Annotated in this window: 51 protein-coding genes, 1 pseudogene and 1 other annotated feature; of the genes and pseudogenes, 20 read left to right on the top strand and 32 right to left on the bottom strand. The window is 44.6% G+C overall.

Translation table 11 applies throughout. The features are described 5' to 3' along the window. Positions 1-101: 101 nt before the first annotated feature. The 5 genes from ACPW7N_RS22150 to ACPW7N_RS22130 form a co-directional block, all read right to left on the bottom strand. Complete coding sequence (locus ACPW7N_RS22150) at positions 102-1,604, bottom strand: methyl-accepting chemotaxis protein (RefSeq protein ID WP_425653526.1); 1,503 nt, start codon at positions 1,602-1,604, stop codon at positions 102-104. A 196-nt stretch (positions 1,605-1,800) separates the two neighbouring features. After that, entirely contained in the window at positions 1,801-3,579 is a 1,779-nt protein-coding gene (locus tag ACPW7N_RS22145) for an acyl-CoA dehydrogenase family protein (RefSeq protein ID WP_425653523.1), read from the bottom strand. Positions 3,580-3,636: 57 nt separating this feature from the next. Continuing rightward, complete coding sequence (locus ACPW7N_RS22140; RefSeq protein WP_425653521.1) at positions 3,637-4,815, bottom strand: acetyl-CoA C-acetyltransferase; 1,179 nt, start codon at positions 4,813-4,815, stop codon at positions 3,637-3,639. A gap of 118 nt (positions 4,816-4,933) precedes the next feature. After that, positions 4,934-7,342, bottom strand: a complete 2,409-nt coding sequence (locus tag ACPW7N_RS22135; RefSeq protein ID WP_425653518.1) for a 3-hydroxyacyl-CoA dehydrogenase/enoyl-CoA hydratase family protein — start codon at positions 7,340-7,342, stop codon at positions 4,934-4,936. A gap of 336 nt (positions 7,343-7,678) precedes the next feature. Next, on the bottom strand, positions 7,679-8,095 hold the full coding sequence (locus tag ACPW7N_RS22130; protein ID WP_425653515.1) for a hypothetical protein: 417 nt from the start codon (positions 8,093-8,095) through the stop codon (positions 7,679-7,681). Positions 8,096-8,313: 218 nt separating this feature from the next. Here ACPW7N_RS22130 and ACPW7N_RS22125 point away from each other — a divergent pair, with 218 nt between their 5' ends. The 7 genes from ACPW7N_RS22125 (at position 8,314) to ACPW7N_RS22095 (ending at position 14,251) form a co-directional block, all read left to right on the top strand. Further along, complete coding sequence (locus tag ACPW7N_RS22125; RefSeq protein WP_425653512.1) at positions 8,314-8,961, top strand: DL-endopeptidase inhibitor IseA family protein; 648 nt, start codon at positions 8,314-8,316, stop codon at positions 8,959-8,961. Between the two features lie 61 nt (positions 8,962-9,022). Then, positions 9,023-9,282: a binding site (T-box leader), on the top strand. A 45-nt stretch (positions 9,283-9,327) separates the two neighbouring features. Beyond that, positions 9,328-10,479 (top strand): glutamate 5-kinase, encoded by a 1,152-nt coding sequence (gene proB / locus ACPW7N_RS22120; protein WP_425653510.1) that lies wholly within the window; start codon positions 9,328-9,330, stop codon positions 10,477-10,479. A 19-nt stretch (positions 10,480-10,498) separates the two neighbouring features. Then, entirely contained in the window at positions 10,499-11,764 is a 1,266-nt protein-coding gene (locus tag ACPW7N_RS22115; RefSeq protein WP_425653507.1) for a glutamate-5-semialdehyde dehydrogenase, read from the top strand. 47 nt (positions 11,765-11,811) lie between these two features. Next, positions 11,812-12,660 (top strand): pyrroline-5-carboxylate reductase, encoded by an 849-nt coding sequence (proC, locus tag ACPW7N_RS22110; protein WP_425653505.1) that lies wholly within the window; start codon positions 11,812-11,814, stop codon positions 12,658-12,660. Between the two features lie 57 nt (positions 12,661-12,717). Continuing rightward, a complete protein-coding gene (locus tag ACPW7N_RS22105) occupies positions 12,718-13,539 on the top strand; it encodes a nucleoside/nucleotide kinase family protein (RefSeq protein WP_425653503.1) in 822 nt (273 codons plus the stop codon). 59 nt (positions 13,540-13,598) lie between these two features. Continuing rightward, positions 13,599-13,901, top strand: coding sequence for a ferritin-like domain-containing protein (locus ACPW7N_RS22100; protein ID WP_425653501.1), 303 nt, complete (start codon positions 13,599-13,601; stop codon positions 13,899-13,901). 14 nt (positions 13,902-13,915) lie between these two features. Then, positions 13,916-14,251 (top strand): spore coat protein, encoded by a 336-nt coding sequence (locus ACPW7N_RS22095; RefSeq protein ID WP_425653499.1) that lies wholly within the window; start codon positions 13,916-13,918, stop codon positions 14,249-14,251. A gap of 45 nt (positions 14,252-14,296) precedes the next feature. Here ACPW7N_RS22095 and ACPW7N_RS22090 read toward each other — a convergent pair whose 3' ends face one another. From ACPW7N_RS22090 to ACPW7N_RS22055, 8 genes are all read right to left on the bottom strand, one after another. Further along, positions 14,297-14,506, bottom strand: a complete 210-nt coding sequence (locus tag ACPW7N_RS22090; protein WP_425653497.1) for a hypothetical protein — start codon at positions 14,504-14,506, stop codon at positions 14,297-14,299. Positions 14,507-14,516: 10 nt separating this feature from the next. Continuing rightward, a complete protein-coding gene (locus tag ACPW7N_RS22085; protein WP_425653496.1) occupies positions 14,517-15,707 on the bottom strand; it encodes an MFS transporter in 1,191 nt (396 codons plus the stop codon). A 105-nt stretch (positions 15,708-15,812) separates the two neighbouring features. Continuing rightward, on the bottom strand, positions 15,813-16,751 hold the full coding sequence (locus ACPW7N_RS22080; RefSeq protein WP_425653494.1) for a 4-hydroxy-3-methylbut-2-enyl diphosphate reductase: 939 nt from the start codon (positions 16,749-16,751) through the stop codon (positions 15,813-15,815). 38 nt (positions 16,752-16,789) lie between these two features. After that, a complete protein-coding gene (gene panE, locus ACPW7N_RS22075; protein ID WP_425653493.1) occupies positions 16,790-17,716 on the bottom strand; it encodes a 2-dehydropantoate 2-reductase in 927 nt (308 codons plus the stop codon). 43 nt (positions 17,717-17,759) lie between these two features. After that, positions 17,760-18,851: a quinone-dependent dihydroorotate dehydrogenase gene (locus ACPW7N_RS22070; RefSeq protein WP_425653491.1), complete on the bottom strand. Its 1,092-nt coding sequence runs from the start codon at positions 18,849-18,851 to the stop codon at positions 17,760-17,762. A gap of 130 nt (positions 18,852-18,981) precedes the next feature. Further along, complete coding sequence (gene ald, locus ACPW7N_RS22065) at positions 18,982-20,103, bottom strand: alanine dehydrogenase (protein WP_425653489.1); 1,122 nt, start codon at positions 20,101-20,103, stop codon at positions 18,982-18,984. A 131-nt stretch (positions 20,104-20,234) separates the two neighbouring features. Next, positions 20,235-21,464: a PucR family transcriptional regulator gene (locus tag ACPW7N_RS22060; RefSeq protein ID WP_425653486.1), complete on the bottom strand. Its 1,230-nt coding sequence runs from the start codon at positions 21,462-21,464 to the stop codon at positions 20,235-20,237. Positions 21,465-21,570: 106 nt separating this feature from the next. Beyond that, positions 21,571-21,924 carry a response regulator gene (locus tag ACPW7N_RS22055; RefSeq protein ID WP_425653484.1) on the bottom strand — a complete coding sequence of 118 codons (354 nt, stop codon included), beginning with the start codon at positions 21,922-21,924 and terminating at the stop codon, positions 21,571-21,573. A 360-nt stretch (positions 21,925-22,284) separates the two neighbouring features. Here ACPW7N_RS22055 and ACPW7N_RS22050 point away from each other — a divergent pair, with 360 nt between their 5' ends. Continuing rightward, positions 22,285-22,425: a hypothetical protein gene (locus ACPW7N_RS22050; protein WP_425653482.1), complete on the top strand. Its 141-nt coding sequence runs from the start codon at positions 22,285-22,287 to the stop codon at positions 22,423-22,425. Between the two features lie 87 nt (positions 22,426-22,512). Here ACPW7N_RS22050 and ACPW7N_RS22045 read toward each other — a convergent pair whose 3' ends face one another. From ACPW7N_RS22045 to ACPW7N_RS22020, 6 genes are all read right to left on the bottom strand, one after another. Further along, complete coding sequence (locus ACPW7N_RS22045; RefSeq protein ID WP_425653480.1) at positions 22,513-23,571, bottom strand: HD-GYP domain-containing protein; 1,059 nt, start codon at positions 23,569-23,571, stop codon at positions 22,513-22,515. Positions 23,572-23,658: 87 nt separating this feature from the next. Continuing rightward, positions 23,659-23,916 (bottom strand): DUF2573 family protein, encoded by a 258-nt coding sequence (locus tag ACPW7N_RS22040; RefSeq protein ID WP_425653479.1) that lies wholly within the window; start codon positions 23,914-23,916, stop codon positions 23,659-23,661. 134 nt (positions 23,917-24,050) lie between these two features. After that, positions 24,051-25,055, bottom strand: coding sequence for a C40 family peptidase (locus ACPW7N_RS22035; RefSeq protein ID WP_425653477.1), 1,005 nt, complete (start codon positions 25,053-25,055; stop codon positions 24,051-24,053). A gap of 198 nt (positions 25,056-25,253) precedes the next feature. Further along, positions 25,254-26,333: a YheC/YheD family endospore coat-associated protein gene (locus ACPW7N_RS22030; RefSeq protein WP_425653475.1), complete on the bottom strand. Its 1,080-nt coding sequence runs from the start codon at positions 26,331-26,333 to the stop codon at positions 25,254-25,256. A 154-nt stretch (positions 26,334-26,487) separates the two neighbouring features. Continuing rightward, positions 26,488-27,567 (bottom strand): ribosome small subunit-dependent GTPase A, encoded by a 1,080-nt coding sequence (gene rsgA, locus ACPW7N_RS22025; RefSeq protein WP_425653532.1) that lies wholly within the window; start codon positions 27,565-27,567, stop codon positions 26,488-26,490. A 696-nt stretch (positions 27,568-28,263) separates the two neighbouring features. Next, complete coding sequence (locus tag ACPW7N_RS22020) at positions 28,264-29,508, bottom strand: MFS transporter (RefSeq protein WP_425653474.1); 1,245 nt, start codon at positions 29,506-29,508, stop codon at positions 28,264-28,266. Positions 29,509-29,623: 115 nt separating this feature from the next. Here ACPW7N_RS22020 and ACPW7N_RS22015 point away from each other — a divergent pair, with 115 nt between their 5' ends. From ACPW7N_RS22015 to ACPW7N_RS21980, 8 genes are all read left to right on the top strand, one after another. Further along, positions 29,624-30,517 carry a LysR family transcriptional regulator gene (locus ACPW7N_RS22015; RefSeq protein WP_425653473.1) on the top strand — a complete coding sequence of 298 codons (894 nt, stop codon included), beginning with the start codon at positions 29,624-29,626 and terminating at the stop codon, positions 30,515-30,517. A 107-nt stretch (positions 30,518-30,624) separates the two neighbouring features. After that, positions 30,625-32,064 carry a PAS domain-containing sensor histidine kinase gene (locus ACPW7N_RS22010; RefSeq protein WP_425653472.1) on the top strand — a complete coding sequence of 480 codons (1,440 nt, stop codon included), beginning with the start codon at positions 30,625-30,627 and terminating at the stop codon, positions 32,062-32,064. A 208-nt stretch (positions 32,065-32,272) separates the two neighbouring features. Next, positions 32,273-33,685, top strand: coding sequence for a SpoIIE family protein phosphatase (locus tag ACPW7N_RS22005; protein ID WP_425653470.1), 1,413 nt, complete (start codon positions 32,273-32,275; stop codon positions 33,683-33,685). A gap of 28 nt (positions 33,686-33,713) precedes the next feature. Next, positions 33,714-34,151 (top strand): ATP-binding protein, encoded by a 438-nt coding sequence (locus ACPW7N_RS22000; RefSeq protein ID WP_425653469.1) that lies wholly within the window; start codon positions 33,714-33,716, stop codon positions 34,149-34,151. A gap of 46 nt (positions 34,152-34,197) precedes the next feature. Then, the gene (locus ACPW7N_RS21995; protein ID WP_425653468.1) at positions 34,198-35,880 is read left to right on the top strand and encodes a methyl-accepting chemotaxis protein; all 1,683 of its coding nucleotides are present in this window, start codon (positions 34,198-34,200) and stop codon (positions 35,878-35,880) included. A 25-nt stretch (positions 35,881-35,905) separates the two neighbouring features. Further along, the gene (locus ACPW7N_RS21990; RefSeq protein WP_425653467.1) at positions 35,906-36,211 is read left to right on the top strand and encodes an STAS domain-containing protein; all 306 of its coding nucleotides are present in this window, start codon (positions 35,906-35,908) and stop codon (positions 36,209-36,211) included. Positions 36,212-36,523: 312 nt separating this feature from the next. Then, the gene (locus ACPW7N_RS21985; RefSeq protein ID WP_425653466.1) at positions 36,524-37,519 is read left to right on the top strand and encodes a BMP family ABC transporter substrate-binding protein; all 996 of its coding nucleotides are present in this window, start codon (positions 36,524-36,526) and stop codon (positions 37,517-37,519) included. Positions 37,520-37,543: 24 nt separating this feature from the next. Then, complete coding sequence (locus tag ACPW7N_RS21980; protein WP_425653530.1) at positions 37,544-39,364, top strand: ATP-binding protein; 1,821 nt, start codon at positions 37,544-37,546, stop codon at positions 39,362-39,364. Here the strand turns inward: ACPW7N_RS21980 and ACPW7N_RS21975 are convergent. Continuing rightward, positions 39,332-40,144 (bottom strand): alpha/beta hydrolase family protein, encoded by an 813-nt coding sequence (locus ACPW7N_RS21975; RefSeq protein ID WP_425653465.1) that lies wholly within the window; start codon positions 40,142-40,144, stop codon positions 39,332-39,334. The two genes, ACPW7N_RS21980 and ACPW7N_RS21975, sit on opposite strands and share 33 nt — an antisense overlap. 189 nt (positions 40,145-40,333) lie before the next feature. Here ACPW7N_RS21975 and ACPW7N_RS21970 point away from each other — a divergent pair, with 189 nt between their 5' ends. Continuing rightward, complete coding sequence (locus ACPW7N_RS21970) at positions 40,334-40,624, top strand: DUF3817 domain-containing protein (protein WP_425653464.1); 291 nt, start codon at positions 40,334-40,336, stop codon at positions 40,622-40,624. Positions 40,625-40,795: 171 nt separating this feature from the next. Here the strand turns inward: ACPW7N_RS21970 and ACPW7N_RS21965 are convergent, their stop codons facing one another. From ACPW7N_RS21965 to ACPW7N_RS21915, 11 genes and pseudogenes are all read right to left on the bottom strand, one after another. Further along, positions 40,796-41,209, bottom strand: coding sequence for a S1 RNA-binding domain-containing protein (locus ACPW7N_RS21965; RefSeq protein ID WP_425653463.1), 414 nt, complete (start codon positions 41,207-41,209; stop codon positions 40,796-40,798). A gap of 113 nt (positions 41,210-41,322) precedes the next feature. Next, on the bottom strand, positions 41,323-42,393 hold the full coding sequence (locus tag ACPW7N_RS21960; RefSeq protein ID WP_425653528.1) for an acetate/propionate family kinase: 1,071 nt from the start codon (positions 42,391-42,393) through the stop codon (positions 41,323-41,325). Between the two features lie 168 nt (positions 42,394-42,561). After that, positions 42,562-43,062, bottom strand: a pseudogene (locus ACPW7N_RS21955) (phosphate propanoyltransferase); the annotation flags it as partial. Positions 43,063-43,205: 143 nt separating this feature from the next. Then, positions 43,206-43,691, bottom strand: coding sequence for a VanZ family protein (locus ACPW7N_RS21950; protein WP_425653462.1), 486 nt, complete (start codon positions 43,689-43,691; stop codon positions 43,206-43,208). Positions 43,692-43,706: 15 nt separating this feature from the next. Then, positions 43,707-44,534, bottom strand: coding sequence for a VanW family protein (locus ACPW7N_RS21945; RefSeq protein WP_425653461.1), 828 nt, complete (start codon positions 44,532-44,534; stop codon positions 43,707-43,709). Between the two features lie 56 nt (positions 44,535-44,590). After that, positions 44,591-47,809, bottom strand: a complete 3,219-nt coding sequence (locus ACPW7N_RS21940) for an efflux RND transporter permease subunit (RefSeq protein WP_425653460.1) — start codon at positions 47,807-47,809, stop codon at positions 44,591-44,593. Continuing rightward, on the bottom strand, positions 47,806-49,047 hold the full coding sequence (locus ACPW7N_RS21935) for an efflux RND transporter periplasmic adaptor subunit (protein ID WP_425653459.1): 1,242 nt from the start codon (positions 49,045-49,047) through the stop codon (positions 47,806-47,808). The genes ACPW7N_RS21940 and ACPW7N_RS21935 overlap by 4 nt, the downstream gene beginning before the upstream one ends. A 161-nt stretch (positions 49,048-49,208) precedes the next feature. Then, positions 49,209-50,336, bottom strand: a complete 1,128-nt coding sequence (locus ACPW7N_RS21930; protein ID WP_425653458.1) for a Ger(x)C family spore germination protein — start codon at positions 50,334-50,336, stop codon at positions 49,209-49,211. Next, complete coding sequence (locus ACPW7N_RS21925) at positions 50,326-51,438, bottom strand: GerAB/ArcD/ProY family transporter (protein ID WP_425653457.1); 1,113 nt, start codon at positions 51,436-51,438, stop codon at positions 50,326-50,328. The genes ACPW7N_RS21930 and ACPW7N_RS21925 overlap by 11 nt, the downstream gene beginning before the upstream one ends. Beyond that, the gene (locus ACPW7N_RS21920; RefSeq protein WP_425653455.1) at positions 51,435-52,916 is read right to left on the bottom strand and encodes a spore germination protein; all 1,482 of its coding nucleotides are present in this window, start codon (positions 52,914-52,916) and stop codon (positions 51,435-51,437) included. The genes ACPW7N_RS21925 and ACPW7N_RS21920 overlap by 4 nt, the downstream gene beginning before the upstream one ends. Before the next feature lie 147 nt (positions 52,917-53,063). Continuing rightward, on the bottom strand, positions 53,064-53,843 hold the full coding sequence (locus ACPW7N_RS21915; RefSeq protein ID WP_425653454.1) for an HAD family hydrolase: 780 nt from the start codon (positions 53,841-53,843) through the stop codon (positions 53,064-53,066). 235 nt (positions 53,844-54,078) lie between these two features. Here ACPW7N_RS21915 and ACPW7N_RS21910 point away from each other — a divergent pair, with 235 nt between their 5' ends. Genes ACPW7N_RS21910 through ACPW7N_RS21900 form a run of 3 tightly spaced genes read left to right on the top strand, consistent with a single transcriptional unit; the run spans position 54,079 to position 56,242 of the window. Continuing rightward, on the top strand, positions 54,079-54,771 hold the full coding sequence (locus tag ACPW7N_RS21910; protein ID WP_425653453.1) for a CoA transferase subunit A: 693 nt from the start codon (positions 54,079-54,081) through the stop codon (positions 54,769-54,771). A 31-nt stretch (positions 54,772-54,802) separates the two neighbouring features. Beyond that, a complete protein-coding gene (locus ACPW7N_RS21905) occupies positions 54,803-55,459 on the top strand; it encodes a CoA transferase subunit B (RefSeq protein WP_425653452.1) in 657 nt (218 codons plus the stop codon). A gap of 15 nt (positions 55,460-55,474) precedes the next feature. Then, positions 55,475-56,242 (top strand): alpha/beta hydrolase, encoded by a 768-nt coding sequence (locus ACPW7N_RS21900; protein WP_425653451.1) that lies wholly within the window; start codon positions 55,475-55,477, stop codon positions 56,240-56,242. 285 nt (positions 56,243-56,527) lie between these two features. Here the strand turns inward: ACPW7N_RS21900 and purU are convergent, their stop codons facing one another. Then, positions 56,528-57,427, bottom strand: a complete 900-nt coding sequence (gene purU / locus ACPW7N_RS21895; RefSeq protein WP_425653450.1) for a formyltetrahydrofolate deformylase — start codon at positions 57,425-57,427, stop codon at positions 56,528-56,530. Positions 57,428-57,671: the final 244 nt, after the last annotated feature.

Below are 57,671 nucleotides of genomic sequence, written 5' to 3'. Positions count from 1 at the left end.
ACGCCGATTGAGTACCGACGCCAGCTTGCGGTTTAGGAGCTTTTTTCAATGTCCACTAAATGGGGTCTTGACCACCCCGATGGCATCCTTTTTTCGTCTAATTAATATTCCATATCCTTCAACATCCGCTGCAATTTCTCCGAGCGATCTTGTAGACGCTGGACAATCATCATGAACTCATCCATAATGGCCGCTGTTTCCTGTGTTGATGCTGCTGCGGTCTCAATATGTACCAGATTCTCTTCTGTCCGCTTCCGCAAGTCATTCATACCAGACTCGATTTTCAACGCACCCTGTTGCTGTGTCTGCGAATCTTGAGCGATATCCTTCAGAAAATGGTAAATCTCTTCTACTGATTTTTCGATATGCACCAGCTTGGTCTTGGCTTCTTGAGAAATATTGACACCCACCTGGACGATATCACGGTTTTCGACCATGCTGTTTTTGATCTCCGTCAGATCCTCCTGTACATGCTCGGACAGCTGCCCAATCGCTTTTGCCGCTTCAGATGCTTCGATTGCCAGCTTTTGAACCTGCTCAGCTACCACCTGGAACGTACGACCCGCAGCTCCTGCACGTGCTGCTTCGATTGATGCATTGATGGCGACTACCGTAACATTCTTGGCAATATTCGTAATGGATTCGCTGATGGAAAAGATCTCCTGTGTACGATCTGCCAATAGCATTGCTTTATCCGTTGCCTTATGCGACTGCTGATCAATAGTTTCGATAATCGCAGCGATCCTCGACACAACCTCTTCCCCTGCGGATGCTTCCGCTTCTACCTCTTTGGCATGATTCACAGCCTGTTTGGTAGATTCGTCAATTTGAGCGGACTTCTCCACCTGCTTGCCGATGAAATCCTGCGTTTGCACCAGTATTTGCTTGGATGCCTGACTGCTGACAATAATATGCTCTCCCCCCTGGGCAATCTGAACCATTGCTTCCCGGGTACCTCTTGTCATCTGATTTAACTGTTCAATGACTCGTCCGATCTCTTCTGTTGTAGCAGCAACCTCGATCAGCATTTGCTGATTTTCTCGTTGCAGTTGTGTGCTTCGTTCTACTTCCAATTCTGTATTGAAGATGAGCACACGGGAACGATTCACCATCGAGATCAACCGTAAAATGACAATCAAAAGAATAACACTGGCGACGGCAATTTCGCTCAATGGTGCTTGTCCGACCAAATAGGTTTCTAGCGGAGCCGTAACCATAACCAATCCGCCAATGAGCAGCATCGCACCTTTATGAGCGTACAAACCTGAATAGATAATCGGAATCAGCCAAATAAAAAAGGCTGGCATGATGGCATTAAAAAGATAGTAACCGACGCCAATTGTACAGAACATTTGCAACGGGAAAATATAATGAAAATATTTATGTAGTCTTTCTATCCGATACAAAAACAAAGTTATAAAATAAAAAGCAAATGAACTGACAGAGCTTACCGTTAATTCGGTATACGACATAATATCTAACAGCCCGAAGAACTTGAGGATGAAACATAATGAAAATAATAAGAAAATGCCAATTCCACTAACCTTTTTCAATAGCTCGTTAACTTCTCTCATATTCTGAGAAAGAACTTTTGAATCTTCCATCTTATCCCCCCCTCTATTTTTATATCACATACTGATTACAGTTAAACTTACTTTTTTAAAACAGCAGAATATACTGGTGATTTTGTTAATTTTTCTCAGAGGACATTCTAAAAAGAAGCTGGGGAATTGCTGCCCCAGCTCCTTTTCACTTACTATCCTTGTTTCTAGCTTTTATTAAACGAAACGGTTTTAGTTCTTACAATACATACCCATCCGCTTCAAGTACACGGTCAGCAATTGCACGTTTGAGGTGAACTGCATTAACCGGGTTGCGACGAGTCAACTTCTTGAGGATAGTGAGACGCAGACGCAGGTCATCGCCTTCTTCCATGGTTGCAAGAGCGTCTTTTGCCCATGCATCTACTTTATCGAATGCTTCCTGAACATAAACAGTAGTCATGTTCAGTTTATGTTGCGATTTTTCTACCCCGTTTTTCGCGATTGCCTTCTCAGTACGTTTCACGACACTGTCCATAGTATACAACTCGATCAGCATGTCAGCAGCGAAAGCAAGAAGCTCTTGCTCTTTCACCAGACCCATTTGATATTTCATGATCGCAGAACCAGCAGTGAAGAGGATGATTTTGCGAGTCATTTCGATCAGGTGTTTCTCAAGAGCCAACGGCGCATCCTCGATCTCTTCCGGATAGTAGCTCATCAATTCCTCTTGCAAGCCTGCTGCTTTTTGCATGAGAGGCAATTCGCCTTTCATCGCTTTCTTGATCAATGTGTCAGGGATGAGCAAGCGGTTGATTTCGTTGGTACCTTCAAAAATACGGTTGATACGGGAATCACGGTACATATTCTCGATTTCATATTCTTGGATAAATCCGTAACCACCATGAATTTGAACGCCTTCATCTACTACGTAGTCTAATACTTCAGTAGCGTGAACTTTGTTGATCGAGCACTCAATTGCGTATTCAGCAATTGCTTTCGCTACTTCACGACCGTCTTCTGCTTTTTCACCAAGTGCAGAAAGTGCTACGTCAAACATACCTACTGTGCGGTATACGGAGCTTTCAGCCGCATAGATTTTTGTTGCCATGCTGCCTAATTTGTTTTTAATCAGATTGAAGTTCGCAAGTGGTGTTTTGAATTGTTTGCGCTCTTTTGCGTACGTAGCTGCCAAGTGCAGGGCATGACGGGAAGAACCAACCGCACCTACTGCCAATTTGTAACGGCCTACGTTCAAGATGTTGAAAGCGATGTGGTGACCCTTGCCCACTTCACCAAGCAAGTTTTCCACTGGAACTTGAGCATCTTCTAAGTTCACTGTACGAGTAGAAGAGCATTTGATACCCATTTTCTTCTCTTCAGCACCTGTAGATACACCAGGGAATTCACGCTCTACGATGAATGCAGAGAAGTGCTCGCCGTCTACTTTTGCATATACGATGAATACGTCAGCAAACGCAGCATTTGTGATGAATTGTTTTTGACCGTTCAAGATATAATATTTGCCATCTTCAGAAAGCTTTGCAGTTGTTTTTGCACCCAAAGCGTCAGAGCCGGAGCTTGGCTCAGTCAAGCAGTATGCTGCCAGTTTTTTACCAGAAGCAAGGTCTGGGAGGTAACGGCGTTTTTGCTCATCATTGCCAAAGTAAACGATTGGCAAGGAACCAATCCCTACGTGTGCACCGTGAGTAATTGCAAAACCACGAGCCAAAGCAAATTTCTCAGAGATCAAGGCAGAGCTGATTTTATCGAGACCAAGACCTTCGTACTGCTCTGGTACGTCAGCAGCAAGTAATCCGAGGTCAGCAGATTCTTTCAACAAACGAACAGAGATATCGAAGTTTTGTTTTTCCAATTCTTCGAGGTGTGGACGAACTTCGTTACGAACAAAGTCCTCGGTTGTTTGAGCAATCATCTTTTGCTCATCAGAAATTTCCTCAAGCGTGAAAACATCTTCGAAAGAACCAGTATCAAGCAAGAAACTACCGCCACGGATCAAATCTTTTGTTTCAGACATGCTAATCGCTCCTTTTCAATAAGTGAAATTATCGTTTGAATTAGTAATCCAGAAACGTTACACCATTTCAAAAACGCCCGCAGCACCCATTCCGCCACCGATACACATAGTAACGACACCGTATTTTCCGCCACGACGTTTCAACTCATTCAGAAGAGATACAGTCAGCTTCGCACCTGTGCAACCAAGTGGGTGACCAAGGGCTACTGCACCACCGTTTACATTGACCTTCTCAGGGTTGAGGCCCAGCTCACGGATGACAGCAACGGACTGAGAGCCGAACGCTTCGTTCAACTCAAACAAATCAACATCATCAACAGTCAAGCCAGCTACTTTCAATGCTTTCGGGATGGCTACAACCGGACCGATACCCATCACATCCGGGTCTACCCCGCCAACAATGAAGGAACGAAATTTGGCAATTGGCTCGATGCCAAGCTCAGCTGCTTTTTCAGCCGACATCACGATGACTGCTGCTGCACCATCACTTGTTTGGGAAGAGTTACCCGCAGTAACCGATCCTTTTGGATGGAAAGCTGGACGAAGTTTCGCCAACGTTTCCAGTGTCGTGTCAGGACGCACACCTTCATCTGTGTCAAAGGTGAATTCTTTGGTGTGCACTTTTCCGTTATCATCCACAAAGGTTTGTTTTACCGGAATCGGCACGATCTCATCCTTGAACTTGCCTTCTGCGATCGCAGCAGCCGCACGACGGTGGCTCTCCACTGCAAAAGCATCCTGCTCTTCACGAGAAACATTGTAGCGTTGTGCTACTTGCTCAGCGGTATGTCCCATGCTCATGTAAGCTTCTGGCATGGTATCTACCAGTGTCGGATTTAGTGCTACTTTGTGACCGGTCATCGGGAGCAAGCTCATGCTCTCTACTCCACCTGCGATCACTACATCCGCCATTCCCGTCATAATTTGCTGTGCTGCATAGGCAATCGTTTGCAATCCAGAGGAACAAAAGCGGTTTACTGTAATACCTGATACATTGGTTGGCAATCCTGCACGAAGTCCAATGAGACGGGCCATATTCATTCCCTGCTCTGCTTCTGGAGTAGCGCAACCGATAATAACATCATCAATCAGTGATTTATCAAGAGCAGGAACACGGCGCAACAAATCGTCAATTACAGCAGCGCCCATATCAACTGGATGAACATCTTTCAGGCTGCCTTTTTTCGATTTGCCGACTGCCGTACGAGCACCTGCGACAATGACTGCTTCTCTCATTATTTACCCTCCCAACTTCTGCCCACCCTTTCAGTAGCTCTCGCTGTGACGGGCGGGGCTCCAAGCTATGAATAGAATCTTGCTTCTATTTTGGTTATTACAACGAGTCGTATCGTAATTAGTTGCGTAGCGGCTTGCCTTTTTGCAGCATATGAGCCATGCGAGCTTGTGTCTTCTGTGTCTTGATCAGGTCAAGGAAAGCTTTGCGCTCCAGGTCAAGAATGTATTGCTCATTCACTTCTGTTCCCGCTGGCACATTACCACCTGACATGACGTAAGCAATTTTGCTAGCGATAAGTGCATCGTGCTCACTGATCAGACCGCCGATTTTCATAGCGTAAATATTTTGCTTCAGGTTGGCATAGCCCGTCTCACCGATTACGCGGATTTTGCGGGATTTGCGTGGTGTGAAGCCTTCTTTATCCATGGTGAGAACGAGTTGTTTCGCATCGTGTAACAGGTGATCCTGATTTACGCTGATACGGTCTGTCGGACGGAGGTAGCCAAGCTTGATTGCTTCTTTACCGCTTGTGGAAACTTTTGCCATTGCAATGGTTTCAAACGCTTTTGCCACGTAAGCAAATGGATCAACAGGCACGGACCCGCCTTCAGGTACATTTTCCATGGCACGGAACAGCATTTCTTTCGTACCGCCACCACCTGGGAGCAAGCCTACACCTACTTCAACCAGTCCAAGATAGGTCTCCGCAGAAAGCTGAACCCGGTCTGCAAGGTAGCAAACCTCTACGCCTCCACCCAAAGTCATGCCGAATGGAGCAGCAACTACCGGACGACCCATTGCCTTGAGGGCTTCGCCAGTTTTGTGGAAGTTTCTCACCAGCATATCAAGCTCGAGGTAGTTGTCGTCCTGCGCCTCCATCAGTGCCATGGCAAGGTTCATACCTACGCAGAAATTCTTGCCCTGGTTACCGATCACAAGTCCGACAAAGTTCTTTTTCACTTCTTCTGCAGCAGCACCCGCCATTTGCAGTACATCCATGCCAAGTGCATTGTGCGGAGATGTGAACTCCAGGCAAAGAACACCATCGCCTATATCAACAAGCGAAGCACCAGCATTTTTCTTAATCAGCTTGCCTTGTTCTTTCAGGGCAGCCAGGTTAATTTTTTCTTTGTTTTCTTCGACATCTTTGAATTTTCCGCCAATTACGAATGCAGAAAGACGACCTTCATTTTTCTCGTAGAATGATTTTTTACCACTGGCAAGCAGTTCTTCCACGAGTGCAGGGATGGTTTCCCCTTCCTCACGCATGCGAGCTACGGATTTTTCTACGCCGAGCACGTCCCATGTCTCGAAAGGCCCCATTTCCCAGCCGAAGCCCCACTTCATCGCTTTGTCGATAGCCACGATGTCGTCAGCGATGGCAGGAACATTCGCTGCAGAGTAAAGCAACGTACGTTTGAAAACACTCCAGAGGAATTCGCTTGCTTTGTCTTTTCCATACACGAGAGCCTGCAGTTTTTGCGGCAACGATTTGGCCGTTTTGGCTGCTTCCAAGGAAGCGAACTTCGCTTTCGCGCGTGGCTTATATTCCAATGTGTTGTAATCAAGAGCAAAAATTTCTTTACCCGCTGCAGACTTTTCCTGTTTGAAGAAGCCTTGGCCCGTTTTTTGGCCTAACCAGCGGTTTTCCACCATTTTGTGGACGAACTCTGGCAGCTCGAACACGGATTTTTCTGCTTCGTCATTGCTTTTGTTTTTCACATTGTTTGCTACATGGACATATGTATCCAAGCCTACAACATCCAATGTGCGGAACGTAGCACTCTTCGGACGACCAATCACTGGTCCGGTAATGGCATCAACTTCATCTACACCAAGACCTAGGCGAACCATCTCTTCAATCGACACTTGCAGTCCGAACGTTCCGATGCGGTTTGCGATAAAGTTAGGTGTATCTTTGCAAAGAACGGTTCCTTTGCCTAACACGAATTCGCCGAAATTCATCATGAAATCAACGATTGCTGGATCGGTATCATTACCAGGAATGATCTCCAGAAGTTTCAGATAACGCGGCGGATTAAAGAAGTGAGTTCCCAGAAAGTGCTTGCGGAATTCTTCGGAACATCCCTCGGACATCTCGTTGATGGAAACACCTGAAGTGTTGGAAGAAACGATGGTGCCAGGTTTCCGATGAGCTTCTACCGTAGCAAACACTTTCTTCTTCACGTCAAGATTTTCTACAACGACCTCGATAATCCAGTCTACTTCACCGAGCAGTGACAAGTGATCTTCCAAATTCCCCACTTTGATTAAGTCAATATCTGCTTTGTCATAAAGCGGTGCTGGCTTTTCTTTGAGCAAACGATCCTTACCAGCTTGCGCAATGCGATTGCGAACTGCAGGATGCTCCAGTGTCAATCCTTTCTTGTTCTCTTCTTCCGTCAGCTCACGCGGCACGATGTCCAAGAGATACGTTGGAATGCCTACGTTTGCCAAGTGTGCGGCAATCCCTGCTCCCATAACACCCGAGCCGAGTACGGCCGCTTTGCGAATTTTGCGTTCCATCTTGTTACCTCCTTCATAGCTCCAACAGATTCTAAATCATCTTATGATTTTACTTGATGCTTCATGTTTCAGTTGATCTTGAATGAATGCTCATTCATTTCTTTTTTAAAAAAACATCCCACGGCTGCATTGGGACTGTGAGATGTTCGTTTGCGAAATAGAAAAATGAATCACTGTTCATTTTTATTGTAATGCAAAAGGGAAGCGGTTGCAATCCATAATTCGCATGTTTTTTTCTATCAGGATATTAAAAAATCTGTTCAAAAAGGAGGATGTTTCGATGCCCCGTTGAGAGGGCACAAACAGGACGTTTCCCGGACTTTTTGAGCTTCCTTATTACGTTTGTGGTACGAAGCTTCCGTCTCTGAGCATGGTCAATTCACCCATGATAAACGCAAGATCCTCGGAGTCTTCGAATGCTCCTGACTCATCAATTGATTCCAATCGACGCAGCAAGATGTTAGCAAAATCCTGAATTTGAACCGGTTGTGCTTCCATATCGACTTCATCCAACACTTCAACATTCGTTGCAGCTTCAATGTGTGTAATCATATGGAAACCGCCAATATCCCCCAGGTGTTCCTTTTTGTTAAACGGAGATTTTTGTAGCTTGGTCAACATACTGATAATATCGTTGGCTACCATGCTCGGGAATGCAACCTGATAAAACGTACGGTTTTTAGCCTCTTCCGTTTTAATAATTAAAATGTCGATGCCTTCCAATTTCTTCGCTTTCTTGCCAAAACCAAACATCCCATTCACCTCAATAATAGGTACTTGTTCGTATCAAAACCTGTGAACTTTCCTCATATAGTATCCCTTCCATGATAGATTGAAATCCGCGAACATACAAGTGCTGACAAAACAGGCATTTGATCAGGAAAGGAAAAAGTTAACTTGGGTATCAATCCACCCCCACTCACATCTTAAAACTAGATAAGTTTCCATGACATTCATTGAGGTGGTAATTGATGAAGAAATGGCTAATCATCCTTCTTGCTCTTTCTTTTGTATTTACGGGCTGTGACAAGAAAAACGAGGCAAAGGGTGACGAAAAAAAGAAAGCGCAAACCCAAGGGAAAGATGGCATTCGCAAGTTGAAAGGCAATGAGAAAGGAAAACCAAAAGTCGCCTCGATCCATGACATTGATAAGAACCGTTATCATCTTGCGCTGTTTCTAAATCGAGCAGAACATGTCTTTGAAGACTTGCAGTTCGCTGCGGCGAGCAACTCGAAAGCAAAAAAAGTAAAAATTGACGGGATTACCTATCGGGAATTGCCCGCACACGTGGATACAAAAGAAAAAATCATCACCTACTTCTCCCGCTTTTGGAGCCGCCCTCTTGCTGTGCGTATGTATGACAACCTCCACACAAAGGATATCAAGGGAAAGATTTATCTGGCTGAAGGTGATGGGATCTATTCCATGCTGATTTCCAATAAAAATATTAGTAGCAAAAAAGATGCTGATGGCATAACTGCTATTGTAAGAGAAGCTATCACTCCCCAAAACAGTGCTCATTACACAGTCACCTATCGCATAAGCAAGGATAAAAAAAGCGGGCTATACAAAATTCGGGAACGCACTGGAACATATGGCCAAAAAATGTTTAAGTAATCCCTTGACATTTTTATGAAGTAGTTGGCATAATTATTAAAACACAAAAACGAACTGATACATTAAAGCGTTGAAGGGAAATAGTAAAGCTTCATTTCCTGCCTAGAGAGCGAGACCCACCGGCTGAAAGGTCTTGTCTGCGAAAGAGCTTGAACCCATCCTGGAGCATCTAGGGATGACCTAGACAGGAGTCTTTCCCCTGTTACCAAGGAAAGCGTTCACCCACTTTCTTTACCTGGGGAGCGAAAAGTTGGATGATTTCTCATGTGTACGAAATCATCAAGTAAGGTGGTACCGCGAAAGTAACCTTTCGTCCTTATCCGAGGACGAAGGGTTTTTTTTATTCTTTTGAAAGGAGGACATGGGATGAAAAAACAAAACTTACGGATCGTGGTGAAAATCGGCAGCAGCTCATTAACCAATGAAACACATGGTTGTGACCCCGAAAAAATGAAAAATCTCGTAAAGGCCATCGCCCGTCTGTGCAAGGACGGTCACGAGGTATTGTTAGTCTCATCAGGCGCAGTAGCAAGTGGATATACAAGATTGGGGTATAAAAGTCGACCGAAAACGCTCATCGCCAAACAAGCAGCAGCAGCCGTCGGTCAAAGTATCCTGATGCAGCAATACACGGACATGTTTGCGGAACAAGAAATGGGAGTCGCTCAAATCCTGCTTACGAGAACTGATTTCACGAACCATGAGCGCTACAGGCACGCCTTTCAAACCATCTCTCTTCTTCTCTTTCGTGGTGTATTGCCGATTATCAATGAAAACGATACGGTTTCTGCCGCTGAATTGTCATTCGGCGATAACGATATGCTCGGAGTGCTGGTCGCTGGTTTGATCCACGCCAACCTGTACATCATGCTTACCGATACGAATGGCTTGTATGAATCAGACCCTCGCAAAGATCCAAATGCAAGACACATTCCGTTTATCCAGGAGGTCACATCTGAAACAATCGCTCTTGCTGGAAAAGCCGGATCGCTCGGCACAGGCGGCATGCGCTCCAAACTCATGGCAGCACAGACCGCAGGCAATGTCGGGATTTCAAGCTATATTGGCACGCTTACAGACGAAGATTGCCTCGTTCGCATTGTAAAAGGGCTTGGTGGTGGCACGTATATTGGAGCCCCTGCCCCGGATATACAGCCCCAGGAGAAAACCCTGCCGAATCGCAAGCAATGGATCGCTTTCCACTCCCCTGTTCGAGGCAAAATCAGTGTAGATGAGGGTGCCGCAGACGCAGTTCTTCGCCAAAAGCGCAGCCTCCTCCCCGCAGGTATACGCCAAATTGAAGGATCGTTTGAGGCGGGAGACGTTGTAGAGGTATATCAGGATCATCGGTTGATTGGACGTGGGGTCAGCCGCTTTACTTCCGAAGAACTTGCTGCTTTTTTGAATACGCACAAAAACCATGCGTTACCAGGTGAAGTGATTCATCGGGATTATTGGACAGTCATCAACCAATCTGCCTTCGATCGGGAAAAGACTCAAACCATAAAAGAGAGATAGATGTGAGGAGGAACTGGTTATGGAAGAAATCATTCAAAGCGTTACAAGGCAAGCTCAGCTTGCAAAAACAGCTTCCAGACAGTTAGCGCTGGCAAGCACCGAGTTGAAAAATCAGGCGCTGTATGAGATCGGTCGCCAACTCGAACAAGATTCAGCAGCCATTCTCGAAGCAAATGACCTTGACTATCAGGAAGCTGTCAAAAGTGGCTCTTCTCCCAGTTACTTAGATCGATTACTCTTGACGCCCTCTCGTATCAAGGCACTAATTCAAAGCCTGGTGGATCTCGCCTCACTTCCCGATCCTATTGGTGAAATTACCGCAGAATGGACCAGACCGAACGGGCTTTTGATCCGGGAAGTACGTGTCCCGCTTGGAGTAATTGGCATGGTCTACGAGGCTAGACCGAATGTGACACTGGACGCCGCCGCAATCGCAATCAAGACAGGTAATGCAATTTGCCTTCGGGGAAGCCGCTCCAGTATGAATTCAAATCAGGCGATTACGGAGAGTATTCGCAAGGGACTACAAGCGGTTGGTCTTCCACCAGGGGCTGTCCAGTATCTGACTGCATGGCAACGGGAGTCCGTCGATGTACTATGTACGCTGAATGGGTTGATCGATGTCATCATCCCTCGTGGTGGAGCTGATTTGATCAATCGGGTAGTCAAGACATCGACTGTGCCCGTACTGGAAACAGGTGTGGGAATCTGCCACATCCTGATCGATCGGTCTGCCCCCTATGAAATCGCAGAAAAAATTGTACACAACGCAAAAATCAGCCGCCCTTCCGTATGCAACGCTGTCGAAACGATTTTGATTCATCAGGATTGGGATACAAATCACACCATGCGATTGCTCACCAGCCTGCACGAAGCGAATGTGGCTCTTCGGGCTTGTGAAAGAACACGGCAAACTACCAACCATCTCCCCTTTCTTGAACCAGCTACTTCAGAAGATTGGGATACCGAATATCTGGACCTGATGTTATCTGTACGTACAGTTGCCGACATTTCTGAAGCAATCGAACACATTGCCATCCATGGAACAGGACACTCCGAATCGATACTTACACAAGATCAAGAAGCGGCTGACCGTTTTCTAAATGAAATCGATGCCGCATGCGTTTATCACAATGCCTCTACCCGTTTTACAGATGGCGGTGAATTCGGATACGGCGCTGAAATCGGCATCAGCACACAGAAAACACATGCTCGTGGTCCGATGGGGCTCCCTGCTCTCACCTCAGTGAAATATAAAGTGTACGGCCAAGGCCAAATCCGATAGGACGGGGCTCCAAACTTATAAAACTAAAAAATAAAGGAGGAAAACAGATGCGTACAAACAAAAACAACCACTCTCTTCAGGACATGCGCATTGGCTTCCTCGGTGCGGGTTCCATCGTTGAAGCTATATTGAATGGCATCATTAAAAATAACTTGCTATCTGCTGATCGGATTGTTGTAACGAATCGGAGCAACGATGATCAATTACAAAAGCTAACCAATCAATACATGATCCATGCAACACGGGATTCAGAATCGCTCGTGAAAAACTGTGATGTTTTGATTCTCGCCATGAAGCCAAAAGATGCACAGGAAGCATGCCTTAGTCTGCGAGGATTAGTAGATGAGCATCACCTTATTGTTTCTGTTATTGCCGGGATTTCCACTACCTTGATCAACGAATGGCTTGGTGTCAACTGCCCAGTTATCCGTACGATGCCAAATACTTCTTCTGCTGTAGGACTTTCAGCTACAGGGATCGCCAAAGGAAATTTCGCTTGTGCACACCATCTCACACTGGCTTCACAGCTCTTTGAGTCAATCGGTTCTGTCTATTCTGTTGTTGAGGATGAGCTTGACATCGTTACCGGACTTTCAGGCAGTGGCCCTGCTTATATTTACTATCTCGTAGAAGCGATGGAAGGAGCCGGCACGATGGCTGGCCTGACTCCGACCATGGCTCGACAGCTAACAGTACAAACATTGCTCGGTGCAGCACAAATGCTGATGCATACCAATGAGGAACCAGCCGTTCTCCGCCATAAAGTAACAAGTCCAGGTGGAACAACTCAGGCTGGTCTGGAAGTACTGGAGAATTTTGAAGTAAAACGAGCTTTTTTCTCTGCCATCTTGCGAGCAACTGAGCGTGCCAGAGAGCTAGGCGCACAATTCCGCTAACCTGACTTCAGGTGATATAATGGAAGCAATTGGGGTAATTGAGGAGGAATTGATTCCATGCAGGTTTTTGCGCTCTATGGCACAAGCGGAACAGGCAAAAGCACAACAGCACTACGTCTCGCACATCAGATGAAAATCGATGCGATTATTGATGATGGCATTCTTATTTTTGAAGGGCGCAAAGTGGCAGGAACCTCTGCAAAGTATGAGAACACCAAGATTCAGGCAGTAAAACGAGCTATTTTTCATTATCCTGAGCACTCTCATACGGTCACCGAAGCGATCAAACATCTGCCGATCCAGCGCCTGTTGATTCTGGGAACCTCCCTGCGCATGATTGAACGTATTGTTGATGCACTTAACCTTCCTCCCGTTGAAGAGTACATCCCGATTGAAGCTGTAAAGCCGTTGGAAGAAATTCAGGCCGCACAGTATGTCCGTGAAACACAAGGAAAACACGTGATTCCCATCCCTCGAGTCGAGGTTGAGAAAGATTTCCTGCATAGACTGATTTCATCTGCTCAAAAAATCCTGTCTCCCAAAAGAGAACTCATCGGCGAGACTACTGTCGTGCATCCGACCTTCTCGGGTGGTCGTATCCAAATATATGAGCAGGTACTGAAAAAAATCGTTCATTTCGCCTGCTACCGTAATCCGGAAGTTCTCCAGGTTTATAAAACGGTCTACACCTTTGAGGACCTGCCGCGTTTTACCATTTCCTTATCGTTACGGCTTCCTTTTGGCAGCCCAATTCAACCGGTCATTAGGCGATTGCAGCGGGAACTTTATGAAGAAGCAACCTACTGCCTGAACATTGCACCAGCAAGCATTGACATTCAGATCAATTCCCTTCAATTAACGAAAGGCACAATTGCATAATCAGCTTGTGTTTGCCTATTCTATTGGGTGTATGGCGATTCCTTACCTTCTGAAAGGAGATGGCACAATTGCCAGCAATTATGACACCACCGGCAGCGCAAACACAGGCTCCGATTCCAGTTCCACCACGTGTAATCACAACGAAGGACTCGATGTACTTGAAGGATTCCCTTTCGTGGGAACTGTTGGCATTCAAAAAGCTGCATGCTTTTGCCCAGCAGGTTACTGACCCCCAAATCAAGCAAGTGCTTGAGAAAACAGGACAGATGCATCAGCGGCATTACCAAAAGCTGCTCAACCATCTGAACGTGAACAACGATGCTGTCATGGCGACTCTTCCGCAGACACAGCAAAATCAGTAAGGGGGCAGAAAACGGTGAATTCCAGTCAAAACAGGCAGATTTCCAATCCGCAATCAGGCCAGTTGTCACAGATTAAAGGCCCGCAAATGAATGACAGGGACTACATTAATGATGCGTTGGCTACTTGCAAGTACCTGACTGACAGCTTTAACATTGCAGTACGGGAAGCAAGCCACGAGCAGCTTCATGCAGATATGCTGCAAATATTGATGGAAACGCATCAAAGTGCAAGAGAACTGTACAACATCATGTTCCAAAAGGGCTGGTATAAGCTGGAGGCAGAAGAACAACAAAAGCTGCAACAGGCTTCCCAGCAATTTAGCGGCTACTCCAGCCAGTTTCCTTACTAAATTTTCTTCGAAAGCTCCATTTGCATAAAAATTTTAAAGGGCTTCCTACAAAAGTGTAGGAAGCCCTTTTTTGGGTAAACTAACGATAACTGGTATCCATTTCTCTTTGAGGAGCTGATTGGTTTGAATAAAAACCATGGTTATTGGCTGCAATACCGCTATCCGCTCATTGCTCTCGTGCTTACCGTACTGCTGCTTTTTTTGCACAGCAACTTTTCCGTGAAGCCCTCTTCGGCTAACAACGCTCCCACTCAAAGAAATACCATCACAAAATCGGTTTTCGAGGTGCCTTGACGATTAAATAAACCAAGGGAACCAGCCCTACGATTGTTGCCATTCCAAAGAACGTATAAGTAGACAGTATTCCCCATTTGTCCATGATAATTCCACCTATCAGGTTGCATGCCATTGAACCTAGCCCATGCCCGGCTGAGGTAAAGATCGCTAGCGCTGTCACCTGCAATGACTCAGGCGTATTTTCTCTAACATACTGGGCAGCGGTAGCCAAATAAAAACCGACGGAAATTCCTTGTATGAAGAAAAATGCAAGGATCGTGGTGGTGCTCGGTGCTGTACCATACCACAGCCAGCGAATGGCAGAGACGGTACCGGCTAGCAGTACAGTCAACTCCAGACCCCAGCGTCGTACAAAATAGGTGGCAACCTTCATAAAAGGAGCTTCACTGCCTGCAAATAATAGGAAAGCCAGACCAATGCCCGAGACCGTCCCACCGATGTGTTGATAATACAAAGAAAACCAGATATTGTTGGCGTTTACCGCTCCGAAAATAAAAAACGAGCTGATGATAAATAAAATATAGCGAGGCAATCGAAGCAACTGACCCAACCCTTGGAACAGATTTGTACTAAATGCAGTGGAGGTATCCGGTATTTTACGCAGGAAAAACAACGAACAAATTAAAGCAATGGAAAAGAAATAAAAGATTGCATGTGGTCCCCATTTAGCAACTCCCAAACCGGTAAAAAACACTGCTACTGCAAAGCCCACAGCACCCCACAGGCGAATGTTGCCAAACTGCATTTTTTGTTGCTTGGCAAAGTTCAAGGCGAGACTATCGGAAATAGGCACCAAAGCACATTGGAATACAGAGAAAATCGCAAAGAGAAACAATGCCCAAGCATACGTCGATATTAACGTAAATATCAGCGAAATGGCCGCGGTGATCAACAGTGTAGTAATCAATACCGGCTTTCTGATCTGATACTTGTCGCAAATCATTCCCCAAAGCGGTTGACATACAATCGAAACGAGCGGAGTTATTGAACTGATTGTTCCGATTTGTGTGCCTGTAAGCTGTATCGATTTGTAATATTGGGAAATAAGCGGGTATAACGCTCCGAGGCCATAATAAATACTCATATATAATCCACTTAAGGCGAGATACGCCCGGGTTGAGGCATTATCTTTCTGAGAAGCTCCACCCACACTATCCATTTGTAACTCTCCTTCTCTCTCTTAACATCCGTACCTCTCTAACATATAAGCAAATCAAGCGGCGAGTATAGGTATGCTCGCCGCTGCCATCATTTGTGGTACTTTTTACTCTTTTACCGAGGGAAGAATTTTGTCCATATTGACGGTGCGGTTTTTCTCCCAAGTGGTTGGGTTCGTTTCGTCGTACTGTTCAAGGAATGTAATCACTTCTCTGGTGAGCGGTGTAGGTGTTGAAGCACCAGAAGTAACGGCCACCTTGGTTTTTCCCTGGAGCCAAGTGAGATCCAATTCGGACAAATCAGCAATCCGGTAAGCTGGTACCCCACCAATCTCTTCTGCTACTTGTGCCAACCGATTGGAATTATTACTTCTCGGGTCACCGACAACAATGCATAAATCGGATTGACCTGCTTGTTCGGCTACTGCTTCTTGCCGTACTTGTGTTGCGAGACAGATTTCATTATGAATCTCTACACGCGGGTAGCGCTCGATAATGGCATTCATCAAATGCTTGACGTCCCATTGACTCATGGTTGTCTGATTTGTCACAATCAGCTTCTCATCAGTGAAGGTAAGCTTTTCGACATCCTCCAGTGTTTGCACAAGGTGAACTTTATCAGGAGCGATCCCTACTGCCCCCTCCGGTTCAGGATGTGATTTCTTGCCGATGTAAATGACTTCAAATCCCTCTGCAACCTTTTCCCGAATAAGATCATGCGTCTTAGTCACATCAGGACATGTGGCATCCACTACGGTCAAGCCCTTCTCACGAGCTTTTTTGCGTACTTCTGGTGAAACTCCGTGCGCTGTGAAAATAACTGTGCCTTTGTCAATTTGATCAAGAAGGCCCAGACGGTCGTCTCCATCAAGGGTAACAATCCCTTCTTTTTTGAATGCCTCCACGACATGAGAGTTATGTACAATCATGCCCAGAATATAGATCGGTCTTGGCAAATCAAAATTCCTCGCAGTCGTCGCTGCAAGAACCATTGCATCTACAACTCCATAGCAATAGCCACGTGGTGATATTTTAATGACTTCCACCAGCTATCCCCTCCTGTTTTCGGTTTTTATAGTATGCCTCAGCTTCGGGAAGAACGCTTATTTTCGTAAACTGCAAGATTCGTATACACAATTTGCAGCAGTGGAGTTGCGATCTGGAGACGCTTTGCCGCCTGAAGCAAATATCCTTGCAAGTGATTTGCTTCAACTGGAAGTCCCTTCTCCATATCTCGCAACATCGACGCTTTCATTGTGTCCGCTTGCTTCCAGAACATCTCCATCTGTTTTGTTACAATATCCTCATCGATCGGCGCACCCAATCCCCTCATTACACTTGCTGTCTCCTCGGCAAGCTGTAGGGTCAGTTCTTTGCCAAACTGTGCCTCTCGAATTGGACCTACCGCCGCATTCATCAAAGTGGTAATTCCGGATAATGTCGTAATAAATAAATATTTATGCCACATATCTCGCACAATAGAAGTACTCAGCGTGAAGGTTGCATTTGCATTAGAGAACAGTTCAGCCAGCTCTTGGAGTCGCTCACTGTTCTCTCCTTGCCACTCACCAAACGTAAATTCATGACGCTTGCTGGTCTGGACAACCTCACCCGCTTCCGTCAGCGTGGTTTCGATAAAGCATAGTCCACCGAGGACATTATCTTTGCCAAAACGCTCTACCAGTCGGTCCATGTGAGCAACGCCGTTTAGCAGTGGAAGGATCAATGTATGCTTGCCCACATAGGGAGCGATACTGGCTATTCCTTCTTCAAAATGATAAGCCTTGGTTGTCAGGATGATCAGATCATATGGTTCAACTTGTTCTCCACTGCGGATTGCACGTACATTCAAATGGGCATCCCCATGAATACTCCGAATCATCAGCCCATGTTTTTCTAGTTGTTGCTGTCGTTTTTCTCTGACGAGGAAAGTAACATCTACACCCTTTTGTACCAGACGGCCCCCGAAATACCCTCCAACAGCACCTGCACCAAGTACTAGAATTTTCATCTTCTTCCCTCCAAAGGTTCCCCTTTTGATTCCGATAGCCTGTTTATTTGCGGCTTTCTATGCCAATTGCCTGTTCTATTGAAGTAAAACCATCTCTTTGCAGTAATTGAACCAGTCGTTTGTTAATTGATTTGGCGATGCCAGGTCCTTCATAGATCATCCCTGTATACACTTGAATCAGGCTGGCACCAGCTTTTATTTTGTCATAAGCATCATCGCCGTTGAAGATACCACCTACTCCGATGATCGGCACCTTGTCACCAACTTCTTGGTAAATCTCCTTGACCCAAGCTGTGGAGCGCTGAGTGAGTGGTCGTCCACTTAAGCCTCCAGCCTGTTCAGCGATCTTGGGATTGGTTAATCCTTCACGAGACAATGTGGTATTGGTTGCAATGATTCCCTCGATGCCTTCTGCAATCGCCGTATGAACAACATCTCTCATATGTTCATCAGACATGTCAGGTGCGACTTTGAGCAAAATCGGCTTTTTGGCTTTTCCTCGCTTCTCCAACTCCTGTGTTTTACTGCGGATCGCTCGAAGCAACATGCGCAAGCTCTCGGTTTCTTGGAGGTCACGGAGATTGGGAGTATTCGGAGAGCTGATGTTGATGACAAAGTAGTGCCCATATGGATATAGCATATCGAGACACTTTTCATAGTCACTGGCAGCCTCTTCATTCGGTGTTACCTTGTTCTTGCCTATGTTAATTCCAATCGGTACATCAGAAGCTGCGTAGTCGATTAAATTCTGGGATGCTGCATATGCACCCAAGTTATTAAATCCCATACGGTTAATGACCGCTTCATCTGCAACCGAACGAAAGAGCCGAGGTTTCTCGTTGCCCGGCTGGGAAATTGGTGTTAACGTTCCTACTTCAACAAACCCAAAACCAAGTGCGGTTAATCCGTGATAAACCTCAGCATTTTTGTCGAATCCTGCTGCAAGTCCAACCGGGTTGGGGAACGTTATCCCCCAACGATTGATCTGTAGAGATTTATGTTTATACCCATATAACAGGCGAAGGAAATCAAGTCCTCCCGAGGTGTTTTGCGCCCGATGAAGTGCTGAGATCGTACGCTCATGAGCCTCTTCTGCATCTACTTTAAATAAAAAATTTCTCACAAGGCGGTACATCCTGCCAACTCCTTACCATTCACTTTTATCTGCATACGAGCATATCACAATCCCTTGGAGAATCATAGAATTCTGCATGAAAAAGAACCGTCTCAGTTACCTGAGGCGGTTCTCGTTATTTCTCATCAATTTAGTTTGTCACGAGAAGAACATTCTCGATTGCTTCATATGGAAGGTTTGTCGCATCAGCAACTGCTTTGTATGTTACTTTACCATCGATTACGTTAACACCTTTTGCAAGTGCACGGTTGTTTCTGATGGCATCACGGTATCCATTTGCAAGCTGAACAGCATAAGGAGTTGTTACATTGGTAAGAGCCCAAGTAGATGTACGAGCAACTGCTCCTGGCATGTTGGCTACTGCATAGTGGATTACGCCGTGTTTTTCATAGGTTGGTTTGTCGTGTGTTGTGATACGGTCGATTGTCTCGATCGATCCCCCTTGGTCGATTGCTACATCTACGATTACGGAACCAGGCTGCATGGATTTTACCATCTCTTCTGTTACCAGACGAGGAGCACGAGCACCTGGGATCAAAACTGCGCCTACGAGAAGGTCAGCTTTTTTCACAGCATTGGCAATATTGAAGCTGTTAGACATCAATGTTTGTACACGACCTTGGAACAAATCGTCTAATTGACGAAGGCGATCTGCGCTTACATCAAGGATCGTTACGTTAGCGCCAAGACCAAGTGCCATTTTCGCAGCATTCGTACCAACGATACCGCCACCTACGATTACTACTTCGCCTTTCATTACGCCTGGTACGCCGCCCAAAAGGACTCCTTTACCACCGTATTGTTTTTCAAGGAATTGTGCACCGATTTGTACAGACATACGTCCAGCAACTTCACTCATCGGAGTAAGAAGTGGCAATGCACCATTGTCCAATTGAATGGTTTCGTATGCAATCGCAACTACTTTCTTTTCCATCAAAGCACGAGTCAATTCAGGCTCTGGAGCAAGGTGAAGATATGTGAAAAGCACCAAACCTTCACGGAAGAATCCGAATTCTGCTGGAAGTGGTTCTTTTACTTTCATAACCATTTCAGCAGCCCATGCATCAGCAGCAGTTGGAACGATTTTTGCTCCTACCGCAGTGTAGTCGCTGTCGATAAAACCGCTTCCAAGACCTGCGTTGGTTTCGATCAACACTTCATGTCCATTTTGAACGAGAGCTGTTACACCTGCAGGGGTAATCGCTACACGGTTCTCATTATTTTTTATCTCTTTAGGAATTCCCACGATCATGAATAATGTCCTCCTTTTATACGCAAACAACGTTGTATTACCCACATTGTACAGCGTTTTTGGCCATTACTCATTGGTGATTCCTTTGATTTATTATTCTCTCTATTTGTGATTTTTCACAAACGCATTTGTCAGTTCTGTGTCTCTTTGCTTAACTTTTCCAGCTTCAAATCAAGGTACAAGGTAGTGCGCAGATTCATATCATCCAGATCTACACCCATGATTTCTTCCATACGGCGGAGGCGATAGCTGAGTGTATTGATATGGATGTGCAGCCGTTGTGCCGTTATATTCACCTTACCGGCTGCATCCAGGTAGGTCTCCAGTGTTTCGATCAGATTGCTTTGATGCTCCTGATCATATTTGCGCAATCGGACCAGGCGTTCATTTTCATAATGCTCCGTATCTCCCCATTTTTTGAGTTGCGACAAAAAGCGATAGATTCCCAAATCATGGTAACCTTTGACCTTCTTTGTCTCTTCAGGAAATAGTCTTCTGACTTGCAGAACTTGTAGTGCCTCCTGATAGCTTCTCTTGATATCAATGGTGGATTGATACGTTCGCCCGTACACACCGCTGGTTTGTCCTTCGGTGCGCTCTCCGACTCGACCGGTTGACTCCTGGAGAAACTGATCTGCATCGTGAAAAATGGAGGCTCCTTCCCTGACTCTTGATCGCATGCCCATCAAAATAATTAACTGATGACCATCCATCACCCAGAGCAATTTGTCTCGAATCATCAAAGGATAGAGATACTGCTCCAGTTGAGGGGAACTTGCTTCTATAATACAGACGAGAAATGGCGTAGGAATACTGAGTTGCAGTGCTTCTGCCTTTCGCTTGATAACAGCTTCACTCGCATGGTTGCCAAGCAACAGTTCCCAAAAGAATTCCTTGCGTCTCTGTTCTTCTGCTTTCCTTTTTCCTTGACGATGGACAAGTCGAGAAACGGCCGCCTTGGCCGCTTCTTTCAAAATATCATCGTCTTCTGGCTGAAATGATCGATTTACTTCCTGGGCCCAAATATAACCCAATACGTCATTTCCTTTTCGAATTGCAATGGCTATACGTTTTCCCAGCCCCACTTCATCTTTTGCCGGAATATGAACAGGATCGCTCTGGGTCAACAATTGTTGAAATACTCCGTCCTTCCAGAGGCGGGTAAGCACTTTCTCAGGAACCCGACGCCCCATGATGGTTGACCAGCGGGCAGGATCCGTACTTTCACCGTGAGAACTGTAGGCAATTAATTTATGATCTGCGTCTTCGATTGTAATCGGATTCTGCAAAAGCTCACCAATCACATCGGCAATCTCATCGATATCAGCGTGCTGGAAATGATCGAAATATCCTGATTGCACAAGTTCTTCACATCCTCTTCTCGTCACAAACCGTACTGTTTCATTACTTTATTATACAAAAAAACTGCTCCAGATGAGCAGCTTGTTGTTTTATGCTTAATTTGATTTATACCCAGCGACCGATTGCATCTAAAATTCGCTCTTTCTGGAATGGCTTCACGATAAAATCTTTTGCTCCCGCTTTCATCGCTTCCAGTACCATTTGACGTTGTCCCATCGCTGAACACATCAAAATTTTTGCTTTTGGATCTATAGCCAGGATTTCCCGTACTGCATCAATACCTTGCATATCAGGCATGGTGATATCCATAGTTACGATATCAGGAAGAAGTTCTTTGTACTTCTGGATTGCTTCTAACCCATTGCTTGCTTCTCCACATACCTCATGTGTTCCTGCCAACATTTGAGCCAACATATGTCTCATGAAAGCAGCGTCATCTACGATTAGAACACGGGCCACCCGTTTTTCCCCCTTAGTACACAATAAAAGTTCACTCTATTACTTTTACAAAAATAACAAAAAAAGTCTATATCGAGATTGCAATTTGCTAATAAATAAATTTTTACTATCTATTATTATACCCTATTTTGGATAAAAAAAAAGACAACACCGGGCATCGCATCGGGTTGTCAGAAGCAATAAAATGTCACAAGCAGATTATAAACCAACTGTCATGGATTTATCTAAGGTAATTGATTGGTAATCAAGGCAAAGCAACCCATTTCAAGAAAACCCACCCGACACAAGCTATCGCTCGCGGGCGGGGACCGAAACCAAGAAAATAGTCCGACTGGTAGGATCGGACTTGGAGGAAAGATTATGAAAAGGTTGTTATTTCTATTTTCGGCAAGAATGAACCATTTGTACCTAGGAAGTTATTGGCAAAAAAAAAGAGCGCTACTTATTTCTGAGATAAGTGCGCAAATAGAGGAAAAAGAGATTGAATTACCTATATTATAACAGTAGCAACATGACGAAATTTGTAGAAATAACAGACTGATACATGAAAAAATATCGTGTTTTCTATCTTAAATTCGACAATGTCCACTACTCTAGCATTCCATTGATAAAGACAGTTGTTTCTTGTGCCAGATCAATATCCGTAAAGTCGTGCTCGTCTTCCATTCGCTGACTGCGGGAGCGTTCCTTCTTGATGACACGCACAATCGGTCTGGATGGTAGTCCACGATTTTGATCAATCACGACTCCCACTTCGCCTGTACTCAGCTTCAATGAAGACCCTGTCGGATACATGGCAATCGACCGTAGAAAACGTATGACCATGTCGTGATCGAAGCGGATGTTTGCCAATGCCATGATTTTTTCACAAGCGACATACGGATGACATGTCTCTTCCTCAGAAAAAGGAGAAATCAGGTTATCGTAGTAATTGGCAATTGCCACAATTTTAGCAAAGTCGTGTATCTCAGCACCCGAAAGCCCTCGAGGAATACCTGCCCCGTTTATCCATTCATGATGTTGAAGCGCAACATGAGCAGATACAATGCTCATTTCATGTTTTTTGCGAAGGAGATTAAATCCCAGCCAGGTGTGATGATTTTCTGAAGCTAGTCCTGATGCTGAAGAATCACCATCCTCTTTAATTGCCTTTCCCATATCATGAAGCAAGGCTCCCAATGCAAGTTCCTTTAGCTGTGCATTATTGTAGCCTAAACCGATGCCAATCGTAGTTGCCATCATGCAAACATTGAGCGAGTGAATAAACAAACTGTTATCCGAAGTTCGTATGTCATTCAGGTTCAAGAGAACTTTACGGTTACGGAGAGTCTCATCAATGATATTAGAAATCGACTTTTGAATCCCTCTCAAATCCACACCCTTACCAGATTGTACACATTGTATGGCTGAAGAGAGATTGGAGATCGCCTCCCTCTTCGTCTCGTCCGTTACTGTATCTTCAATTTCCACATCGGAAAAGTTAGAGTCAGTAATATACAACATGGTCACTCCAAAACGGCGAAGCTTATGAATCATACCGACAGTAAGCTGCACATTCGCCTGGAGTAAAGTCAAACCGTCACTACTATAAATGCTGCGACCAAGCGTATCACCTGATTCAACTTGTTCGATATTAACATAGCGCATGTTGTCACTTCCTCCATTATCTATCTCTTCCATAGTAACATAGAAAAACTTTCTAAACGAATGAAAAACTTCCTGTAAACACACGCATCACGAGCGATTATTTTTTTCCTGATTCCACTGTTTAATCTGATCAAAAATTTGTTTGATCTGAGCTTTCGCCTCCTGATGTGACGGCTCACTTCCCCAGTGCTGGATCAGTGGAGGCATCACCTTCATCATATGGCTGTATATGCACCAGGTTTTAATCATTTCTACTCGGTCTGGATTACTTTCACCGGTTAGGAGTTCAGTAAACTTGTTTATCAAATCATCTAATTCAGGTATCTGCTGCTTCTGATCACTCATAGTAAACCTCCGCAAAATTCCTATTTTCTGCTTATTCCACGACTTAGGATATTCTGTTTTTGTTACGAATAACCCTTTCTTTAAAAAGAAAACAGGAACACTTTGAAGTGCCCCTGCTTGGAAAAAGTTTAAATTTATTTGATCACTCTGGTAGCCGTAACATAGTGGTCATCCCACCAGCCTTTACTCATCGTACTGTAACGGACGCCACCTTTTCCATAGGTGTGAAGAACTCTGTTGTTCCCCGCATAAATACCTACATGCCCGATTCGTTTAATCGAATTCGCATCATACTTCATCGTTGCACCCGTGGAGAAAAATACAAGGTCGCCTACTTGCAAATCCTTGCGTGAAACTTTTATTCCATTCTGTGATTGTGCTCGTGCACCACGGCTGAGTTTGATCCCGTTCTCCGCAAATACACGTTGTGTGAAGCCAGAACAGTCAAAATACTTTCCTTGATTGTCATTCCAGTCTGCGCCGAATTTATATGGCACAGCAAGGTATTTTTCTCCTGTCACAATCAATTTCTGACCAAGTTGCGTGTTGATAGTACCAGGATTGGTAGGAGTCGGTTGAGTTGGCGTAGGAGCTGGAGTCGTAGTTGGCGGTGGTGTTACTGGCAACTCTGGTGTTTCAACCGAATGAAGACGACGTGCACCCAGGTAGCTGTTAGAGAACCAGCTCAGTTTCTTTTCAACTACTTCGTCTTGACCTTGCGCAGCATAGACGAACTTATCGTTACCGACGTAGATCCCGCAATAGGACGGGTACGTGTTTGTCCCGTTTTTGAAGAATACGATATCTCCTGGTTCGAGCGAAGATTTGGACACTTTTTCACCAGTACGGTAAATGGCTGCTACTGTATCCTCAACGTGTATGCCAGCCTTGCCATATACGTAGGCGACCAGACCTGCAGCATCAAACTGTGTTGGCCCATTTGAGTTTTTGTTATAATCCTTACCAATTTGCTCACGGACCAGTGAAATAATTTGTGCGGTATTCAGTGAATCATCTACACTTGCTACCACTTCAGTTGTATCTGCTGCAAAAGCTTGTCCACCTTCAGCGAACATCAACAGGGATGTGCTTAGCATGACGGCAATCGATGACTTTTTTAACCAATCTTGTTTCGTCATTCTCTTTCCTCCTGACTGTGATGTTTTTTTCCTCGGAACTGGTTACTCATCCATGATAATGTAGGAAATCTGCCATTGATAAGGTCGTAAAAATTCCCATTCTGTGATTTGAAGAGATAGTCCTATATGTACGGGTTCCTGCTATCGACACGCTCTCGGGTTCATTTGTGAGACTAAATAACTAAAAAAGCTTCCAAATCATGGATTGGAAGCTTTCACTAACGATAAGGCATATTGAATTGGTTTGCGGATTGCCTCTTGATAAAGATTTGGCCGCCCCATTTCTTTGAAAATCTCTCTTCCCGGCTTGGGGTTCACTTCAATAAGCCAAATATTCCCGTCCACATCAATCCCGATATCCAGGCCAAATTCCATCATTCGACCAAAATGATTTTCAATGGAATGAACCACTTGAAAGGCCAGTTCATGACATTCCTGTTGAATCTCTTTCAACCTTTCAGCACCAAATCTTTTCGTAATGAAGTCTTCAAATGATAAGGCTTTGCCCCCGCCGTGCAGATTGGAGGTTGAACTATTTGCTCCCCCGACCCGGACACCCATACCGGTTACTTCCCATACTCCCTGACTGTTTTTTTGAATAAGCAGTCGAGTGTCGACTACACGATCAGGAACCAGCTCCAAATTAACTCCTTGTTGAATCATGAAGTTTCCGTCACGGATTTGTTCCTGCCGAACCCAACGTCCGACGAAACTGCTCAGTGATTCTAATGAAGAAAAGGAACTTGATTTTTTCACCAGATTGCGATTCCGACCCAGTATGGAGTATCCTTGATAGTCTCGTGAGACTTTCAGAATACTCCTTCCGCCGGTTCCATTACCGGGCTTGATATATAGCACACGATACTTTTTCAGCATCTCCTGCAATTTCACTTTTGAATACTCACATGTCTCTGGCAGCCAGCTCTTCAACGCCTTCTCCTGAAGAAACAGCTTTGTAGCATTCCATTTGTTGGTGTAGGTGCTGTTTGCATAGACAAATAATTTTTGTTTCCGAAATGGCAAATACCCTGGCTCTCTCTTGCGACAGCGATCAATCACAACATCGGGCCACGGAAAGATGCGACTTTCCCATCCGCCACTTGGACTCGGGATAAATCCTCTAACTTGTTTCTTTTCACGGTTCGCATCCTGATGAGAAAACAAAAACACAGTTGCCCCTAATTCCTTGCCTGCCTGGATGAGTCTGCGAAAATAAACCGGCTCCTGAAATCGCTTATCCTTTCTCCACGTCAGAATCCCAATGATCGGTCTGGTCATGTTTCCAAATCCTCCCTACCTGTTCTGTAGGTAGTGTATGTCAGCTTGATAGGCAAGGGTGACTACATCGGGCGAAGCTCTCAAACCTATAAATTTCTACATACAAAAAAACAAAAGCCTCCGAGCATAAACACTCGGAGACTCTCTATGTCTTTTATGGCCTGTTCTTTTGTTTCTTTGCCGCCTGATGGATTTTCTTCCACTTTTCTTTTTCAGCCAATTGCGCTCGCTGATCATCCTTGCGGGCTAGATAAGCCAGCTCCCGCTGAAGCTTCAAGTAGCTGTCGTATCGCTTTTGATCCAGCGTTCCATCGGCAAGTGCTTGCTGGATTGCACAGTTTGGCTCCTTTTGATGGTTACAATCCGTGAAATAGCATTCAGATGCAATCGTCTCGATGTCTTCGAATGTTTCCTGCAAGCCATCACTTGCTTCCCACAATTGCAGTTCCCGCATACCAGGCGTATCAATAATCAGTCCACCATCGGGAATCAGTACAAGCTCTCGATAGGTGGTTGTATGTTTTCCACGGTCGTCCCCTTCCCGAACTTCCTGGACCTCCTGTATGGATTCTCCGTACAAGTAGTTGAGCAGTGTCGATTTCCCCACACCGGACGATCCAAGCAATGCAACAGTTCGGCCTTCTTGCAGGTAAGAACGTAGTGAGTCTAACCCAGTATCTTGAAATGTACTAATAACATGAATCGGTACACCTAGTGCAACAGCTTCGACTTCCCTCACTTTTTCATCCACATCATCACACAAATCTGCTTTACTCAGGATGATGACCGGAGTTGCTCCGCTTTCCCAAGCCATAATCAGATAGCGTTCGATTCTTCGCGGGTTGAAGTCATTGTTTAATGCATTGACGAGAAACACGGTATTCACATTGGTTGCGACAATCTGTTCTTCTGTGACACTGCCCGCTATTTTCCGTGAAAACTTGCTGAATCTCGGCAAGATGCCCTGAATCGTCGCCCGTTGCTCATCTTCACGAACAGACAGAGCAACCCAGTCACCCACGGCAGGATAATCTTCCCTGCCTTCAGCACGGAAACGCATTTTCCCTGAGATTTCCGCCAACATTTCACCGCTTTCGCAATACACCCGATACATATGCTTATGCTCCAGAGCGACTCGCCCTGCTACAAATCCTTGTTGTTGATAAGGTTTAAATTGTTCTTCTAACGCTGGTGTCCAGCCTAATTGTTCTACTATCAAGTAGGATTCCTCCATGTGATCGATTTTTCTTTGGATCACAGAAGAACCCTCACACCTATTGGATTACTTACGAGTCCCAATAAAGGAGGACATCTGTGATCCTGCTTGATGGGTATTACAGAACTTTGGGTTATGAGTAGTAAATATCATACTAACATCACTCCTTCACAAATATTGATGCCACTGCATCTTATGCAACGCACAAGGTTTATTTTACCACTAATTCTGAAATAACAATACAGCCATTCTAAAGAATATCCACCGACAATTGCCAGGTCAGGTCGGTGAAATCCTTGGTGAAAGGAGTTGGATCGTGTGAGCAAGCATAATGGCGTAAAAGGTGAACGCAGCAAAAAGGAAAACCCTTCCCAAACGCGCAATTCCAATACGGTTAGCAAAGAAGCGGAAGCTCTGGACAAGAAAGGCTTTCGCTAGTCAATAAACACAAAGGAGGCCGTCCGTCTTGCGGTCTTCTTTTTTTATACCTTATTCGCATCAGAATAGAAAAACCGCCTCCATAGGGAGACGGCCTACATCGAGCCCGAAAGTGATGGAAATTTAATTCTCTTTGGCACATCTACCTCCAATTAGAGTTAGGTACTCAAAGCTTTCATTTCCACACTACTTCGACTTTTGGTCGATTGGGTGACCCAGTTAATGATCTGCGGCTTTTCGCCTCCTTAAGAGACTTGACCCGTTCAAAACCTTTGATCACTTGGGCTCGATGATATTAGTATGGATGATTTGCTTCGGTTTATTCTTCACCTGAGAAAAAAACCACAAAGCTGATAAGCTGAATAATATCCCTGCTGAAACGGCAAATAACTGCTGTTCCGTCAAAACAAACCCTAAGAGCGGCCCAAGTGCAGCTCCAGCATCAACCGCTAAGGCAAAGCTGGAAATGAGAACGGTTTTGTTTTCGTTCGAAATGATCCCATTTAGCTGAACATCCATGGACGTGGTAAGAACTGTCGCAAAAAATTGAATCATCAATAGAAGGATAATAAATAGCAGGTGGGATGCGGTAATGGAAACCAGACAAAACAGCACAGCATTCATGAAAAAAACTGTTGTTAGAAACAGGTTGCGGTTATTGCTGCTCTGGGCATCCAGTTTCTTTCCGATAAATGGAGAAACCCACGGTTCCCACCCCCAACGCAAAGCATGCAATACGCCTGCCACGGAGGCTGCTCCCCATATGATTCCCGCCCATGAAATACTTCCTACGTAGACAGAAATTAATCGGCTGATGGAGGAAGTAACAATCCCTTGAAACAACATGGCTACAAGAAATGCAGTACCGATGACAATTGTAATTTGCCAGCTTGTAATACCATTCATACTGCCAAAAGAAACATCCTGTCTACCACTTGTGTTCGGATCAATGGCTGTTGAATGGCTCACACGCAAGTATCGCATCACAACTGGTACGAGTGGAATGGTGAGAAGACCAAACACGGTTACAATTAGTGAAAATGAAACCCATTCCGTCAAAATTCCCCCTACCAATACCCCAACAAGGCTCCCCACTCGGTACAACCCATTGTACGTTCCGATCAAATGTCCCATCTGACTGGATTGACTTGCTGAAAAAATAGCGGCATATGCTCCCTGCCGAAGCAATGTCCAAGCAACTCCCCATAATACCCGCAGAACCAGAAAGCCCGTAAATGAATGCACCGCTCCATAACCGATGGTACTGACCCCTGCTAAAACAACGGCGACGATGATTCCAGACTGAATAGAAATTCGGCTGTAAATCCAGCCTATGAATGGATGCAAAGGAAGCCGAATGAGACGATTGATGGAAAGCAGCACTCCTACTTCCCATATATTAAGCAGCCCCAAATCCCTCCAGAAAACAGGTAAAGCCACATAAAGAAACGAATCTCCAAGCAAGCATACGGCCGTAATCAATGCCAAACCACTAATCTGCCTCACAGTTTCTGTCCCCATCTTTTCACAACCTTTATAAGATGGTTTCAGCATAAGGGATAACAAACAAACTAACTAATTGTTATTTTTAACCGATATATAAATAGAATTGATCATTTCCAATCGGGAGGATTTAATGAACCTTCATGCCTTGCGTGTTTTTACGGAAGTCGCGAATCATTTGAGTGTTACCCGCGCAGCAGAATCTCTTCATCTTAGTCAGCCTGCCGTGACTGCACAGGTTCGCAAGCTTGAAGAAGAAACCCAACTCCGACTGATTCAGTCTGAAGGCAGAGGAATTCGCCTGACAGAAGCAGGTATTACCCTCCACCACTATGCCAAACGCCTCTTTTCCTGGGAGCAAGAAGTGGAACGACAATTACAGGGATTGCGGGAAGGAACCGTCGGAAAATTGAGAGTTGCTGCTACACATATGCCTGCACACTTCCTGCTTCCCCAATGGTTGGCTGCCTTCAAGCGAACATTTCCAGACGTAGAAGTAACCGTTTTGACCGGGAATTCCCGCTTCGTTTATGATCAACTACTGAATTATCAGGTTGATATGTCCATAGTCGCAGGTGGTTGGGATGAACCCGAAATTGCTTGTGAGGTTCTAGGCGAAGATGAACTTTGGTTTATTGTCCCGTCCGATCACCCATTTGCGGGACAGCACGTCACTCTCAAACAGATGACTAGCATTCCATTTCTGTTTCGTGAGGAAGGCAGCTCTACAAGGCGCTATCTGGAGGCACTTTGTATCGCCCAAAATTGCAATCCCCCTATCATCGGTCTTCAGCTACAAGGGATGAATCAAGCAATACAAGCTGTACTCGCAGGATATGGTGCCATGCTTGTCCCCAAGCTGGCGGTAATCGATCATGTAACAAACCAGCGTCTCTCTCGGGTTTTTGTTAATGATGTCTGCATAAAACGCCACATCTCCCTCTGTATACGTAAAGAGGAACAGGTTACAGCCGTCGTCAATAATTTTTGTCAGATGATCCGAACATCTGGATTTTGTAACAAATAGAATTATTCTAAAGAAATTATAAATTTTTCGAATTTTGATAGGATTCTCCTTTTCAATAGGGAATTTGGTTAGGATAGAAAAAAAAACACCCATTGGAAGGTATTAATATGGAAAAAACCAGCATGGAAAGTGAATTTAACAATGTAATAACCAGTGCTTTGATCGATCATTCCAACACGTTATTTTGTTTATTGCAAAGTAACGGGATCATCGATTTCATGTCACAATCTGTTGCTCTTCATCTTGGTTTCTCCGCTCAAGAAGTCATCAATCATTCTTTGTATGAATTTATACATAAAGAAGAAACTGTCTCGCTTCAACTGATTCTGGAAGAGACTGTCCGGACGAAGCGATCCACGCAGTATGAATGCAAGTGGGTTCACTTCGATCAAACACCTGTTTTTTTTGATATGCAGTTCATTCCATTGCTGAATGATCAGCTAAAAACAGGGCAAATTCTTTGTATTGCTCATAACGTCACATCCCGCATTCAACGCATGGAGACAGCACTCGACAAGATAGATCAATATAAGTTGGTTACAGAACATATCACTGATTTAATTCAATTGGTTGATACAGAACTCAACATTTTGTATGCGTCTCCATCCTATCAATCCGTGCTTGAATTTGACCCAACCAAGCTTGCCGGGAGTTCCTTGTTTCAACTGATTCATCCCGATGATAAAGAAAACTTGTCCCGAAAGGTCAAGCTCCTGCGAACATCGAATAGACCAGTTTTCACAGAGGTTCGCTATCAACATAGCAATGGTGATTGGTCTTTGATGGAGGCAAATCTGACCCCGCTTTTCGACTCAGAAAAAAACATCAAGGGGATTATCATCAACTCCCGTGATATTACTGTTCGCAAACAAAACGAAGAAGCGATTGCCCAAGCAGAAAAGCTCTCGGTTATCGGGCAAATGGCTGCAGGAATAGCACATGAAATTCGCAACCCTTTGACTTCCCTTAAAGGCTTTGTTCAGTTGTTAAAACGTGAATCCAACAGCAATCAGCACTATTTTGAAGTTATGTTAACCGAGCTGGATCGCATTAATTTTATAGTCAGCGAATTGTTGGTACTTGCCAAACCGAATACGGTTGACTTCTCCCATCAAAACCTCCATGAAATTATCAACCACGTCATGATGCTTTTGGATACCCAGGCAATACTGAACAATGTTCAAATTCTGGCTGATTTCGATCCAATGATTTCAAACATTTATTGTGCTCCCAACCATCTCAAGCAGGTTTTCATGAATGTGATCAAGAACTCCATCGAAGCCATGCCCCATGGCGGCATCATTTTAATCAAAACGAAATTGCTGAACGGCAATCAAATTTGTATAAGCTTCCAGGATAATGGACGAGGCATACCAGATGAGTTGCTGGCCAAGCTGGGAGAACCCTTTTTCACGACGAAAGAAAGAGGAAGCGGTCTTGGCTTAATGGTGAGCCAAAAAATCATCAAGGATCATCGTGGAGAACTCCATTTTTCAAGTGAACTGACCAAAGGAACAAAGGTGACGATCACCTTGCCTTTTGAATAGGAAAGTTAGAGTTGATGAGACAAACGCATCAACTCTTTTTTTATGTCCGTCAAAACTTTGTAACAATCTTGTGATATTCGTCCGTTGTATGAAGTTTTTTTCATTTTTTTAGGGAAACTCCTGATTTATTCACGTGGACAAACCCTCTATAATAAGGATGAATACGCTTTCTTTTGCCGTTTGTCTCTTGTTCATAAGGAGGGACACCATGCTGACAGGCGAACAACTTCTCAAAATCTTTGAATCACTTCCTGACCTGACCATTTTTAAGGACATGCAAGGAAGATGGATGTACGCAAATCAAATTGCACTTCAAGTTCTGCAGATAAACGAGAATGATTATCAGGGTAAAACAGCTCAAGAACTGTTTCATGCCGCCCATCCCCATCACCTGGCTATGCTTGCATGTGAAAAAATGGACGAGCAAGTCTGGTTCAACAACACCCCTGTAACGATGGAAATAAAGTTAGTCCATTCAAATGGGCAGGACCGGGTGTATGAACTGATAAAAATACCTGTCTTGGCTGATGAGACAACTCATAAAGGGTTGGTGGTGATCGGAAGAGACATTACAGAAAAGCAAAATGCTGACGATAAACTTCGCTTGGCTGCTAAGGCATTTGAGAATGTTGGAGATGGCGTAGTAATAACCAATCTGGACGGAACGATCGAATTTGTAAACCCGGCTTTCACTGCTGTGACCGGTTACCGAAGTGAAGAAGTTCTGGGGAAAAATCCACGGCTGCTCAAGTCTGGACGTCACGGTCCCCTCTTTTATCAATCCATGTGGGATTCCATCATTTTGGATGGTCGTTGGCAAGGAGAGATTTGGAACCATCGGAAAGACGGACAATCCTATCTTGAATGGCTCACAATAACGGCAATCAAGAATGAACAAGGACAAACCATCCACTATTTAGCTACATTCCGCGATATTTCTGAACAGGAAAACGTGCGAAAAGAAGCGATCCTTGCCGGAAGAGTACAGCGCCAGCTTCTTCCCTCCGACTATCAAGGAAAGAAGGTATCCATACGAACTGTTTACAAGCCCTATTTATATGTGAGTGGTGACTTGTTCGACTATTTTTGGATCACCCCGGATACGCACTTGTTCGGTTACGTTATTGATGTCATGGGACATGGAATATCCACAGCACTGCAAACCTCTGTCTTGCGAGTGTTGATTCATCAAGCAGCTACGATGAATCTCCCCTTGGATGAAAAATTGAAGTGGATAAACAAAGAAACCAATCGTTTTTTTGTCGACGATACTTTTGCCGCAGTCATTTGTTTTGAGTTTGATTTTACCCGAAAAAAGCTGGTCTACTGTTCAGCAGGGATCAACTTCTTCCTTCGTGGCAAACACCATTATTCGGAAGTAATCAAATCGTTTGGTACTTATGTGGGACTCTTTGAAGACGTGGATTTTGTTCGATATGAAATTCCGTTCGAATCAGGTGATTGTTTCTGCTTCCTTACTGATGGGGTTTTCGATTTACCAACCTATGAATTGCAAGAATTCCTAACAAAAGAAATGTTTACCTTTGAGAAAATTCGGGAATACATCCTCAGTAAAAAACGACTAGATGATGCTTCTCTCATCTCCTTTCAGATTGAGTAGAAGATTTCGATAGGGTGATAACAAATTTATGGAAGAGATTACGTTGTCATTTCATGGTATGGAAGATTTGCCCCACATTCGCTGTTCTGTTTCCAAGTTTTTGCATAAAAACGTACAAACTGACTATCTTCTCATGGAGTTGGCGATTATCGAAGCTCTCAACAATGCGGTTCAGCACGGAAATAAAAACTGCTCTCACAGCTTCATGCAAATTCGAATGAGACTCTCTCGGAAGAATACGCTTTTTATTCGTATCAAAGATCATGGAGACGGCTTTCCGGGTAATTTCCTGCTTAAAAAACTGAGAGAATCTTCTATAGATCCCTACGAGGAAATATTGTTTAACGAGTCCGGCAGGGGATTATTATTAATGAATTCGGTTACCGATTGTCTTTTCTATAATCAACATGGAAATGAAGTGTTATTGATAAAACGATTTACTGCCAAGAAAAGCACCTGTCATTAATAGCTTGCATCAGTAATCGAATTTTTCTTTATTGGAGGTTCCTTCGATGAAACTTACATTAAAACTGATTATCTCTTATGTCTCGATTGTGCTTATTATTATGGGCTTAGGCTTATATGCTACGTTTGCCATTTCGAGCGTGAATGAAAATGGTGTACATATGTATGATTCACAATTGGTGCCAGTCACCCGTCTTGCAGAAATCAGTAAAATGGCTGAAAACACCCGTGTGAATATGCTCACTGCGATTTTGTTCAAGGATAAGGCAGCAGTGGACAAGGCGGAACAAAACCTGACGAGAATCGATGCTTTAAACAAAGGATACTCTTCGCTCGATATCCCACCTGCCGAAAAGGAAATCCTTGATTCCTATTTGAAAAACTGGAATGAATTCAGCGGAATCGTAACAAACAATATCAGACTGGTACGCTCCGACCAGTTCGAAGAGGCTGCCGCAGGCGTCAAGAAAGGGAAAGCACCTTTTACGCTGGCAAGTGAGGACCTGACCAAGTTGATTGCTTTAAAAACTCAAGAAGCCAAAAAAGTACTGGAAACCAATAATCAATCCTTTGACCTCACCCGGATGGTTCTGCTCTTGATAATCGGATTGTCTGGTATCGTTGCAATCACCATTGGTGTCATCGTTGGCAAAGTCATAACGACGCCGATCCGAAAAATTGCCCATCAAGCAAGTGAAATTGCATCTGGTGATTTGACTGGCTCCACAATTGATATCAAGAGTAAGGACGAATTAGGAGAATTGGCGCAATCATTCAACTCGATGGTTAGCAGCTTGAATCAGATTGTCACCAATGTAAGGAATGCGACTGATGAGTTGGCCGAAACCTCACAAGAGATGGCGGCTTCTACGCAAGAAGTAACATCCGCAGTAGAAGAAATCGCCAAGAGCACACAGCAGGTTGCAAGGGAATCGGAGAACGGCAGCCAGGCGATATTGGATGCGTCTACTGTCTTGCTGGAATTGTCCTCCCTCATCCAGATTGCCAAAGGAAAAGCGACTTCTGCAGCTTCCTCTTCCGCTCACACACTGGATACTGCATCGGAAGGAAAAGAAGTCGTTCAACATACGATCCACTTGATGGATAACATTAAAGACAAGACAAAAGAGACCGAACAATTAATGAACACCCTCCAACAATATACACAAGAAATCGGCTCCATCACCGACACGATTACGCAAATTGCCCAGCAGACGAACCTCTTGGCTTTGAATGCGGCAATTGAAGCTGCACGCGCAGGTGAAGCTGGCAAAGGTTTCGCTGTGGTTGCTGATGAAGTCAGAAAGCTTGCTGAGCAATCCAATGAAGGTGCCCATCAGGTTGCCGATATTTTGAGCAAGATTCAAAACAGCACAGCAAATGCTTCGCAAGCAACCAAAGAAACCGGTAAAGCTGTAGATGAAGGTATGGGTGTTGTAAACAAGGCTGGCGATGCGTTACAAAAAATTCTTATAGCTGTCAAAGATACCGTTACCGATGTAGAAGGAATTGTTGCTGTGACTGACGAAGAAGTGGCAAGTTCAGAAAGAATCGTTAGTCTTATTAATTCGATTGCGACCATCATCGAGAATATGGCGGCCAACGCTGAGGAAGTTTCTGCTTCTACACAACAAACTTCTGCTTCAATGGATACGATTAATACGGGTGCAGAAATTACGAATGATATGGCTCTCAATCTGAAAAACGTGGTCGAGCGCTTCAAAACGTAATATGACCGTAAAGGAGAATTAATTAATGCTTTATCAAATTAAAGCATCTCAGGATCAGGTGAATGTTGTCCTTTCCGGGAAAGTCTATGTCGAAGAGTCTACTGTGCTCCGCGAAGAACTGCTTCGCTACATTCAGGATGGCTACAAGCATTACGTCATCGATGTCCGAAACCTTGAATTTATCGACAGTTCCGGTTTAGGTGTTTTGGTAGCTGTTCAGAAGCGTGCCTTGATGAATGGCGGCGGAATTACCATTGCAGGTCTGAGTGGTAGTGTGAAGGAAATTTTTGAATTGACTCGACTAACAAGAATCTTTACGATTCAACCGTAGTGTATAGGAAACCATAATCTGTCCATACTATTATCATCGAGCTCGGTGGTAGCTTAGATCTACACGCAAGTACCTTTTAGGAGGCGATGTGTCGTGGATGATTTTAAGCATCACCCCAAGTCGAATGGTAAACCGTCTCTTTGATAGCATGATCTATCCCAGGAGGTAGATGCGCCTTCAATGTTTAACGGATTTACCCCATGACACTGAGCTCGATATGTAACCGTCTCCCCTTGGAGGCGGTTCTTTGTTTTTTCTGTTTCTCTCACCTGTCCAATTCATTATAATACGAATAGATAGGGAGGAAGCTCAATGTATTTTCGTGGTCGATCGTTGTCCATCGTAACAATTATACTGATTGGATGCATTCTCTTCGGTTTACTGACATTTCAATTAGTGATGAATCTTAATCGACTAGATCAAGAAGCAATGGCATATAAGCCTTACTTGCGTATTGCATTGCTGCTCGAAGGCCCGACGTACGATCAGGGCTGGAATAGTTCTGCTTTTAGCAGTTTACAAAATTTACAAGATAAGTATGATTTCACCTTGGAAGTTGCCGATAATTTGAAGGCTGATCAAATTCAAAGCTCTGCTACCTCTTTTGCCAGAGAAGGATTTGATTTGGTTCTTGGACATGGAATCATTTTCTCCAAACCCTTTAACCTGATGGCGCCCCACTTTCCCAATACCCGCTTTGTAACGTTGAATGGCGAAGCCGTCTCCCGGAATCAAACTGCCATTCAGTACGATATGAAGCCTGCCGGTTTTCTCACAGGAAAACTGGCTGCATTGATGAGTAAATCTCATAAAATAGGCTATATCGTCGTTGATCAACCTACCGAATTCAGACAGATTGAAGGATATAGGCAAGGGGCAAAGAAAGCATACGCTGATACAGAAATTGTGGTAAAGAAAGTTCCCGATTTCAATGACAAAGCCAATGCGATTCTTGCCGCCAAAGAGTTAATTGATGAAGGTGTGGATGTCATTTACACAACTGGAGACAGTATCAATCTGGATGTCATCATGGAAGCACAGAAGGCAAATATCTATGCAATCGGCTACATTGCAGATCAGCGATACATCGCTCCTAACCATGTGTTAGCTTGTCTGATTCAAGATGTAAGACAAGTTTATACAACCATACTCGAACAATATTTAGGAGGCAATTTACCTTCCGGGGTGGTAACATATGGCTTGCAAGAGGGAGTCAATCGATTAAGTCCTTTTGGTCCGATGGTTCCCAAAGAAGTACAAAATGATATTATGAAAGAACTGCAGCAGCTTTTACAGGAAAAGAAATAACTGCATTCTCTGGAGGCTAGTATGATGCTGCCCTTCCGTAAAATGGGCTTTCAAAAAAAGATGATTCTAAGCTATATGGTAATGACCTTATTAATTGGTTCTGTCGCTTTACTTTTTAGCTATCAAATGACGAGAGTTACCTCAGAAGAAACGCATCTGACACAATCCATTCTGCCTCAGATGAGCGCCCTTCTTGAGGTGAAAAACCAGCTTTATTCCAAAACCTATTCTTTAAAAATGTACACGCTAACCAAGAACACCTCTTACCTGGAGCAATATTCCAAACAGTTTGTATCTCGCAATCGATTCTCTGCAATTGAAAAAGATATATTTAAAGAGAAACATAAGTTAAAAGACTTGCTCTCAACCATTCAATTGATGAGCGAGCTTGATTTCATTTTTCTCAATCAAATTGACCCCTTGTTGCAGGCAAACAATCTTTCTGCGATCAATTACGTGCTGGCACATGATGTAGAACCACGTATTCAACAATTGGAAAATCAATTGACCTTGTCATTACGGCAACTTGAGAAACAGTCACATGATGAATTTATTTTAGCGACAAACAGATTGCGTGTTTCCTTGTTGATTACCTATTCCGTTTCTGTCTTGGCCATTCTCTTTGGTATCTTTTGTTCTTATTACTTCCGAAAAGAGTTACTCAGACCGATTCAGTCTCTGATTCGCCAAGTGCGTGAAGTTTCGAAAGGTACCTTCGGACAACAAATATCCTATAGCACGCAAGACGATTTCTCTGAACTCGCCAAAGAGATTAACAAAATGTCCTCCAACATTGCCGATCTGTTCGCAAGAGGTCAGGAACAAAATCGCATTCTTGAAGCAGAAAAACTCATCCGGGAGCAAATCCTCAACTCGCTTCCTGTAGGTGTCATCACCAAGCATCACCCTACCTCAGAGGTTCACATGAACCTAAAGGCAGAAGAGCTTGTGGTACTGGACGGCAATTCCTTTCCGATCTCACCAACCAGTTGGGAACTGGAAACACCTTGGTTTGAAAATCAGCAAAAGCCGCTATACAACAGAGAGGGAGACATTTTTACCGCATTGATCTCCTATGTACCGTTACTGGACCAGCATCGGGAAGAAATGGGCTGGATGGTTGTGTTGTCGGATATAACTGAACAAATTAAAGTACAGGAATATATGCATCAATCGGAAAAATTATCGCTTGTTGGCCAGTTGGCAGCAGGTGCAGCACACGAGATCCGAAATCCGCTTACAGTCATTTACGGATTCATGCAACTGCTTATGCAGGCATTTTCTCGTGAGGATCGGGACAAGTATCATTTGCCGCTCATCCTGCAAGAAATCGAGCGAGTGAACAAGATTGTTACGGAGTTGCTGCTCCTATCGAAGCCATCGAGTCCAAATTATCGAGAAGTGCTGCTGGATGATTTGTTGGCTTCTATCCTCCCTCTGATGAAGGGGGAAGCCAGCCTGCACAACATCGAAATCATCGAAGCATACGACCCAACGATTGTGTTGCACGCAGATGTTGAGCAAATGAAGCAGGTGTTGTTAAACCTCATGAAAAACAGCCTGGAAGCTATGCCACATGGAGGAATTTTGACAATACACTCTGATCAGGATGAAGAGAGGGTGTACATCTGTGTAGAAGATACTGGTGAAGGAATTCCTTGTGAGTATGTTACGAGGATTTTTGATCCCTTCTTCTCTTTGAAGGAAGAAGGGACAGGTCTTGGTCTTCCTATTTCTATGCGAATGGTCAAAAACCATGGAGGTACACTGACGATTGACAGCAAACCAGGAATCGGGACCAAAATTACGATCTCACTTCCGAAGGAGCCTGTTCGGAACCTCTAACCATTCAAACATGGCACGTGTATACTCTCCGATTTGTTCAGAATCAAACAAATGGCTAGCTCCCTGAGCTAGCCATAATTCATATGGCTTGGAATGCTGCTCCAGTTCTCGTGCCAACTGGTGGGCATGCTCTACTCCGACATTCAAATCCTCTGTACCATGGATAATCAGCACGGGACAGGTGATGTCTTTCACACGGTGTACCGGAGACCGCTGCAAATACGCCTCTCGATTTTTTTCTGGATGACCAACCACTCGTCTTAGCATCTTGCGCATGTCTGTTCTTTCCTGAAAGGTACGTTCCAGATCTACTACCCCGCTCCAGATCACAACCGAGTGAAATCCTTCTCGCTCGATGGCGGCCAAGAGTGCCATTATGGCACCTCTTGAAAAACCGTATAGGCTGATTCGGTCATGTTGGATCACGTTCATTTCTTTTAACAGGTCATAAGCAGCAAATACATCGTATCGATCATTCCCGCCAAATTCATCCCTGCCTTCTCCCCCTTCATTTCCTCTGTAATGAGGCGCCAGCACAGCGTAACCAAAGGAGGCCAATTGGGCGATCCGCTCCTTTTTTACCTTCCCGATTTGTTTCATTCCACCCCGACAGTATAACAAGGCGGGAAACGGTCCTTCTCCATCAGGAAGAGCAAGCAGTGCTTTTACTTTCAATCCCTGACTGCGATAGGTAATCGTGAAGAGTTCCACACCTGCAACAGGAGATTCTTCTTTCCCGCAAGCAAGCAGCAAAGAACTATCTACTAGTACCTTCTCCATTCACTCAACACCCTCTGCTCACTTTCTTTCCAAAGCTTAGTATGTCGTTTACCTTCATCCTTCAGCAACCAGGAGAGTCAAAAATGAAAAATATATGAATAAAACACTATTATCATGATGTTTAAGTTATTTTGTTTTATAATAACACTTATCACCTATCACGACGAACAATTTACAGGAGGTATTGCTGTGTTACAAACACCACTCGGGCGCTTGCGTGCCATCGGACTCATTGAAGGTATCTCATTTCTGCTTCTCCTGGGAATTGCCATGCCTTTAAAGTACTTTGCTGATATTCCCCAGGTCGTCACTGTTGTAGGTGGCTTGCATGGCTTGCTGTTCGTCCTCTATCTTTTAGCGGTTGCACACGTGACGTATGCACTTCGTTGGTCATTTTTGCGAGTAGCTGGTGCCTTGGTTGCTTCTGTCATTCCATTTGGCAACTTCGTATTGGACCTCCAATTACGCAAAGAAGTGTAAGAAAACCCACCCGACACAAGAAGATAGCTGGCAGTCGACTAAACGCAACATCCGTGTTGCATCGTCGACACTTGCACGTCCTGAGCGTCGTCGGGCGGGGCCCTCAACTTATAAACTCTTAAATACGCAAAAAGAAGAGGAACGCATTGTTCCTCTTCTTGTCATTTACGCTTAGTAACCGCGTTTGTTTTGCTTTTTATTGATTGTTGCGAGGTTCTCTTCGCTATGTTTAAGCCATTTTTTGAGTTTATCTTCGAAGGAGCCTGCATTTTCGCCGCGTTTATTACCACGATCGCCACCGCGGTTACCACCGCCGCCGCGACGTTCTTCTCTTACCTCGCGCTCTGGTGCTGGCAATGCTGCACGAACGGAAAGCGAGATCTTGCCCGCATCATCGATCGAGAGCACTTTCACTTTTACAGTGGCTCCTACGGAAAAGTGATCGTTAATATCTTTTACGAACCCATTTGCTACTTGGGAAATATGAACCAAGCCTTGCTCGGTTTCATTCACGGCTACGAACATCCCAAATGGTTTAATCGCCGTCACTTTTCCTTCAATGATGCTTCCCACTTCAACTGCCATTAAGTTTACACTCCTTTTACCTTTTCACAAAAGTGTCGAGATCCTCAGTAAGGGGCTCATTCTTTAAGTATAGCAGAGAGTACAAGCCTCTGAAAAGTCCAATCTAACGTTGATTATGCGTTTACTACCACAGGAGCATCCAAATACAACTGATATGCGTCTGTAGCCATAATCAACTCTTCGTTGGTTGGGATAACCATCACTTTAATCGGAGAGTATGGGCTGCTGATGAAGCCTTCTCCTTTTATCGTGCGGTTTGCTTCCTGATCAAGAATGACACCTGCGAACTCCAGACCGCTGCACACCAATTGACGCACTTCCGGGCTGTTTTCGCCAACACCTGCTGTAAATATAATACCGTCAACACCGTTCAAACGTGCAAGATACAAGCCGATAAACGAGTGAAGCTTGGTTGTGAACATTTCAATCGCCAACTGGCAACGCAGGTCGCCTTCGTTTGCACATTTCATTACATCACGCAGATCGCTGGATACACCAGAAATTCCCAGAAGACCACTCTTCTTGTTCAGAATGTCCATCGCTCCTGCTGTATCGGTTTGCTCGATTTCCTCAATATAAGGAATGATACCTGGGTCGATGTTACCGCTTCGTGTACCCATTGTGAGACCTGCCAACGGCGTCATGCCCATGGATGTATCAAGAGATTCTCCGTAACGGATTGCAGCGATGCTTGCCCCACTGCCGATATGGCAACTGATGAGGCGAAGTTTGTCCTTCGGCATTTCCATAATTTGCTCTGCACGCTGCATTACATAGCGGTGTGAGCTGCCGTGGAAGCCGTATTTGCGGATGCCGTATTTTTCATAGTACTCATATGGCAAAGCATACAGGTAAGAAGATGGCGGCATTGTTTGGTGGAACGCTGTATCGAATACGGCTACGTGTGTCGCATTTGGGCAAAGCTTTTGTGCAAGCTGAATGCCTTGCAGGTTGATCGGGTTATGAAGTGGTGCAAAACGAGAGAGACGATCAATCGTGTTCAATACTTTTTCATCAATGATTACAGATGACTTGAACTCTTCTCCACCATGAACAACACGGTGAGAAACAAGGGAAATGTCATATCCGGACAGCTTTTCAAATACAGAAGTAATCGCTGCTTCGTATTGATCACGTTTGATCTCTTGCAGGTAGTCAGAGAGAATCAGTTTTTTCGTTGGCATTTCATACAGCTTATATTTAACGGAAGAGCTTCCGCAGTTCAATACAAGTACAAGTTGTTTTTCACGTTTACGCAAATCAAGATAATCTTCATCTTGTTTTTCTGGTACGATTACTTCTACTTCTTGTCCATTCTTGAGTCCGGCAGCGTTGGCTTCATCCGTATCAATATGGAATTCAAGGCGGAAATCTTTATTTACACGGCAAAGTACGTTCTCCAGAATAAGGGAACGTGCACCTTCAACAGATACAGAAACAAGTTGTTTATCCGCAACGCCAAAACGTTTGGCATCTTCCAGAGAAAAGTGAATGTGGCGGATGGCGAGGATGCAACCTTCATCAAGGGTAACTTCGCCTTTTGGTCCTACAATCGTAATGGAAGAACTGCCTTTGATATCGCCTGAATCGCGAATCGGCGGATCTACACCAAGCAAATAGCTGTCCGTACGGGAAATTTCTACCTGGGTGTTTTTACGTACAGGACCCAAGATTCTTACGTTGCTGATTTTCCCTTTCGCTCCAACGAGGGTTACTGTTTCTTCTGCAGCGTATTGACCATATTGCTTCAATTCTTTTAGTTTACGAAGTTGATATCCTGCTCCAAACAGTGCTTCTACATGTTCTTGTGACAGGTGGATATGGCGGTTGGAAACCCCAACAGGTACTTTCATGCTGTCTTCACGTCCATTTCTCGATCATTTTATAATCGAATAATATTTAGCTAATATGATTGACCGTACAAGATTTTATCACTAAGAGACGTTACATGAAATGAAAAACCTGTGATCATTCTGTGAAAATTATTAATACGCTTTCATCGCCTAAAAACACGTAAAACTGTGATTAAAATCATTGCGAAAACCAATCCAGATACATCTAAAATCACGTCCGTAATCATTGCTGTCCGGTTCGGTGTAAAGGACTGATGCCACTCATCAGAAATCGCCACCAAGGTACCGATCCATCCAGTCCACGCAATCGCCTCTCTCGGTTTGGTCCAATAGCGAAACAAACGATAAAACAGGATACCAAAAAAGGTAAACGTAAGAAAGTGGGTTCCTTTTCGAATAAAAAATTCAACAAATCCATCGGCTCCCGACTCTTCTACACTAATTTCCTTCTTTCCGTAATTAAAATGGATGCCTCCTAATTTATCCTGTACTTGATTCATATTAATATACTTTCGGATCGTTCCCCGCAGGTCTTGTTTCTCGTACGGCTGGGATGATGCAATGAAAATGCCTGCCAGAAAACATAGTAATAACAATACATCCATGATGATCCTTCTGTTATTCTTCAACGTACCTACCACCTGCTACTTTCCGCTGTATCCATTCGCCGTTTCCCATTTAGGCAACATCGGCTCGTACATCATAATAGCATGATTTTCAGTGACAAACTCATCATCAATGAGATTATCCTGCAAATCACTGATTCTGCGATGCAAAGTATTATGACGCATATACCCTCCCCACCACTCATGCGTGATCCAGTGCGCTTTTTCATAAACCTCATAATTCCTGGTCTTTGGCACAACAGAGCGCCACTCGCCAATCAGCTCTGTCTCCGTCAGATAAACAGTTAGTTGAACTGGTTGGCTGGTTGGATTTACGATTTGCAGATCAAGGTAATTGTAAAAGCAGGTGGCACCACTCCCAAAAGGCAGCTTGCGGTTCGAGTCAGGAAACACATCATAGCTGTGACGGTAGCGTTCGGTAACCTGTAGAGACGTATGCAGAGTCATCCAGTAGATCAGGTTCGACAATTGGCACAAGCCCCCACCTACCCCTGGCGTTACTTGACCGTGGGAAAGCAGCATCCCTTCCACGTACCCCCTTCTTTTGGTAGGCTTCCCGATCAGCTTCCAATAGGAGAATATCTCATCTGGATGGATGACGATCCCGTTGAGTTGCTGCACGGCCAAATGAAGATTCGTAATCTTGTTGATCTGCATCCACATATCTACATTGGCCAGTTTACGCAATAACGGTGTCGCATGGTGAAACAGAACATGTGGAAAAGGCTTGCTGTTGCGTTCTTTTGCAAACCTTTGGCGGCCAAATGTCCATGTCAAATATCTTCTAGTTCGGTAATACATCACACCTGCTGCCATCCGCAACCGACTTCTTTTCTTTGGTTTCATATTCACCTCCATAAGTAGAAAAACGCCAGCATACCGAAATGCCAGCGCTCCTCTATTTACTCCGTCATTTTGTTTAATGGCAAGAAATCCTCTGGTGACAAGCTTGTTGCGTGTTTTTTGTTTCCTGTTTCTTTTTGCTGGGACGACTCTTGATAGGTCAGTTTGTTTGCTTTTTCCGTTCGTTTCAACGCACGTGCATCACGCCGCTTGATCTGTCCGTTCACCCACCAGTTTTTCACCTGTTGCTGCAACAGATCGGCATTACGAACAGATTGGTGAAGCGAGCTTTGCGCCATCGGCGGATACAATCCTGGCAGCAGACCGATGAGAATCCACCCTGACAGCAGCAACCCAAAAGAGAATGTAGCGGCAAAAGGAGCATGGAAGTCTTCCTGTGTTCCCCATCCCAATGCAAGTGGTATGGAAGCTATCAGACCCGTTACCAGCACGGCTCCAATCAACGGGAGACTCAATCGAACTGCTTTTTCGCTTTCCATTTGATTGATGAGCAAATATCCTTGCTGCAGCATCAGACCGACAGCACCAATTAATCCATACATACTCGTCATCGATAAGGGGCGATCAATTATCAAGAGACCCAACACACTGGAAGCGGCGAAGAGCGGCAGTGTCAGCAACAGGGTCAGAGCTGGGGTAACTCTGCGTAAACCTACTGCACTTACTCCCAAGCAGAACAATACGGTAATGCAACTAATGAGAACACGGGTCGTCACATCTTTTTCTTCTGCTTTTTCTTTCTCCTGTTTGCGCACATCTTCTCCCGTCAATATCGAATAGCCTGTTGGTGTCGTGAAAAACTTCTTAATCCGTGGAAGTGCTGCGTAGATCTGCTCGGCAGATGTAAACTCCGTATCTACCACACCCGTTATCTTGATCAGATACATGCCGTCCTCACGGTTGTATTCTTCCGCAGAAGGTGTCAGCTCCCAGCTAACCAAATCCTTGAATGGCACAACGCCACGTAGGGTATGGATCAGCAGGTTATTGATCTGATCCGGGTGCTGCATAGCTTGATCAGGGAACTTGGCAACGATTTGTGTGTCCTTATCATTCCAACGGACAGTACCAATATTGTGCTCTCCAAGGTAGCTTTGCAATTGATCCTTGATCGCAGCTTCGCTTACCTCATAGCGAGCCAGCACATCCGTACGAGGGAGGAAGTTGAGTTGTTTCAGTTTCCCCTCATAACTTGTTTTCACTTGTGTAACGAACGGGTCTTGGTACGGCATACGAGTCAAGATAGGGTATCTGGCTACTCGATAGGCTAATTGATCTGCCAATGTTTTCGTTGTTGCAAGAGAGGTGCCTTTAACCGTGAATTCTACGATTTCATCATCCTCATCACCACCAGCCAGATCATATGTCTTGATCCCCGGTACGTTCAACAGGAGATTTTTCAATTCTTTATCAAATTGCCCCTTGCTTCTCGTCCGATCATAACGGTCCACCATTTTTATCTGGAGCTGGATTTCATCCTTGGAGACAGCTGCAATCAGATCAATTACTTCCGGGAAGGTGCGAAGCTTCTCCTCTATGAACTTCTCTGCTTTGAATGCATCTTCCACCTTGCTTCCTTCTACCATCTCCAAGCTCAGTGACATCTGATTTTGTTCCAACTGGGTAAAAGGTTGAGTAATGACAAACGGTTTACAGAAAACCACAATTAAAACCGTACTCACAAGAGAGATCCCTAATGGCATATAGCGCAGATCGCGAATTCTTCTCCACATTTCCGCAAAGTAGTTCGATAGCTTTCCTGACGGTTGGGCGGCCTTCTCCGCTTTCACCGGACGCAGCCACATATGCGTAAGTGAAGGAATGATAAAACCGTACACGACGACCAGACCAATCGCTCCCCAAATGAAGCTGGGGATAGCGAGATAAAAAATGGCTTTGTCGGCTGTCTTGATAAAATCGGTATACAAAAACGGGCTCATCAAGAGCATCAGGCTAATGAAGGCAATGCTAATCGGAATCAAAGCCTGTTTGGTTGAGTGACCAATCGATGTCTCATTCCATTCTTCGATCCTACGGTACCGATGAAACAACGATAAACCGGCTCCATTCATCAGGATCGCAACAATGCTGATTAGCCCGATGGTTTGAGTATGAAGACCGTAATCAAAGAGCCATAACCCTGCCAGCATCCAGGCAATCCCCGTCACGAGACCAACGGCTGCAATAACACTTGCCAACGCCTGCCGCATCCAAAGGCCAATTATGACGATAGAGAAAAGTGCAAGGATGCCCATAAAGAGACTCATATCTTGCAAATTGTTATGCAAAACAGTAGACGGATTCTCAAATTGGGTAAGTTGAAAACGTCCGTTTGCATGCTCATTAATTTCGTTCACTGCCTCATCCAGGCGATTTTGCGCGGCGATCATTTGCCCAATTTCTTGCCCATATACACGAATGCCGATAAAAGGCTCGCTCTTGTACAGGGACAATTGCTCAGACTGACTTCCCCGCAGATCACGGATGTCTGCCAATCTTTTAAGAGAGATGTATCCTTTATTCGTTGCAATGGGCAACTTGCCGATTTCCTCTGGATTAGCCGGTTGCGTTACCCATTGGATATACGCCTTGTCACTTCCCTCTCCGATTTCACCGATCTGGCTTGCCTTTCCCAGTCCACGAAGTTGATCCGTGACGTCCGTTGGTGTAAGGCCGTATGTTTGCAACATGGAAGGGCGAAATTGGATTTCCAACTTGCTTTCTACGCTCTCAGATTCGATTTCTACTTTGGACACACCTGATAGTTGAGCAAGCTGGCTTTTTACCTGAAATTCTGCAATCTCACTTAGCGTAGCAAGGTCTGCTCCATGCAGGAGATAATAGCCTAATTCAGACGTTTGCAAGTTATCCTGACGAAGCTGTACATTGGCAGGGTCCACAGGAAGCTGTCTGGAAGCTGTCTCAATCTTTTTTTCCAGTCTTTCTTTCCAAGCAGTGAGGTCGTTAACTTTCCCCTTAATCGTGATCACAGAAGAGCCGGCACGAGAAACAGAAGTCAGCTTCTCGATCCCTCCCACTTGGCGTACGGCTTCTTCTAATGGTTGTGTGATCTGGTTATTCACATCAAAGGCAAGCATACCCGGTGCTGCTGTGCGAATCTGAAAGCTTGGCAATGGCTGATCAGGAAACACGGAAATGTTCATCTTCAGACTGGCCGTTACCCCTGTAATCAGAAGTAAGATGATAAAGAGCATCGTAAGGCGTTTGCGCATGTGTGAATCGATCCATTTTCTCATTCGGCAAGCACCTGCACCGATTCGCCATCAATCACGTAGGAAATACCAGCCTTGATGACTTCCTCATTCATAGTAAGCCCGTCAACAATCTCATAGTATTCGCCAAACAGACCACCCACGGTTACGGGAGTCTTTCTAACCGTAGTTCCATCTACTTTCATTACATAATGTGATTCTGCTGAAATACCGACACTTGTGATCGGAACCAACAGCGCTTGCGGTTTTTGAATCTCGTATTGGCAAACGATCGTCATGCCCGCTTTCCAATCCGGAACTTCTCCTTGCACGGAAACTTCAACGGGATACGTTCCCGTTTTTTCATCCAAAGCCGCCGATACATACGTAACCTCACCGTCCACCTGTTTGCCGTTCGAGGTGGAGAGCTTTACTTTCATTCCTTTGCGCCATATATCGTTTTGTTCACTTTCCACTTGCAACTTGACCAGCCATTTGGAAGCATCGATCAGCTTGATCACTTCCTGACCGCCACCAACCTGTTCGGCATCCTGAAAACTGACAGTCGTCACGACACCTGAAAAAGGAGCAATCAGTTGCGCATCTTTCATATCTTGCTTGGCACGAAGCAAATCGGCAGCAGCCTGCTTCACATTGGCATCAGCTTCCTCAATATCAGCCTTGTCCGTGGATCTGGTTAGCTTCTCAAGCTCTACTTGCTCGTCCTGCACATCCAGTAAGGCCTGTTTGTACTCAAAGGAGAGACGATCAAGCTCATCCTTGGAGATGGCACCATTGTCAAACAGCCGTTTTCCCTGCTCGTAATCATTGGTTGCCTTTTTCAAAGACTGTTTGGCTTTTTCAATTGCCAGTTTTTGCTGGGCAATCTCTTGCGAAGTGGCTCCTTGCAAGGTTTGGTTCCTCCTTGCGTTGGCTTGTTCAACCGCTCCTTGGGCTGCTGCGATTTGTTGTTCCCAGACAGATGTATCGAGGGTTGCCAGAACCGTGCCCGCCTTGACGAAGCTTCCCTTTTGCACATGGATTTTGGCAATTTTGCCAGAGGTACCAAACGAAAGCGACAATTCCTTGGAAGGTGTCGCGGTACCATAGATCTGCTGAACTAGCGGCTGTGCATTCGGTTCCACCTTATAAACTTCAACTGTTTTCGCTTTGATTACGCTTTCTTTTTCTCTCTCTTTTAATTTTTCAATGTCCGCCTCTAGTTTTTCACAACCACTCAAAATAAGCAGGGTGGTCATTAGGACTGCTATCATTTTTTTCATTATTATCGATCCCCCATAACTTCATTGCCTTCTTAATGAGTGGAATTTTTAGAATTGATAAAATATATTTTACATTGCTCCAAACGATCTTGAATACTTCTTTTTTCTAAAGAATTATTAAGAGAAATAAGAAGAAGCCCGTTTAATCGGACCTCTCCTCATTATTGGGTCAATCCCCTTCCAATTATTTCAACCTGTACAGGGACATGTACTTCAGCATTAGCGAATGTTTCGGGCCAGCGATCCTGAACCTTTTTCCAAATCGGATAATGATATGCCCTAACATACTTTCCCATTTCGAACGGATCAGTCTTAACCATTTGACATTTCCGTATCACATGCAACATTTGCGTCTGTATCGTATCTGCAATCATCTTCTCCAGTTGCTTTTTTTGCTTTTCAATATCGATCGGGAATACAACCTCTGACAGGGCAATCTGCAAGGAAAGCGGGATCGTAAACACAAAGCGCCCATTGCGATAATCTGTCTTCACTTGACGAGAAGCATTCTTTACAAGAAAACTGACCCTTTTATTCACCAGCATCTTGTTTTTCTCTTGATCGGGATTACTTCCTACTGGAATGGTAAGCGATACTTGCTTGGTCTCTTTTGCTTGTAAAAGATGAAACAGGAGACTTTCCTTTACGTTAAGAGAGGTTCGATGTTTGGCATGTTTGTCCAGAATAGCGATCCCTTTTACCATGACTTCCTTCTCTTTCTTTATTTCGGCGATAGAAGCTGTCATTCCCTTGTCATACATTTGACGATGAAAATCCTGAATGGTGGTTGGGACAGTTAATCCTTTCTCATAATTTGATTCCACAAGCAAAGACAAGTATTGGGAAAGCCGCGACAATTCACTAGCCTCAGAGACAACAATCGACTCTATTGGCCCGTCTACAGCTACGATTCGAGACGTAACCGTCAGTTTGGCATCACGATATATCGCATCAAACAGGGGAAACCAATTACCATGTTCCAGTAATTTCTTGCCTAGTAAGACAACTTGTACTTTACCGCCAATCGTATAACCCGGTGTCATCGCATCAAAAGATTGCCTTGACTCTCGCACCGTATTTCCTTTTGCACTGAATACACTTGTCCTTTTCTTTGCCTCCCGATTAAATACCGGGCTCGTACTGTAAACGATTAAATTGTTTTGATTGTCAAGATCAATACCAAGCACCAACGTCATGCGTGCATTTTCCAGATTGATCTGATCGTAACATCCCGCCTGGGTCAGGGCGAGAAGAATACATAGAAGGATCAACTTCAGCCTATGATTCATACGTTTTATTACCTCCTGTAAAAAGACGATGCAACTGAAGATAAATCCACATACAAACAGGAAAAACATAGGCTGCTATGATGCCAATATGACCTGAAATGCTTTCGATCGATTTCAACTGTGTAAAAGTTGGCGTCCAAAAAAACGTCAGTATTAGCAACCCTAGAAAAAAGAGAAAGAGAATCACTTGTTCTCTACCCTTCTTAAACAAGCTACTTAAACTGTATGCTCCTAAATAACTGTACGGCAACCACACTGCTGAAACAATGAGCAAATAAAAAGATAAAAAGATAATATCCAAACGTTCAATAAAAGCCAATTCAGTTACCTTAAATAAACTGATTGTAGGCCAAGTATACGTCTGTATTTCATCGGGGCTGAAATATCCAAAACAAACGACTGTGGTAACGAGATAAATGACCAAGGATATGAGATTTGCAATGGTCATCCCCAAAACAGCTGAAGATTTTTTCCGCAAGTACGGATAAAAGAAGAATGCGGTCTCAAACCCGAGAAACGAGAAAATGGTTGTCTTTATTGCAGCTAATACAGGACCGGCACCTTCTTTTAAGATAGGTAATAAATAGAGGTACTCAAACTTCCCCAATGGAATAATCACAGCAAATGGCATCCATAAAAATAGCACAAAAATAACCACAGCATATTTTCCCAATACACGAACTCCGTGACGTGCGATCATGAAGCCTGGTAACAAAAACAGCAATATTACCAAGTAGCTTGGAGTTTGCGAAAGGAGTGACACCCGAATGATACCATTTACATATAACAGAATGGTCAACCCAGACCAGGCATAGTAGATGACAAAAAAAAGTGTCAGTACCTTTCTCATCCATCGTCCAAAGTAAATCTGAAAAATTTCAGTGATATCTAACCCAGAATGGCGTTCCATGATCTGAATGATCAATATGCTCACGAGAATCGAAACTATGCCCCCTATTATGACTGCCATCCACCCATCAGTGCCGCTAATCTGAGCAACATCTCGTGGCAAACTAAGCACTCCGATACCTACCTGAGCTCCATGGATTAACATTATATATTGAAGTAAACTGATACTATTTTGTTTCAGATGGTTATTCAACTTTTTTCACCTACCGAACCATCATTATCTCGTCTTTTCATTTGTTTCGGCTTCGTGCTTGATGGTCTTGACTTCATAAGCCAAAGCGGCAAACGGATGATTGTATCTTTCAAATCACTAAGATGAATCGTATCAATCGGATCATCATAAGAGACACCAAAGGAACGCAATGTAATTACATGGCCGATAAAAGCCATCAATCCTACCATGATACCTACAATCCCGAACATGGAAGCAAGCAGCATCATCGGAAACCGAATGAATCGTACCGCTGATGCCATGTCATAGTTCGGAATAATAAAGGAAGCAATTGCTGTGAACGCCACGACAATCACCATGATATTGCTTACAATTCCTGCTTGTACTGCTGCTTGTCCAATGACGATACCACCCACAATTCCAACTGTTTGCCCGATTGGGGCTGGCAAACGGATCCCCGCCTCTCTCAGCATTTCCAGAGTAAGCTCCATTAGCAATGCTTCTACTAGTGGAGGGAATGGTACCTTCTCCCTGGTTTCGCCAATTGACAATATCAATTTGATCGGAATTACTTCGTAGTTATAGGAAAGCAGTGCAATGTAAAACGCTGGTAAAAATATAGCGATAAACAACCCTGCAAATCGCAGGATTCTCAGAAAAGAAGCAACTAGCCACCTTGTACCGTAATCATCTGGACTTTGTAAAAAAGAGAGAAACGTTGTGGGACCAATTAATACACCTGGAGAGCGATCAACAATGATAGCAACTCTCCCTTGCAGTAGCTGAGAAGCTGTAGAATCGGGTCTCTCCGTAATAATAAATTGCGGGAAAGGAGAAAACGGGTGGTCCTCAATCAACTCTCCTAATGCACCTGTGCTGAGTACCGTATCAATATCCAGTCGATCCAACCTTTCGTTGATCTCCTGTAAAAATTCGCTGTTCGTCAAATCAGCAATGTACAAGATATACAATAGAACTTCTCCCCGTCTCCCCAACCGATATGTCTTGATTTTCAGCTCACGATTGGGAATCAATCGACGGATTAAGGCAAGATTCTTTCCGGCTGTCTCCAGGAACCCTTGATGGCTTCCTTTTAGAGACGGTTCGATTTGCGGATCTTCCAATGATCTCTCTGGCCATTCCCGGGTCTCCAGAACATATGCGATCTCCATACCGTCAACAAATAACAAGGTATTTCCACTTAGAATGGAAATTTCCACTACTGCCCAACTATCCGTTTCGGTTACTCCTGCTATTGTGATTTCATCAGGAGATACCGCCTGCTTATCGAGAAGTGGCTTGATGATATGCTGCTGTATATCATTTTTACTGACGAGTCCACAAAAATAGATCAAGACTGCTTTGGTGCCGGTTGCACCGATCGTCAACGAACGGATAACCAAATCCGGGGAATGATCAAACATATCCTGTACGATCAATACATTTTGAAACAATTCAGCAAAGATAGTTTCAGCTTCTTTATTTTCATGTGTTTTCATGTCATGCATCATCCTGCCAATCAGTTGTTCCTATTGGTAGGTTTTTCTGTTACACGGCTCCTTATTCGATGTAACTTTCTTTTTCACACAAAACTGCCTTAACCGTTTTTTACACATAAAAAAAAGGACCGATTTCATCGGTCCTAATCAGCTTTTCACCATTGCCGCAACAGCATCAGCAACAGAATCCACAACGTGTCTTGCTTTTTTACGAATTTCTTCAGGGCTATGAGCCATCGCGAAACTGTGTGGCGTGAACTCAAACATAGAAAGATCATTGAATGCATCTCCCACACAAGCTACCTCAGCAGGTTTCATCCCAATCTCTTGCAGCAATACGCCGAGCCCTGCTCCTTTGGATGTCCCTGGCGGCATCAGGTCGAGGCAATCCTTGTCCGAGATAAACGAATCCATCCCATTCGGAAAACGGGTCTCAACCTCTTTTTGAAGCTTCTTGAGCTTGTCAAGGTCACCGAAGAAGCTCAGTTTGCAAGGTGAAAACTCTTTTGTAAGCCTGTCGAGTATGTCCGGCTGTTCAATAAACGGCGCAAACATGCGATTCTCAACAAGACGGGACTCCGCGGTTTTCTGTGGGATATAGATCGACTGGTCAATACAGACCAAGCTTACGAATTGATACTCCAGAGCAATCTGGAACAGCTCTTTAGCAACTTCCACATCAAAGGTAGTGGATTGAAGCAGCTTTCCCTCTTTGGTATAGACATAGGCGCCATTTTGACTGATCCGATGATAGACTCCGCCGATTTCTTCCATTACATAAATCAATTCCTGGTCCATCCGTCCAGAAGCAAGGCAAATCTCGATTCCTTCTGATGCTACCTGTTGAAGAGCCAAGCGGTCACGTTGTGTTACTTTTTTGCCCGAATCAAGCAGTGTGCCATCCAAATCTGTTACGAACAATTTCATCCAGCAAATACCTCTCTCCAACTTTTTGCCGCTAATTTTACGCCTTTTGGCGAATATACACAACCTTGCAATTCATTTGTAACCGCTTTCTTTTACTATATTGGGAAAGGAAATTTTCTTTTCGCCTGTTCAATGGTTTGTTACAATCAATTTAGAATTGGTAGCACAAACAAATACAGATCAGGTAAAGTCAGGAAATCAACAAAAAATAAGTATAAACGTGGGAGTGAACTTCATGGCAAAAATCTATACCTCTTATTCGGAAATTGTTGCCGATATCCATGATGGAGCAACCCTTTTGGTGGGCGGCTTCGGCTTGGTTGGTATTCCCGAGAATCTCATTATCGCTCTGCGTGATAAGGGAGTCAAAAATCTCACAGTCGTATCGAACAACTGTGGCGTTGATGACTGGGGACTTGGACTTCTCCTTCGCGAAAAGCAAATCAAGAAAATGGTCTCTTCCTACGTTGGTGAAAACAAAGAATTTGAGCGTCAGTTTTTATCTGGCGAACTGGAAGTAGAGCTTACCCCGCAAGGAACACTTGCCGAACGCATCCGTGCGGGCGGTGCTGGAATCCCTGCTTTCTACACTCCGGCTGGCGTAGGTACACCGATTGCAGAAGGTCGTGAAACCCGCACTTTTCATGGGAAAGAGTATCTGTTGGAATCAGGTATAACTGGCGATTTTGCATTGGTGAAAGCTTGGAAGGCTGACAAGATGGGCAATCTCATCTTCCGCAAAACCGCTCGTAACTTCAACCCAATGATGGCAACCGCAGGTAAAGTAACGATTGTCGAGGTAGAAGAAATCGTAGAAGTCGGCGAATTGGATCCAGACCACATTCATACTCCAAGTGTTTATGTACAGCGATTGATTCAAGCCCCTTCGTTTGAGAAACGAATAGAGCGGCTGACCACTCGCAAATAGCAAAAACCTTACATTAGGAGGAAACGATCCCATGACACTTACTCGTGAACAAGTAGCGATGCGAGCAGCGCAAGAAATAGAAGATGGTTTTTATGTCAATCTGGGGATTGGAATGCCGACACTAGTCGCCAACTATATTCCAGAAGGGAAAACCGTGGTTTTGCAATCCGAAAACGGGTTGCTCGGGATTGGACCATATCCTGCCGAGTCAGAAGTCGATCCTGACCTGATTAACGCAGGAAAAGAGACCGTGACTGCTATTCCGGGCGCTTCCTACTTCTCCAGCGCTGAGTCATTTGCCATGATTCGTGGCGGACATATCGATTTGGCAATTCTCGGAGCAATGGAAGTATCGGCTAATGGAGATTTGGCAAACTGGATGATTCCAGGCAAAATGGTAAAAGGCATGGGCGGAGCGATGGACCTCGTCCACGGTGCCAAAAAGATTGTCGTCATCATGGAGCACGTCAATAAGCATGGTGAATCCAAAATTCTCAACGAGTGCACTCTTCCCCTAACCGGCAAACAGGTTATTAACCGGATCATTACCGATCGTGCTGTCCTCGACGTAACACCAGAAGGACTCGTGCTGAGCGAAGTAGCAGAAGGCTATACGGTAGAAGATATTCAGGCGTGTACACAACCGACACTCATTATTTCCGACACGTTAAAAACTATCTCCTTCTAGAATCTGGTATACTATATGAAAATGAAAAGACCAACACCGCTTGTTCAAGCGATTTGTTGGTCTTTTCTACCGTTGGCTGAAGGGGCTGAATTGAAAATTATGACGCAGATGGGCTGTCTGGTTATACATGGATTTGCAGGTGATGTACATGAAGTTCTGCCACTGGCGCAAGCATTGCGTGAGCAGGGATATATCGTAGAATGTCCTACTCTTGAAGGCCACGGCATGGGTCGCAGACACCTCGGAAAAAGTCACCGCAGCAGTTGGGTTCGGTCCGCTCGCGAAGCGTACAAACGCCTGCAAATGCGCACGGACGAAATCATTGTGATCGGCTTCTCGATGGGAGGTTTGCTCGCCTTTCACATTGCGAGCACGTACCCGGTGAAGCAACTCGTTACGATCAATACTCCCTATTATTATTGGGACATCCAACAAGTCTGGCGCAACCTGAGAGAAGACTATCGACCACACGCCCGAAGATATGTGAACAGTTTATTCAAGATCCCGTTCCGCAGCATGCTGCAATTCCGCCTGCTGTTGGCAGAAACCAAACAAATTCTTCCGAAAATTACTTGCCCTTACTTCATCCTGCAAGGGCAGCTTGATGATACGGTGAAAGCAATCAGTGCCGAACATCTACGACAAAACGTTGGAACAGCCGATGTGCAAATTTCGTACTTCCCCCACTCCGATCATTTGCTGCTAAAGGGCCCGGAGGCGGGACAGGCGATCGAGCTGATTGTAGAGAAGCTGTCCAAGCTTCCACGCTCGACACTAATCTAAGTCCATTGCCTATTACAGTAAAGAAGGATCAATTACTTTATCACTGTAAAGTAATTGATCCTTCTTCCATTTGCGGAGCCAGCTAGAAAAATGCTTGTCCACTCCAAAGCGACTTTGGCTGCGCCTACCCAGATTTTCCTAAATCGTCAGGGAAGAACGTGGGCAACCAGCGGAACATAAGAGGCCGCAACGTGTTTGACCACTTCCTGACGATTAGGAAAGTCGGACAGTTAATTCTCCTGTGCAAGCTGCCAGGGAGACCTGGATTGGACAACGTTTTTCTAGTTATGGAAACACGACGGTTTTGTTGTTATATACAAGGACACGATCCTCCACATGCCAGGTAACCGCACGGGCAAGGACTGTTCGTTCCACTTGTCTACCGATTTGCTTTAGCTCTTCTACATCATTTCGGTGAGTAACACGCTGTACTCCCTGTTCGATAATGGGACCTGCATCCAGCTCTTCTGTCACATAGTGTGCTGTCGCACCGATCAGCTTGACTCCCCGATTGTATGCCTGCTCATACGGTTTGGCTCCCACAAAGGCAGGCAGGAACGAATGGTGGATGTTGATGATTTGATTCGGATAATCGACCAGGAAGCGAGGCGACAGAATCTGCATGTATCTGGCAAGGACGATTAAGTCAACTTGTCCCGAAATGACCTCCAGTTGCTGTTTCTCTGCCTCCGCTTTGTTTTCTTTGGTTACAGGGATATGGTAGTACGGGATATCGAATGACTCCACTGTTGACCTCATGTCTTCATGATTGCTCACTACTGCTGCGATGTCTGCGTAAAGTGCTCCCGAATTGTATTGCCAAAGAAGCTCCAGCAGACAATGATCTTCCTTGGAAACGAAGATTGCCATTCGTTTGCGTCTATTGGCTTCGACGATTCTCCAATCCATTTGGAACTGATTGGCAATTGGTAAAAACTTTTCTCGCAAGCTTCCACAGCAGTTTGCCAAATCAGGTATGTCAAATTCGATTCTCATGAAAAAACGGCCGCCCTCAGGGTCCGTCGAATATTGATCGGACTGAGCGATATTGGCCCCATGTTCGTATAAAAAGCGAGTGATCGCAGCAACTATCCCCGGTTGATCGGGACAAGCGACCAGCATGCGTGCACGGTCTTTATGTTTTTGTTGGTGCATTTCCCATTCTTGATTGATAAAGCGTTGCATCGTATTCTCCTCCACAAACTCCTAATATTTTTGACAGTATAGCACGTCAGCCCATGCCCTCCAAATGATTCCTTCCATAGTGTACATAAGCTTCTAGTAAGCCCTTTCATGTCCGTTTCAGATGGATGGAGCTGTGAACGAATATCGGATTGGAAGCAAGAAAAGACTTCGTCCCTTTACGCTCTGTGGAAGTTCGCAAAGAAGATCATACAGTCCGCTCTTTCTCTACGAAAGGGAATCGCCA

The organism is Brevibacillus nigriterrae, from assembly GCF_049846925.1.
Taxonomy (GTDB): Bacteria; Bacillota; Bacilli; order Brevibacillales; family Brevibacillaceae; genus Brevibacillus_H.
Note: the sequence above shows the minus strand (reverse complement) of the source record. Positions and strands in the feature narration are given on the sequence as shown.

Coding starts and splice junctions, on each gene's coding strand:
- ACPW7N_RS22150 (WP_425653526.1), bottom strand. CDS start 1,604: ATGGAAGATTCAAAAGTTCTTTCTCAGAATATGAGAGAAGTTAACGAG.
- ACPW7N_RS22145 (WP_425653523.1), bottom strand. CDS start 3,579: ATGTCTGAAACAAAAGATTTGATCCGTGGCGGTAGTTTCTTGCTTGAT.
- ACPW7N_RS22140 (WP_425653521.1), bottom strand. CDS start 4,815: ATGAGAGAAGCAGTCATTGTCGCAGGTGCTCGTACGGCAGTCGGCAAA.
- ACPW7N_RS22135 (WP_425653518.1), bottom strand. CDS start 7,342: ATGGAACGCAAAATTCGCAAAGCGGCCGTACTCGGCTCGGGTGTTATG.
- ACPW7N_RS22130 (WP_425653515.1), bottom strand. CDS start 8,095: ATGTTTGGTTTTGGCAAGAAAGCGAAGAAATTGGAAGGCATCGACATT.
- ACPW7N_RS22125 (WP_425653512.1), top strand. CDS start 8,314: ATGAAGAAATGGCTAATCATCCTTCTTGCTCTTTCTTTTGTATTTACG.
- proB (WP_425653510.1), top strand. CDS start 9,328: ATGAAAAAACAAAACTTACGGATCGTGGTGAAAATCGGCAGCAGCTCA.
- ACPW7N_RS22115 (WP_425653507.1), top strand. CDS start 10,499: ATGGAAGAAATCATTCAAAGCGTTACAAGGCAAGCTCAGCTTGCAAAA.
- proC (WP_425653505.1), top strand. CDS start 11,812: ATGCGTACAAACAAAAACAACCACTCTCTTCAGGACATGCGCATTGGC.
- ACPW7N_RS22105 (WP_425653503.1), top strand. CDS start 12,718: ATGCAGGTTTTTGCGCTCTATGGCACAAGCGGAACAGGCAAAAGCACA.
- ACPW7N_RS22100 (WP_425653501.1), top strand. CDS start 13,599: ATGGCACAATTGCCAGCAATTATGACACCACCGGCAGCGCAAACACAG.
- ACPW7N_RS22085 (WP_425653496.1), bottom strand. CDS start 15,707: ATGGATAGTGTGGGTGGAGCTTCTCAGAAAGATAATGCCTCAACCCGG.
- panE (WP_425653493.1), bottom strand. CDS start 17,716: ATGAAAATTCTAGTACTTGGTGCAGGTGCTGTTGGAGGGTATTTCGGG.
- ACPW7N_RS22070 (WP_425653491.1), bottom strand. CDS start 18,851: ATGTACCGCCTTGTGAGAAATTTTTTATTTAAAGTAGATGCAGAAGAG.
- ald (WP_425653489.1), bottom strand. CDS start 20,103: ATGATCGTGGGAATTCCTAAAGAGATAAAAAATAATGAGAACCGTGTA.
- ACPW7N_RS22050 (WP_425653482.1), top strand. CDS start 22,285: ATGAAAAGGTTGTTATTTCTATTTTCGGCAAGAATGAACCATTTGTAC.
- ACPW7N_RS22045 (WP_425653480.1), bottom strand. CDS start 23,571: ATGCGCTATGTTAATATCGAACAAGTTGAATCAGGTGATACGCTTGGT.
- ACPW7N_RS22040 (WP_425653479.1), bottom strand. CDS start 23,916: ATGAGTGATCAGAAGCAGCAGATACCTGAATTAGATGATTTGATAAAC.
- ACPW7N_RS22035 (WP_425653477.1), bottom strand. CDS start 25,055: ATGACGAAACAAGATTGGTTAAAAAAGTCATCGATTGCCGTCATGCTA.
- ACPW7N_RS22030 (WP_425653475.1), bottom strand. CDS start 26,333: ATGACCAGACCGATCATTGGGATTCTGACGTGGAGAAAGGATAAGCGA.
- rsgA (WP_425653532.1), bottom strand. CDS start 27,567: ATGGAGGAATCCTACTTGATAGTAGAACAATTAGGCTGGACACCAGCG.
- ACPW7N_RS22020 (WP_425653474.1), bottom strand. CDS start 29,508: ATGGGGACAGAAACTGTGAGGCAGATTAGTGGTTTGGCATTGATTACG.
- ACPW7N_RS22015 (WP_425653473.1), top strand. CDS start 29,624: ATGAACCTTCATGCCTTGCGTGTTTTTACGGAAGTCGCGAATCATTTG.
- ACPW7N_RS22010 (WP_425653472.1), top strand. CDS start 30,625: ATGGAAAAAACCAGCATGGAAAGTGAATTTAACAATGTAATAACCAGT.
- ACPW7N_RS22005 (WP_425653470.1), top strand. CDS start 32,273: ATGCTGACAGGCGAACAACTTCTCAAAATCTTTGAATCACTTCCTGAC.
- ACPW7N_RS22000 (WP_425653469.1), top strand. CDS start 33,714: ATGGAAGAGATTACGTTGTCATTTCATGGTATGGAAGATTTGCCCCAC.
- ACPW7N_RS21995 (WP_425653468.1), top strand. CDS start 34,198: ATGAAACTTACATTAAAACTGATTATCTCTTATGTCTCGATTGTGCTT.
- ACPW7N_RS21990 (WP_425653467.1), top strand. CDS start 35,906: ATGCTTTATCAAATTAAAGCATCTCAGGATCAGGTGAATGTTGTCCTT.
- ACPW7N_RS21985 (WP_425653466.1), top strand. CDS start 36,524: ATGTATTTTCGTGGTCGATCGTTGTCCATCGTAACAATTATACTGATT.
- ACPW7N_RS21980 (WP_425653530.1), top strand. CDS start 37,544: ATGCTGCCCTTCCGTAAAATGGGCTTTCAAAAAAAGATGATTCTAAGC.
- ACPW7N_RS21975 (WP_425653465.1), bottom strand. CDS start 40,144: ATGGAGAAGGTACTAGTAGATAGTTCTTTGCTGCTTGCTTGCGGGAAA.
- ACPW7N_RS21965 (WP_425653463.1), bottom strand. CDS start 41,209: ATGGCAGTTGAAGTGGGAAGCATCATTGAAGGAAAAGTGACGGCGATT.
- ACPW7N_RS21960 (WP_425653528.1), bottom strand. CDS start 42,393: ATGCCAACGAAAAAACTGATTCTCTCTGACTACCTGCAAGAGATCAAA.
- ACPW7N_RS21945 (WP_425653461.1), bottom strand. CDS start 44,534: ATGAAACCAAAGAAAAGAAGTCGGTTGCGGATGGCAGCAGGTGTGATG.
- ACPW7N_RS21940 (WP_425653460.1), bottom strand. CDS start 47,809: ATGAGAAAATGGATCGATTCACACATGCGCAAACGCCTTACGATGCTC.
- ACPW7N_RS21935 (WP_425653459.1), bottom strand. CDS start 49,047: ATGAAAAAAATGATAGCAGTCCTAATGACCACCCTGCTTATTTTGAGT.
- ACPW7N_RS21930 (WP_425653458.1), bottom strand. CDS start 50,336: ATGAATCATAGGCTGAAGTTGATCCTTCTATGTATTCTTCTCGCCCTG.
- ACPW7N_RS21920 (WP_425653455.1), bottom strand. CDS start 52,916: ATGAAAACACATGAAAATAAAGAAGCTGAAACTATCTTTGCTGAATTG.
- ACPW7N_RS21915 (WP_425653454.1), bottom strand. CDS start 53,843: ATGAAATTGTTCGTAACAGATTTGGATGGCACACTGCTTGATTCGGGC.
- ACPW7N_RS21910 (WP_425653453.1), top strand. CDS start 54,079: ATGGCAAAAATCTATACCTCTTATTCGGAAATTGTTGCCGATATCCAT.
- ACPW7N_RS21905 (WP_425653452.1), top strand. CDS start 54,803: ATGACACTTACTCGTGAACAAGTAGCGATGCGAGCAGCGCAAGAAATA.
- ACPW7N_RS21900 (WP_425653451.1), top strand. CDS start 55,475: ATGAAAATGAAAAGACCAACACCGCTTGTTCAAGCGATTTGTTGGTCT.
- purU (WP_425653450.1), bottom strand. CDS start 57,427: ATGCAACGCTTTATCAATCAAGAATGGGAAATGCACCAACAAAAACAT.